This window comes from Qipengyuania sp. (assembly GCF_964227205.1).
Lineage (GTDB): Bacteria > Pseudomonadota > Alphaproteobacteria > Sphingomonadales > Sphingomonadaceae > Qipengyuania.
Genome location: NZ_CAXQVB010000005.1, coordinates 1 through 54523 on the forward strand (window position 1 = coordinate 1; position 54523 = coordinate 54523).

Genomic DNA, 54523 nt, shown 5'->3' on the forward strand with positions numbered 1-54523 from the left:
ACCACACAGCAAGAAGCCGCCCCCAAAGGGCGGCTTCTCGCGTTCGGCGCCCCATCGCACCCGCTACGATCGTCGCCCAACCAACCGCGCGCCCCCTCCACCAGCAATCCCTCAGGACAACTGGCCCCCGAGCGCCCATGAAGTGATCACAGCTTGCCCCGATGCCCTTCATCGGTGCCAACGGAGGGGGCGGAAAAGTGCGAGCGACCTCTTGGTCCAGCGGCTGAAAGGGATCGCGCGTCACCGGGCTATTCGGCTCACTCGGCGGCGTCTTCGATCAGGTCTTCGAGTTCGTTTACCTTGGTGCGAAATTCGACCTCGCGTTTGAGCGCATTGAGCCTCGCATCGCGCAGCTCCGTTCCGGCGGCTACCAATGCATCACCAGCCCCTGCAAGGGCATCGGCGCCGCCGTTGGTGGCGTATCCTACCGACGTGAGTTCGCCCGACTGGCTGAAGGTGGCTGCCACTGCACGCGAACCGAACAGGCCACTGCCATCGAAGCGAATGATTTTGAGCGCGCCAAGCTGCGGCACGTCTATCGTCGCCTTGGCAGTAATGGCCGCATGGGCGGCGCGGGCCAGCGCTCGCTCAAGGTGGTCGAGGCCGGGAGGCGCAGCGAACTCGGCCTTGGGGCTCAGAGTGACTTTCATGCGGCGCGGAACGCGATAAGCGAGCCCCCTTATCGGAAATTCGAAATTTCCGTATGATGTCGTGGAACCGGATGGCGCACCTGGGGCCTCCATGACCGCGCCGGTCGCTGCAAAAGCCGTGACCTGCCCGAGACCGATCCTGTAGAATTCATCCCGCAGGGCCCGGGCGAATACCCAGCGGCGCAGCCGACGGGTCCTTGGCCAACCTTGGCCGTACCACGCCAGCCGGGACGGGAAGCGGAACACAGATCGCGGTGGCCGCGGCAAAAGTGGCACGCTTGATGACGGCGGCGGCAACTTTCCCTCCCTGGCTGGCCGACGATCCTTTGAGGCTCTTGAGCGTGCCGTTCTCATGATACTCGAGCTTGACCTGGCGATCGACGAACAGGTTGCCCTTCGGGTTTGCGCTGACGAGGTCCCCGCGGAGGAGTGCGGCGGTCACATTGCGTTTGCGCATTTCGATTTCTCCGGATTATGTGACGGCATGGATCGAAATCTGTGCTGGCCGTCGCCCAGTGTCGCGGGCATCATTGCCCTGCTGGGCGCACGGCTGCGTGTGACAGCGATAACGGTCACCATTCATCCCTGCCAACCCGCACCATCAGCGCGCTGGGCGGACGCCCGGGGGACGGGTTGACATGGACCGGGACGAGCGACTGGCTGCGCTATCGTCATTCTTCGCTTGCGGTCCGGCCGAAGCAGAACGGCTCGGCGACGCAATGGCATTCGTCGTCTATCGCCATAACCAAATCCTGGTTCACCAGGGCGATATCGGCGCCAAAGTATGGATCGTCCTCGAGGGGCAGGCGCAATTGAAAGTCATCGGCAGCGACGGTCAAGTTCAGCTGCTGATGGCGCACGGTCCTGGCGAACTGTTCGGCGCGCTGCCGCACGAACGGGTATTCGTGTCGGACGTGGTTGCCCGGGATCGCATTGCCGTGCTCGAAATCCCCTCCAGCAAGCTGGGCGTGCTGGTGCAGGAGGAGGCGCGGATCGGAAGCGGGCTGGCGATGATCCTTGCGCGGCAATACCACGCTGCGCTCGATCGCATGGCCGCCCGCATTACCTTGTCGGCCACCGGCCGGGTCTGCGCCGAACTGCTCAACGCGGCGGGAGGCGGCGATTTCATTTCGCCGCCACCGGTAGTCGCAGCATTGGGATTGATGGCGCAAACCACCCGCGAGACGGCGTCCCGGGCCATAAACGGCCTCGAACGTCGTGGCATCGTGCAGCGTGACGCGGAGAGACTGACCATCGTGTCGCGTCGCATGCTCGAAGAGCTGATCGTCTAGGTCATACTCCAGATCGGCTCGCGGCCCGATGGCAGCGGGAGATCGCCGAGCTCTTCGATCGTCCCGCTCCACCCGGCCCGGATCAACGCCATGGCCGTGGCTTCATCGGCAACGACCGTCCCGGGGCTCGCAACGGCGGCGAGACCCGCTGCGCGTTGCAACAATGAGAGCGGAGGGTCTTGCGGACTGCACGGCGCCAGGAGGATCGCAACCTGGGCGCCCTTGTTTCTCCCGGCCAGAGTGGTCGCCAGCTTTCCTGCCTCCACAAGGTCGTCGTGGAGGGACCACCGCGTGTCCCTATGGCTGGGCTGTCGGGCATCGCCCTGCGCGAAAATCGATCCGGCTACCCTGTCGGCCGCATGTGCCCAGACCAGTGCCTGCAGCCGCTGGCCGGTCCGGGCAGGCGGCGACCCGCGCCCGGCCTGGCCTGAACGGGTTCCTTCGATGACGGTGAGCGGGCGACCTTCATCGCGCCACGACACCAGTTGCGGGCGCAAGCGTTCACCTTTGCCCACCACCGTGATCGCACAGGCGCGACTCTCAAGTACTTGCGCGTTGCGCACGGTTCGCCCCATTGCGACCAGATCGGCATATTCCACCGCCAGCGACAGCTCGGGCTCGTCCAGCCCGTAAACCGTGATACTGGTCGCCTGCTCCAGTGCCGCATCGAACCGCCCCGGCCAGCGGTCGCCGAAAGCCGCGACGGAAAGCTGGCGGAACTGATCGACGGGGAGCGGCAGAACGACATGCAGCTCGGCCGCGGGGCATTCGGCATCGCGCCAGGCGATGAAGGCCTCGGCGAACAGCAGGTCCGCCCCGGCGGCGAGGGCGCCGTAGGCAAAGCCCGGTCGTTCGCGGGCGATGAAGTGCTCGATTGCTGACACGACCTCGCCCGTATCCGGCGTGAGCCGGGCTATGCCGCTGAAATGAACGCTTGGGGGCGGTCGAAGTGCATCGAGCCATCCTGCATCCCAGCCCTTTTCGGACAGGATCAGCTCGAATTGCGCGAGTGTAGCGGCATGATCTTCCCATGCGTGCGGCTGCCTTGCGATAGCATCGCGCAGCGCCGCGCGAGCTTCTCCCTTCCGATCGAGCAGCAGCAGGGCTTCGCCGCGCGTTGCCGCACGCCAGTAGGGCGTTTCCCCTTCCCGGGGATCGGTTTCGATCAGTTCGAGCACCTGGCAGGCGAAGCGTTCCGCCTGTGCCGGCTTGCCCGCGAATAGCGAAAGCGATGCGGCGTTGATCAGCGGATAGCTGGAACCGGTGAGGCGCGCGGCCTTGGCATAGAGCTGCGCGGACTGATCGAACAATTGCGCCCGTTGTGCCCCGGTGTCCGCACGCTTGGCGCGATCCTTCACCAGCCGCGCCTGCAATGTGAGCGCTTCTGCATCGCTGTCCGAATCGAGCAGGCCGTGCTGCGCCATCAGCGACCACGCCCGCTCGGGCGAACCGGAGCGGGCGAAGCGCAGGATCTGTGACTTAAGGGCGAGCAAGTCGCAGCAACCCGGCTGTCAGGACACCACGATCAGGCTGGAGCCCGAAGGTGGATGAATGCCGCCGTGGCCGATATGGGACGGGGCGTGATCTTGTTTGCCATGAGGGCTCTTGAACACTGGCGAAATCCGATCGGGATGGTCGACGAAGTCGAACTTGATCGGCAGCCGGGTAATTGCGTGGTTATTGGCGGCATTCCCGATGTCCGAAATCGCAGCATGGATATCGATTTCAAAAGCACAGAGTGGTCGCATTTCGCTGCCTTCAGGGTATGTTTTACACGCATGGACAAATCTCTGAGTGCCCTTGCCCCTGATGTCGAGATCCACAACCCCGTCATCGCCAAAGCAAGTTCCAACGCCGTCGAACAGGCCCGGGGTTTGAACGAATATCAATGCCTTGGTCGAAGGCGCGAAGCACATGTCGAGGCCTCCCGGCGTGTGTTTCTTACTAACGTCCTGCCAATCGTTCGGGTCAACCCCGGCCATGATTTCCGCAAGCGCATCCTTCCGGGTTGCGGGGGAGTTGCGCTTTTGGATTTTGCCGAAACTGGCAAAGCCGACTTCGGGTTGCGCAATCTCGAACAAAAAGATGTCGTCATGATGGTTTCCAGCTTCGCTCATCTCTCATTCCTCCAGCTTGGTACGATAGTTCTCGAGGCTTGACCGCCAGTCCGCATGGTCGGGATCAAGCCGCGTCAATTCCTGCGCTATTCCCAGCGCCGTCTTCAGCATCGCATGGCGGGTTTGGGGCGCTTCGAACGAGGCGAGATAGCCATAGATTTCCATCCGCTGCGCCGTGATCTTGCGATTGTGCGGATTCCGCGCCGCAAGTCGGTCGGTCAACTGCAGGGTTTCGCGCCGCGCGGCTTGCGCATCGCTCTGCCGTCCCGCTTGCGCCAGCGCGACGCTGTACCACATCAGGTTGAAAGTGAGGTCGTACGGCGTACGGGACGGGACATCGTCCCGATCGGAAAGCGCCTGCCCCAGATCGACTGCGATCCGACACTTGTTAAGCGTCTCGTCGTCGACAGCCTTGTTCAAGACATCGATCGCGCAGAGGTTTCCGGCAACCAGCGCCGTGGTGCGCTGCCATTCGGTGTTTCGGCTCTTCCACGCCTGCAGGCTCGACAGCAGTGCCCAGCTTTTCCGAAGATCGCTCTCCGCTTGCTCGCCATTCCCTTCGGTCTGCGAGAGAACCGCCAGGCGATTGAGGCTCAAGGCATGATTGAACTGACGCCCCGGATCGGTGGGATCTTCGGCGAGCAGGCCGCGCGTAGTGCGCGCCCGTTCCTCCAGATTGCGCCGCGCCAGGCCGAATTCGTTGCGGAACATGGCATCTTCGCCCAGCCGACCAACCACGCGTGCACGGCGCTCGAGGCTTTCGGGCGACAGCGAATCGAGGCTTCGCTGGCTTTCGTAATAGGCGAGGGCGCGTTGGTTCACACGGGCCATCACCGCTACGCCCGCTGCCCCATCGAGATCCTCGCGGAGATCGGTGAGCATATATTCGATCAGCCCCTCGGCTTCCGCCTGTTGCCGCTGCGCTTCGCTGCGCGCTTCGAGTGCGATCACCGTCATCACCCCCATGGCTATGGCAACCGCCGCGACCAGGCACGTGACGGCCGTCACGCGTTTTACCTGTCTTTGGCTGTCTCGCTGCACCAAAGCGTCGAGCGGTACGTCCATCAGGCCGGCCACAATCTTGAGAAAGCCGAGCCGGTAGCCATCGCCATTCTTGCGCAGGTCGGCCGCCAGCGGCTCGCCCCCATCGCGCAGGGAGTCGGGCAAGGACGCATCCGGCTCGCCTCGCAACAGCGCTGCCAGAATCGGCCGGTCGGGGTGCAGTTCGCGGAACAGCTCGATTTCGCGCGCCACCCAGCGTGAGGTCTTGGCATCGGGCGAACACAGCACGATCAGGGCCTGCGAGGCAGCCAGTGCCCGTCGGACGACAGCCGAAAGATCGGTTGCGGCGGGAAGATCCTCGCGGTCGCGAAAAACCTTGCCGATCCTTCCATCCGGCCTTCCTGCCACCCCGTCCCGCCGCAGATGCCCCGGAAGGCGATAGCTTTCGAGCTGGCGATGCAGCCGCTGCGCTGCCGCCTTGTCGGCATGGCAATAGCTCAGGAAAGCCCGAAAGGACGGCGTGGCCGATCTGGTTCCCCCGCTGGACTGCACTCGAATGCCTTCCTCCGCGCTCCGTTCGTCCTGTTCTTGGTAGGCTTGCTAGAGCATCCATACTCTGAATGCCACGGGGTGCTCAGAAATGCTCGCTCGGTCCGGTGGCAATGCGCCCGATGCGACTTGGTGCGTCGTGGGACGATTCATGGATACGGACCACTTTCGGCCCTCTCACCGACTGGGCATAATTTCCATAGGTGCTTGCAGAGCCCGGTGCGTTCGCCCGGTGCGGCAGGATATCCGCGTCGCCTGACCGCGTGCTGCCAGCTGCCTAGGCGGCGGCGCGTTGTTCGGCGAAAATGCCCCAGGCGGCAAGGAACAGCCCGCAGACGAGCGGGCCGACTACGATGCCCGACAGTCCCATCAGCGCGATCCCGCCGAGCGTGGTGACGAGGATCAGCCAGTCGGGAATACCCGTGTCGCGGCCGACGAGTATCGGGCGCAGGACATTGTCGGTCATCCCGATCACCGCGACGCCCGAGACGACGACGACCACGCCCTGCCACAGCGCCCCGGTTGCGAGCAGGTAGATCGCCGCGGGCACCCAGACGATTGCCGGGCCAAGCGCGGGCAGCAACGAGGCGATCGCCATGATCACTCCGAGGAGGAGTACCGAGGGGATGCCGACGATCCAGAAGGTGATCGCGCCCAACGCCCCCTGGACGAGGCCGACCACCACCGAGCCCTTGATCGTCGCGCGGACGATGGTGAGGAAGCGCTCCGCCAGCCGCTCGGCTATGTCGCGCTCCATCGGCAGGGCCGAAAGGATTGTCTCGCCGATCGCGCGCCCGTCGCGGAGGAGGAAGAAGCCCGCATAAAGCGCAATGCCCAAGCCGAGCACGAAGCCGAACACGCTTCCACCGATGGCGATCGCCTGCGTCGCGATCAGGCCGAGGCTCGCCTGGATAAAGGCGCTCGCGCGTTCTTGCACCGCCCCGAAATCGCCGAAACCGGCGCGTTCCAGCGAGGCCTGGATATTGCCCGGAAGCGCCGCGAAGACCTGTTGAAAATAGGCGGCGACATCGACGTCACCATCGCGGAAGGCGAGGAACAGGCCGGCGGCCTCGTCGACTACCGCGCTGCCGATCCACAATGCCGGCAGGACTACGGCGAAGAGGATCACGACTAGGCTCGCCAGCGCCGCCTGGCTCGGCTTCTCGGGTCGCTTGGCAAGGAACCAGCCGAACAGCGGTTGGAACATGATCGCGCCCAACGCCGCCCACAGCAGCGGCTTGGCGAAGGGCAGCACCACCGCCAGGAGCGCGAGCGAGACGAGCGCGAGGAAAAGCAGGAACCCGCCTTGCTCGACCGACCTGCCTGGCGCCCCCCCGCTCATCCGGTCAGACGTCCAGATTGGCCACGTTGAGCGCGTTGTCCTGGATGAATTCGCGGCGCGGTTCGACCACGTCGCCCATCAGTCGGGTGAAGATCTCGTCAGTCACGTCGGCATCTTCGACCTTGACCTGCAGCAGCGCGCGGTTGTCGGGATCGAGCGTGGTCTCCCACAGCTGCTCGGCGTTCATTTCGCCGAGACCCTTGTAGCGCTGGATCTTCTGGCCCTTGCGCCCCGCGGTCATCACCGCGTCAAGCAGCTGGGTCGGCAGGGTGATCGCATCGTCCGAGAGGATCGCGGGGTCCTCGCCATCGCTGTCCTCGAGCTCGTCGTGCTCGACCTCGGTGCCGCTGCGCACCAAGCGCATGGGCGAGGCGTAGACGTCGGCGAAGTCCTGCGCGATGCGGTGGAGCTTGCGTGCCTCGGCGCTCTCGAGAAAGGCCGGGTCGATTTCGTGGACGTCCGTCACCCCGCGCCAAACCCGGCTGAGGCGGACCTTGCCGTCTTCGCCCGTTGCGGCGCTCCAGCGCGCTTCGGGATCGCCCATCTGGAGATGCGCGGCGGCACGGTCGAGCGCCGCCGAACGGTCGCCTTCCGGATCGAGCGCGCCCGCAAGAGCCAGCGCCTCGATCAGGTCGGTCTTGTACTTGCGCGGCACGAAGCCGAGCAGGTTGCGCATGCGCAGGCCGTGTTCGACCATCGCCTCGAGTTCGCCGCCGCCGCGCGCCGGCCCCCCTTGCGATTCGATCACGCGCCCGTCGAGACCCTGCGCGATCAGGTAGCGGTCGTAGGCCGCTTGGTCCTTCAGGTAGACTTCGCTCTTGCCGCGGGTCACCTTGTAGAGCGGCGGTTGTGCGATGAAGAGGTGCCCGGCCTTGACGATCTCGGGCATCTGGCGGTGGAAGAAGGTCAGCAGCAGCGTGCGGATATGCGCGCCGTCGACGTCGGCGTCGGTCATGATCACGATCTTGTGATAGCGCAGCTTTTCGAGATTGAACTCGTCGCGCAGGCCGGTGCCCATAGCCTGGATCAGCGTGCCGACTTCCTTCGAGGAAATGATCCGGTCGAAGCGCGCGCGTTCGACGTTGAGGATCTTGCCCTTGAGCGGGAGGATCGCCTGCGTCTTGCGATCGCGGCCCTGCTTGGCCGAGCCGCCTGCCGAATCACCCTCGACCAGGAAGAGTTCGCAATTTTCCGGATTGCGGTCCTGGCAGTCGGCGAGCTTGCCGGGGAGCGAGGCGATGCTCATCGCGCCCTTGCGGCTCATCTCGCGCGCCCGGCGTGCGGCCTCGCGGGCGGCTGCGGCGTCGATCACCTTCTGGACGATGGCCTTGGCCTCGTTCGGGTTTTCCTCGAGCCATTCGCCCATCTTCTCGCCCATCAGCGATTCGAGCGGCTGGCGGACTTCGGAGCTGACCAGCTTGTCCTTGGTCTGGCTGGAGAACTTGGGATCGGGCAGCTTGACCGAGACGATCGCGGTGAGGCCTTCGCGCATGTCCTCGCCCGAGAGCGAGACCTTTTCCTTCTTCAGCAGCCCGCTGGCGCTCGCATAATTGTTGAGCGTGCGGGTCAGCGCGGTGCGGAAGGCGGCGAGATGCGTGCCGCCGTCACGCTGCGGGATGTTGTTGGTGAAGCACAACACGTTCTCGTAATAGGAGTCGTTCCATTCGAGAGCGACGTCGATACCGATGCCGTCCTTCTCCGCCGAGACGGCGATCGGGTCGGCGACCAGCGCCTGCTTGTTGCGGTCGAGATATTTGACGAAGGCCGCGATCCCGCCCTCGTAGAACAGGTCGTGCTCGAGCGGTTCCTCGTGGCGCTTGTCGCGCAGCAGGATACGGACGCCCGAATTGAGGAAGGCGAGTTCGCGATAGCGGTGCTCGAGCTTTTCGAAATCGAATTCGGTGACGTTCTTGAAGGTTTCTTCCGACGCCTTGAAGGTGACGCGCGTGCCCTTCTTGAAGCCGTCCTCGTCGGGATTTTGCTCGACCCTGGGGGCATCGCCGACGACGCGCAGGCTTTCGACCGCGTCGCCATGTTCGAAGCGCATCCAGTGTTCCCTGCCGTCGCGCCAGATGGTCAGCTCGAGCCATTCGGACAGCGCGTTTACCACCGAGACGCCGACGCCGTGGAGGCCGCCGGAGACCTTGTAGGCATTGTCGTCGCTGGTGTTCTCGAACTTGCCGCCGGCATGCAACTGGGTCATGATGACCTCGGCCGCAGACACGCCCTCTTCCTTGTGCATGTCGACCGGGATGCCGCGCCCATTGTCCTCGACGCTCACCGAGCCGTCGGCGTTGAGTTCGATCAGGACGAGGTCGCAATGCCCCGCCAGCGCTTCGTCGATGGCGTTGTCGGACACCTCGAACACCATGTGGTGGAGGCCCGATCCGTCGTCGGTATCGCCGATATACATGCCGGGGCGCTTGCGCACCGCGTCGAGGCCCTTGAGGACCTTGATCGAATCCGCGCCGTAACCGTTCTTTTTCGGCGCCTCGGCGCCTGTATTCTCAGGGGTATCGTCCATGGCCATCATATAGGCTCCGAGGGCGCGAATCCCAAGCTTTCAGGCCCCCTTCACGGCCGTTTTCCACCGCTTGGCCGCGGCGTCAGCCGCCGTTCGGCTCGCCCGAGGCAGCCGGGGCTGTGAAAGCCGGGCGGAAATGGACCGATCCGCGCCAGATCGTGTGGTCGAATAGGTCGGGCAGGGCGGCGCGTTCTTCGGCGCTGAACTGGGTCGCATGGCAGTCGGCAGCCTCGCGAACGCGAGCGAGATCGGCGGGGGTATAGGCATAGGAAACCGACAGCAGGTCGGGGGCGGTGACCGCCCAGCGCTGCATCTGTGCGATATCGGGCAACGTCCCCTCCGCAATGCCCGGGTAGAGCAGGAGCGGGCGATCATGGCCCAGGGCCTGCACGCGCTCGGTGACCACGGCATCGACCATGCGGTGGTCGGGATGGCCATAGCCGCCCTCGGGGCCCCAGGTCAGTATGCGCGTGAAATCCTGCTCTTCGAGCAAGGCATCGACGGCGCTCGCCAGTTGGCGAGCGGCGCTGCCGGGATGGTGGGCATGGGTGGCGAGCTGCCCGTCGCCCATTCGCAGGAAGCGGACATCGCCGCCGCCGAGCGCCGCGATAGAACAACGCGCCTCGTCCTCGCGGACCGTGGCCAGGGCTGGTCCGGGCTCCATGCCGGAAACGCCCGGCCCGGCATCTCCGCTGGTGGCATAAAGCACCGTCAGCGCCGCGCCCTCGCGCACCGCCTGCGCAATCGCGGGGGCCATGACCAGCTCGTCGTCGGGGTGCACCAGCACGACAAGGACATGGTCCAGATATTCGTCCGTATCCTGTGCGAAACCCGCGGACGCAGCAAGCGCACTCGTGCAAAATGCCAGCAGCGCCAGCGCTTTTCGAAACATCATCAGGCCCCCTCCTCTCACGGGTTTCAGGGGAAACTACATTGACCCGCGCCTGCGGCAAGCCCATTCGGGGGCGATGCTTTCGGTGCTCGATATCTTCCGGATCGGGATCGGTCCCTCCTCCTCGCACACGGTCGGCCCGATGCGCATCGCGCGGACTTTCGTGCGGGCGCTCGGCAAGTCGGGAAAGCTCGAGAAGACCACGCGCGTGGCGGTCGAATTGCAGGGGTCGCTCGCGCTCACCGGGGTGGGGCACGGCACCGTCGATGCTTCTATTCTCGGCCTGATGGGCTTTGCGCCCGACAAGACCTGCCCCGATGAGGCGGCCGCAGCGCTTGCGGCGGTACGCGGCGACAAGCGGCTGGCGCTCGGCGGCAATCGCGACATCGCTTTCGACCCCGCCGTCGATATCGACCTTGCAGGTCACATAATTCCCGACCTCCATCCGAACGGCATGACGCTGACCGCCTTCGATGCGGCGGGCGAAGTCCTGTCGCAGCGGACCTATTATTCGACCGGGGGCGGCTTCGTGGCGTCCGAGGCACAGCTCAGGCGCAAGCCCAAGGGCGATCGCATCAACACGGGCAACCCGGTGCCGCATGATTTCGGCTCGGCTGAGGAATTGCTGGCCGCCTGCGCGGACTCGGGCCTCTCGATTGCCGAGCTCATCCTTGCGAACGAGGACGCTTTCCGCCCGCGCGACACGACGCTCGCCGGGATCGATCGCGTTGCGCAGGCGATGGACCAGTGCATTGACCGCGGCCTTACCCAGCGCGGAATCCTGCCAGGCGGGCTGAAAGTCGCCCGCCGCGCACCCGACCTGTGGGACAAGCTTTCCGCCAATCCGCAATCGAACGAGCGCGAGCAATTGTTCGACTGGCTCAACTGCTTCGCGATGGCGGTGAACGAGGAAAACGCCGCCGGCGGCCGCGTGGTGACCGCGCCGACCAATGGCGCAGCCGGAATCATCCCGGCGGTGATCCGCTTCTATTGCGTGACTGCCGACGAGAACCCCTGTCGCGACAGCCGCCGCACCTTCCTGCTGACCGCGGGCGCGATCGGCCTGCTCTACAAGCAGCGCGCCAGCATCTCGGGCGCCGAGATGGGCTGTCAGGGCGAAGTCGGGGTGGCCTGTTCGATGGCCGCCGGTGGGCTTGCCGCGCTGTGGGGTGCCTCGCCCGTGCAGGTCGCGAGCGCCGCCGAGATCGGCATGGAGCACAATCTCGGGCTGACCTGCGACCCGGTGGGCGGGCTGGTGCAGGTGCCGTGCATCGAGCGCAATGCCATCGGCGCGGTCAAGGCGGTCAACGCCGCGCGGCTCGCGCTGCATCGGACCGGGGCCGAGAGCCTGGTCTCGCTCGACCAGGTGATCGAGACCATGCGCCAGACGGGGCTCGACATGAGCAACAAGTACAAGGAAACCAGCCAGGGCGGGCTGGCGGTCAATGTAATCGAATGCTGATGCTGTTCGCCGTGGTGCTGGTGGTGTCGGGCGCGCTGGTCGTCGGGGCCGCCTGGGGCATTTACGGCAGGCTACCCAAGCCGATCGAGGGGTTTCTCGTCGCACTCGCCGGAGGCGCGCTGCTGCTATCGGTGACGAGCGAGCTGATCGAACCCTCGATCGAGAAATCGAGCGTATTCCACGCCATGCTCGGTGTGGGGGCCGGCGCGCTGGTGTTCGCGATCTGCGATTACTGGATCGACGAGAAATGGGGCTCGGATGGCGGCGGCGGGCTGCTTGCGGCGATCACGCTCGACGGCATTCCCGAAAACCTCGCATTGGGCGTCGCGCTGATCGGGGCGGGCAGCATGGAGGTCGCCGCGCTCGCCGGGTCGATACTGCTTTCGAACCTGCCCGAGGCGGCCGGCGGCGCGCGCGCGATGGTCGAAAACGGCCGGTCGAAGGGCAAGGTGATGGCGCTGTGGGCCGGAACTGCAATCATTCTCTCCGCCGCAGCCATCGTCGGCAATCTCGCGCTCGAGGGTGTGGGTGAAGGAACGCTGGCAGTGATTCGCTGCTTCGCTGCCGGGGCGGTTGTCGCGAGCCTCGCGACCGAGGTGTTCCCGCAGGCTTTCCGGGAAGACAAGCACTGGGCAGGGGTCGCCACCGCGCTCGGGGTCATCCTCGCCTTTTCGCTCGGTAGCCTCGCAGGCGGCTAGACAGACGGGCGCGCCGCGATAGGGTGCGCGCATGGGAGAGACACTGACCGCCGCCGCGCTGGCCGAACCGTTCGGCAATTTTCCGCAGGTCCTCGCCGCGAATGCCGCAGAGCTGGGTGATCGCCCCGCGATGCGCGATGACGAGGGGGAGTTTAGCTGGACCGAGCTGGGCGACCGGGTCGAGCGGATCGCAGCGCGGCTGGTCGAAGACGGGCTGGGGCGCGGGCAGTCGGTCGCGATCCTCGGCTATTCGTCGATCCCCTATGCGCTGGTTTTCCTCGCCGCAGTGCGCGCAGGCGGCGTTGCCGCGCCGCTGACCACCAGCGCCAGCCCCGAACAGCTGGCGGGAATGGCCAGCGATTCGGGCGCCAGCCACATCTTCATCGACCGCGCCAAGCTCACCGAACTGGGCGAGGACTGCTTCCCGGGCATGACGCGGATCGTGCTCGACGAAGAGCTCGAGGGCTGGATGGCTCCGGAAGGCACGCGGGCGCCCGCCTTCGACCCGCAACCGGGCGATCCCTTCAACATCATCTATTCGAGCGGGACCACCGGCGTGCCCAAGGGCATCGTCCATTCGCACCAGATGCGCTGGAGGCAATTCGCGGCGACCGCGGCAAGCTGGCTCGAGAACGGCCTGCCGGTGCGCACCCTCGCTTCCACGCCGCTCTATTCGAACACCACCATGGTCGCCTTTCTCCCGCCGCTGCTGGCGGGGGGGACGGTGCGCGTGATGCGCAAGTTCGACGTACTTCGCTGGCTGGAGTTCGCGCAGGCCGACCAGACCGCGGTGACCATGCTGGTGCCGGTGCAATATCGCCGATTGATGCAGGAGCCGCGCTTCGACGAATTCGCCCTGTCCGCGCTGCAGATCAAATATTGCACATCGGCGCCCTTCCCCGCCGACCTCAAGCGCGAAGTGCTCGCGCGGATGCCCGGCGCGCTGATCGAGATCTACTCGATGACCGAGGGCGGGATGGTCTGCCTGCTCGAGGCGCACAAGTTTCCCGACAAGCTGCACACGGTCGGACGCCCGGCGCCGGGGAGCGAGCTGAAGGTGCTCGACGACGAGGACCGGCCGGTACCGCCCGGAACCCCCGGCAATCTGATCGGGCGCAGCCAGACGATGATGATGGGCTACAAGAACCAGCCCGAAAAGACCCGCGAAGGCTATTGGACCGATCCCGACACGGGTGAGGTGTGGCAGCGCATGGGCGATATCGGCCGCGTCGATGCCGAAGGCTTCGTCGAGCTCGTCGGGCGCGCCAAGGACATGATCATCTCGGGCGGGTTCAACATCTTTCCGGTCGATCTCGAGGACGAGCTCGTCAAGGAAGCGGACGTGGTCGAGGCCGCGGTGATCGGCGTGCCCAGCGAGCGCTGGGGGGAGACGCCCGTTGGCTTCGTGACGCTGAGGGAGGGGAGCCGCGACTGCGAGGAAATCCGCGCCGCAGTCAATGCCCGGCTGGGCAAGACCCAGCGGCTCGCGCAGCTCCACGCGGTCGATGACATGCCGCGCAGCCATATCGGCAAGCTGCTCAAGACCGATCTGCGCGAAGAGGCGGTGCGGCGCGGTTTGCCGGCCTGATCGAGCAGCGCGCGTTTCGAGACGCGGCACCGACTTCTTGGGGGGAGGGAGAGGAATGTCGGCGGCCGCGTCTCTACTCGCTGCCATATCGCCTCGCCGGTGCCGGTGGGCCAGGGGCCGACCGCAGTGGCGAGGAAGGCCAGAAACCCGGCTGCTTGGGGGGCCGGCGCTTCTGTAATTCGTCCGGGACGGGAGGGTCAGGGGGTCACCGTCCGGCTGTGAGGCGGGTAATAATATTCCACCGCCGTGAACTAAAGTGAGAAAAGGTTGAATGGTGTTGCGTTTCGCGCAACTATGCCTCGTGCCGTTTTCTCGTCGCATGAGCGAAAATCCCAAGCATGACGACGGCGATAAGTGCCGAGGCGACCAAGGGAATTGCAGGGAAGTGCACAATTGCCTCGGCACCGGTGAAGCGCGCGAAAAGGATCGTGTAGAAAGGCGGGCCGATGATTGCGGCGAGACTGCCAATGGCCTGAGTCGCGCCCTGCAGCTCGCCCTGGCTGGAGGCGTCGACCGCTTTCGAACTGAGCGCATTGATCGATGGCATGACCAGCCCCTGCAATCCGCCGACGAGAATGCCGACGAAAACGATCCAGTCGGACGTTGCGGTGGCGTAGATTGTTGCTGCGGCGCAGACCGAGGCGACGCCCAGCATCACCGCGCCCCGTTCTCCCAGCCGCGGAATCAGCAGGCGCAGGCCGAACCCCTGCACCAGCGCGCTGGCCACGCCAACCATCATCAGCGACAGCCCGATCTTCCACTCGCTCCAGCCATAGGCGGCGATCGCGAAATAGGCCCAGACCGACGGATAGACGAGATGCGCCAGTTGCCACAGTGCCAGCGCGGCGACGAACCACAGCACCGTTCGGCTCTGGCCCGACAGGACCTTCAGCGCGGAAAAGGCATTGGCGCGCGCCAGACGGAAGGGGCGCCGCCGCTCGCGCGGCAGGCTTTCGGCGAGGAAGAAATAGCCGAAAACGAAGTTCGCCAGCGCCAGCCCGCCCGCCGCATAGAAGGGAATGCGTGGGCCCCATTCGCCCAGCAACCCGCCGATTGCCGGGCCGAGGATGAAGCCGAAGCCGAAGGCCATGCCGATCGTGCCGAAACTCTGCGCGCGTCTTTCGGGCGGGGTGATGTCGGCCAGATAGGCGTAGGCGGCGGAATAGCTCGCCCCGGTCATCCCGGCGAGCGCCCGCCCCACCACCAGCCACCAGATCGAGGGCGCGAAGCCCATCACGATATAGTCGATGCCGAAGCCGAGCAGCGCGGCGAGCAGCACCGGACGCCGGCCATAGCGGTCCGACAGATTCCCCAGAATCGGCGCGAAGACGAATTGCATCGCCGCATAGCCCGCGCCGAGCCAGCCCGCCCACAGCGCTGCCTTGTCGACCGCGATCTCGTCCAGATGCATGATCAGCTGCGGCAGCACGGGCATGACGATGCCGAAGCCGATCATGTCCACCAGAACGACTGCGAAAAGGAAGCCGATCGCGCGCCTGCGCTGCTGGTCCGACAGGGCGGGCGCCTCGCTCATGGACATGGCCTATGGCGCCAATCTCGCGCTGGCAATCGGCAATGCTGGACAGCGGGTGCGCGCTGGCTTTAACGGGGCCCATGCAGCCCGAACACCTCCCCGATTCCATCCTCATCGTCGATTTCGGCAGCCAGGTCACCCAGCTCATTGCGCGCCGCGTGCGCGAAGCCGGCGTGTACTCGGAAATCGCTCCCTTCACCCAGGCGGAAGAGGCCTTCCACCGCCTGAAGCCCAAGGGCGTGATCCTCTCGGGCGGGCCGGCCAGCGTCCCCGACGAGGGATCCCCCCGCGCGCCCAACGTGATCTTCGAAAGCGGCGTGCCCATCCTCGGCATCTGCTATGGACAGCAGGTGATGACCCACCAGCTCGGCGGTGAAGTGCGCCCGGGACACGAGACCGGCGAGGGGGGCGAGTTCGGCCGCGCCTATTGCGAAGTGTCCGAAGACTGCGTGTTGTTCGATGGTCTCTGGAAGGAGGGCGAGACGCACCAGGTATGGATGAGCCATGGCGACAAGGTCACGCGGCTCGCCGACGGTTTCCGCATCGTCGCTACCAGCCGCGGCGCGCCCTTTGCGCTGATCGCCGATGACGAGCGCCGCTATTACGGTACGCAATTCCACCCCGAAGTGGTCCACACGCCCGACGGCGGCAAGCTGCTGGCCAATTTCGTGCGCCATGTCTGCGGGCTGGCGGGCGACTGGACCATGGCCGAATTCCGCAAGACCAAGATCGAGGAAATCCGCGCCCAAGTGGGCGACGGCAAGGTCATCTGCGGCCTCTCGGGCGGGGTCGATTCCGCGGTCGCCGCGGTGCTCATCCACGAGGCGATCGGCGACCAGCTGACCTGCGTCTTCGTCGACCACGGCCTGATGCGCATGAACGAGGCCGAACAGGTCGTCACGCTGTTCCGCGACCATTACAATATCCCGCTCGTCCATGTGAATGCCGAGGACATGTTCCTCGAAGGGCTGGCTGGCCAGACCGATCCCGAAAAGAAGCGCAAGTTCATCGGCGGCGCCTTCATCGACCTGTTCGAGGCCGAGGCGAAAAAGATCGGCGGCGCCGATTTCCTCGCGCAGGGCACGCTCTATCCCGACGTGATCGAAAGCGTCAGCTTCACCGGCGGGCCGAGCGTGACGATCAAGAGCCACCATAATGTCGGCGGCCTGCCCGAGCGCATGAACATGAAGCTGGTCGAACCCTTGCGCGAACTGTTCAAGGACGAGGTCCGCGAACTCGGCCGCGAGCTCGGCCTGCCCGAGATCTTCGTCGGCCGCCATCCCTTCCCCGGCCCCGGCCTCGCCATCCGCATCCCCGGCGAAGTGACCAAGGAACGCTGCGACATTCTGCGCAAGGCCGATGCGATCTACCTCGAGGAGATCCGCAACGCGGGCCTCTACGATGCGATCTGGCAGGCCTTCGCCGTGCTGCTGCCGGTCAAGACGGTCGGCGTGATGGGCGATGGGCGCACTTACGACAGCGTCTGCGGCCTGCGCGCCGTGACCAGCACCGACGGCATGACCGCCGACATCTACCCCTTCGACGCCAGCTTCCTCAGCCGCGTCGCCACGCGCATCATCAACGAGGTGCAGGGCATCAACCGCGTGGTTTACGACTATACGTCGAAGCCGCCCGGCACGATCGAATGGGAGTGAGGTGGAGCGCCGCGCGGTGGTGCTCGAAAGGCATCACCGGCGCATCCTCCGGTGCCTCGGCTGGGCCCGCCCAGGGCGAATACCGCCCGCGCCCTCGCGGCGATCATGCCCGCCATGCCGTCCGAATTGAGCGGGACCGCCTATGACGAGCACCACCTGCTGATGAAGCAGTTCGGCAGAAGCAGGTGCCGGCCCTCCGCACCCGATTGCGCCGAATGCCCGGCGCAGGTGCGGTGCGAAATCGGGGGGCGCTCGCGCGCGATTGCAGCGGCCACGCGCTTGCGCCACAAGGGCGGACAATGAAACGCATCGGCTCGATCCTGCTGTGGTCCGCAATCGCGGCCGCCTTCATCGGACCGGGGACGGTTACCGCCGCGGCCAGCGCGGGCGCCAGCGTCGGCCCGGCGCTGCTGTGGGCCATTCTCTTCTCCGGCATTGCCACCTTCACATTGCAGGAATTCGCCGGGCGGCTGGCGATCGGGACCGGCGACGATCTCGCGAGCGTCCTGCGCCGCCGCTACCCGGATGGATTCGCGCGCGTGGCCACGCTGGTGCTGGTCGGCGGCGCGATCCTGCTCGGCTGCGCGGCCTATGAGGCAGGCAATATCCTCGGCGGCGCGGCTGGGGCGATGCTGGCCATCGACCTGCCCAAGAGCACGGTGACGCTGAGTTTGGCGCTCGCCGCCGGAGCGCTTTTGTTGGCCGGATCGCCGCAGGGCGTGGCGCGGCTGATGGCGGTGTTCGTAGGCCTGATGGGTCTGGGCTTCCTCGCGGTCGCGATCTCGCTTGCTCCCGCCATCGGACCGCTCGCAGCCGGGCTGGTGCCGACGCCCGGCTTCGCCGACGATCCCGCCGCGCTGCTGGGCGTGCTCGCGCTGGTGGGAACGACGGTGGTGCCCTACAATGTCTTCCTCGGCGCAGCGCTGGCGCGCGGCCAGAGGCTGGGCGAGATGCGCTTCGGCCTCGCGATCTCGGTCGGGATCGGCGTGTTGATCACCGCTGCCATCCTTGTCGTCGGGACCGCGCTCGCGAGCGAGTTTTCGTTCGAGGCACTGGGCGACACGCTCGCCGCGCGGTTGGGGGGCTGGGCGCGCACCGGTTTCGGCATCGGCCTGCTGGCGGCCGGGATTTCCTCGGCGGTAACCGCTCCGCTCGCCGCCGCGCTGACCGCGCGCGGCCTGTTCGCCTCGGCGGAGGACGCAGGCTGGCAGGCGGGCGGCTGGCGCTTCCGCGCGGTCTGGGGCGCCGTGCTGCTGATCGGCCTTGCCTTCGGCCTCGCCGACATCAGGCCGACTCCGGCGATCCTCGCCGCGCAGGCCTTCAATGGCGCGCTGTTGCCGCTCGTCGCGCTGTTCCTGCTCGCCGCGATGAATGACGAGACGCTCCTGGGCGAAACGGCGAACGGCCCGCTGGCCAATGGCTTCGGCCTGCTGGTGGTCGGTGTCGCGACGATGCTGGGGCTCACCGCCCTCGCGCGCGCGGCGGGCACGGCGCTCGGCTTCGCGCTGCCCGATCCGGGGCTCATGCTCCCTGCCTTCGCGGTGCTCGGCGTCTTCCTCGGTCGCGCGGTCACGCGGCGCGCGACGCGGTAGAGCTGCCGACTCGCACAGAGGGGCGTTGTCAGCCTTTGTCGTCGACCTTCGTATAGGGCACGAAGTCGCCAAGGAAGAGCACGCCGGTGAGGAAGCCGCCGGTGCGTTCGACCAGATCGATATGGTCGGTGCGGCACAGCGTTGATCCGCTGAAGCGCCGGATGACCATGATATCGCTGTCGTCGATGCTCTCGGGGTTGCGGGTATAATTGACCCACACGGTGTCGCCGTCGCGATAGGTCAGCGCGGTGCCGTCGATCTGGTGGAGGGTCCGGCTACCGAATGTGTTGATGCAGCGTTTCGGCTCGCCCGCTACCCGGCCTTCGAGCAGCTTGGCGAGTTCGGCTTCGCCGCGCGTCAACTCGCCGGGCTCTTCGGCGCGGAGCGGCATGGCGATCAGTCCCACTGTAGCAGCGGCGAAGGCAAACGGTTTGAGCATGACGATTCTCCCGGATCGATGAGTGGATACTATATCACACTCGCTGAACCTAGGATGAGCGGTGCCGATCGAGCGCTCAGGCTGTGCCGCCGACCGTGATGCCGTCGACCAGCAGTGTCGGCTGGCCGACACCCGCGGGCACGCTCTGCCCGCCCTTGCCGCACATGCCCACGCCTTCGTCCAAAGCCATGTCGTTGCCGATGCCGCGCACCTTGGTGAGCACGGTCGGCCCGTCGCCGATCAGCGTCGCGCCCTTGATCGGGGCAATGATCTTGCCCTTCTCGACCTTGTAGGCCTCGGTACAGGCGAAGACGAACTTGCCGCTGACGATATCGACCTGGCCGCCGCCGAAGCTGGTGGCGTAGATGCCGTCCTCGACGCGGCTGAGCAATTCCTCGGGATCGTCCTTCCCGCTCCGCATGAAGGTGTTGGTCATGCGCGGCATCGGGGCGTGCTCATAGGATTGGCGGCGGCCATTGCCGGTCGCCTCGACGCCCATCAGCCGGGCGTTGAGCCGGTCCTGCATATAGCCCTTGAGGATGCCGTCCTCGATCAGCACGGTCTCGCGCGTGGGCGTGCCTTCGTCGTCGATGCTGAGCGAACCGCGGCGGTTGGCGATGCTGCCATCGTCGACCACGGTGACACCCGGCGCGGCGACTCGTTCGCCGATCCGGCCCGAAAAGGCGCTGGTACCCTTGCGGTTGAAATCGCCTTCCAGCCCATGGCCGACTGCTTCGTGCAACAGCACGCCGGGCCAGCCGGGGCCGAGCAGGACGGTCTTCTCGCCCGCCGGCGCCGCGACGCTTTCGAGATTGACCAGCGCCTGGCGGACGGCTTCGTCGACCGCGTGCATCCAGCGGCCTTCGTCGAACAGGTCGTCGTAGAGATAGCGCCCGCCGAAGCCGAAGCTGCCGGTCTCGCGTCGACCATTGGCTTCGGCGACGATGCTGACGTTCAGCCGCACCAGCGGGCGGATGTCGCGCGCGGTAAAACCGTCGGCGCGGATGATGTCGATCGCGCTCCAGCTGCCGGCAAGGCTGGCGCTGACCTGCGCCACGCGCGGATCCTTCGCCCGCGCAACCGCGTCGATCTTCTCGAGCAGACCGACCTTCTCGGCGAAGGGCACGAGATCGAGCGGGCTGACATCGGTATAGAGGTGGCGGTTGGTCCGTTCGGGCGGAGCCGAGTGCGGCGACTTGGTCGCCTTGAGCAATTGCAGCGTTTCGCCCGCGCGCGCGATCGCCTTCGCGCTGATCTCGTTGGCATGCGCAAAGCCGGTGGTCTCGCCCGAGACACCGCGCAGGCCGAAGCCCGAATCGCGGCTGTAATCGGCGGTCTTCAGCCGTCCGTCGTCGAAAGCGAAACTCTCGGTCGCCATGAACTGGAGGTACAGCTCGCCGTCGTCGCAGGGCGCGAGCAGGCGGCGGGTGAGCGCCTGGGCCTCCTCGGGGGCGAGCTGGCTGTAGAGCAGGGCGTGGGGATCTGTCGCTGACGTCATGCGACTGAGATAGGATCTCGGGCTCTCAACGTCATCCTGAAAGTCGTTGCGAGCATAGCGCGAAAGACCGGTCCGGCGCTCGCTGGGTTGCCGCGGCACCTGCGGTGCCTCGCGATGACGGGAACGAGAACTCTTACGGGTGACCCGGGTCGCTGCCTTCGGAAATGTCCATCAGCTGCGACTGGTCGACGCCATCTGCGGGGCCGCCCTCGAGCACGAAGCGCCGGTCGCAATAGCCGCAGTCGACATAGCCGTGCTCGTCGATCTCGAGATAGACCTTGGGATGGCCGAGCGCGATCGGCTTGTAGTTTTCGCCGCTGCGGATGTCGGTCGCGCCGTCGCACCACACGCGCCGCGTGGTGACCTTGGAGATTTCGGGAGGAGGCAGGCTCATGGGAGTGGTCCGATAATATGTGCCGTGCGCCGGCGCAAGCATTCGCCGCTTGTCGCGCCAAGGTCGCGCCCCTAGGTCACTGCGCATGACCACGCCTCCCGCCATCCGCATCGACAATCTCGTCAAGGAATACGCCCCGCCGGGCCCCGGCGAACCGCCCAAGCTGGCATTGAAGGGCGTGAGTTTCGATGTGCCGCAGGGCGGCATCTTCGGCCTGCTCGGGCCCAATGGCGCAGGCAAGTCGACGCTGATCAACATCCTTGCGGGGCTGGTCAACAAGACCGGCGGCAGCGCCGAAATCTGGGGCTTCGACATCGCGGAAAATCCGCGCAACGCCAAGCGGTCGATCGGTATCGTGCCGCAGGAAATCGTCTTCGATCCCTTCTTCACGCCATTCGAGGTGCTCGAGAACCAGGCCGGCTTCTACGGCATCCCCAGGTCCGAACGCCGCAGCGAGGAACTGCTGCGCGCGGTGCATCTGTGGGACAAAAAGGATGCCTATGCGCGCACGCTGTCGGGCGGGATGAAACGCCGCCTGCTGATCGCCAAGGCGATGGTCCATTCGCCGCCCATCCTGGTGCTCGACGAGCCCACCGCCGGGGTCGACGTCGAATTGCGGCGCCAGCTGTGGGGGCTCGTCACCGAGCTCAACGAACAGGGGGTCACGGTGGTGCTCACGACGCACTACCTCGAAGAAGCCGAACAGCTCTGCGACCGGATCGCGATCATCAACCACGGCGAGCTGATCGCCGACAAGCCGACCCGCGAGCTGGTCGGCATGGCGCGCGAGAAGATCGTCGCCGTCACGGTCGACAAGGACCTCGGCGGTCCGATCATGGAAGAGGCCTTCATCCGGGCCGAAGTGGTCGAGCCGCGGCGGCTCGAGATCACCTACGACCGCGACAAGACGAGCGCGGGGCAGGTGCTCGCGCGGGTCCAGAGCCATGGTTATGCGATCGAGGATGTCACCACGCGCGAGGCCGATCTCGAGGACGTTTTCGTCCAGCTGACCGGCGCGGGGTGACCTCGCGGTCGCGGCGAGCCTTAGTGAATCGCGCGGCGGCCGAGCCCTGCATCCTTGACCCGCATCGCCGCCCACAGGTGCGGTTCGACCTCCTCCATCGGCGTGCGGCAGGTGCGGCAGCGGCTGAACTTCTGCCCGCCTGCGCGCTTGATGCCTTCGCGATCGACCTTGTGCTTGCCCAGCGCGCAGGCGATGTGACCCAGTTTCATTGTGTGCGACCCTCTAGTCCCGTAGCTGATCCCCTGTCGGCCCGGCCCTAGCGAGTTGCCGTGCCGCCAGAACCCCCCTTGCGCCGGACCGTTCTGTTCTTGCCGCCTGACGTTTACACCGGCATGACGCGCCCATGACAGACACCCCTCACGACGTCCTCGTCATCGGTTCGGGCGCGGCCGGACTCACCGCCGCACTGGCGCTGGCCGAAACCAAGCGAGTGCTCGTGCTGGCCAAGGGCGACCTCAAGAGCGGTTCGACCGCCTGGGCGCAGGGCGGTATCGCCGCGGTCCTCGACGCGGGCGACACCTTCGAGAACCATATCCGCGACACGATGGTGGCGGGTGCGGGTCTCAACGATCGCGAGACGGTCGAATTCGTGATCGAGCGCGCGCCTGCGGCGATCGACCGGCTGTGCGAGCTGGGCGTGCCGTTCAACCGCCAGGAGGGCGACCTGCACCTCACCCGCGAGGGAGGCCACTCGCATCGGCGGATCGTCCATGTGAACGACGCGACCGGCTGGGCGGTGCAGGCGGCGCTTTTGAAGGCGGCGGAGGAAAACCCCAATATCACCCTGCTGCCGGGACAAAGCTGCATCGACCTCATCACCGGGCGCAACCAGCTCGATTTTTCGGGCTCCGGCCGCGTCTGGGGCGCCTATGCGCTCGACGAGGAGAGCGGCGAGGTGGTGGCGCATGTCGCGCGCGCGACCGTGCTCGCTGCAGGCGGCGCCGGGCGCGTCTACCTCTTTAGCACCGCTCCGCGCGGCGCGACGGGCGACGGGATCGCCATGGCCTGGCGCGCGGGGGCGCGCGTCTCCAACATGGAGATGATGCAGTTCCACCCGACCTGCCTCTACAATCTCGAGGTCAAGAACTTCCTCATTACCGAGGCGGTGCGTGGCGAGGGCGGCCGGCTGGTCAACCCGGTGACGGGCGAGCGCTACATGGAGAAATACGATCCCGAGCGGATGGAACTGGCCCCGCGCGACATCGTGGCGCGCGCGAATGACGACCAGATCAAGCGCTACGGACTGGACTATGTCCATCTCGACATCAGCCACCAACCGCCCGAATTCGTGATGCAGCATTTCCCCACGATCCACGAAAAGCTGATGGGTCTCGGGATCGACATGACCAGGGGGCCGATCCCGGTGGTGCCCGCGCAGCATTACACCTGTGGCGGGGTGAAGATCGGGCTCGATGCGAAGACCGACCTGCCCGGCCTGTGGGCTGCGGGCGAATGCACCGAAAGCGGGCTCCACGGCGCCAACCGGCTCGCCTCGAACAGCCTGCTCGAATGCTTCGTCTTCGGCGAAGCGGCGGCGCAGGACATCCTCGCCTGCTGGGACAAGCTCGACGATCCGCCGGCAATCCTTCCGTGGGACGAAAGCCGCGTCACCGATTCGGATGAAGAGGTCGTCATCAAGCAGAACTGGACCGAGATCCGTCGCTTCATGTGGAACTATGTCGGGATCGTGCGGACAACCAAGCGGCTGGAACGCGCCGCGCACCGCATTCGCCTGCTGCGCGACGAGGTCGAGGATTACTACGGCCATTTCCGCGTCACCACCGACCTCATCGAACTGCGCAATCTGCTCGAATGCGCCGACCTGATCGTCCAGAGCGCGCTCAAGCGGCACGAAAGCCGCGGACTCCATTTCATCATGGATTATCCCGAGACCGCTCCGGTGGCGAAGGATACTGTGCTGGTGCCGTAAGACGGGCCGGTTTCCTCCCGCACAGGGCGGGCGGCTGGCGGCTCAGCTTCCTGCGGTGCGCCAGGTCGCCATCGACCAGTCGCCGCGCAGCATCCAGTCGTCGAGCGCATAATGCCGCACCACGCCCGGGCTGATCGGTTCGGCGAAGAAGATGCCCAGGCTCTCGCCCAATTGCCAGGCCACCTCGCCCTCGGCGACATAGCCGGGCAGCAGGATGAGTTCGACCGGAGATCCGACGCGCGCGACGATGTCATGGCATTCGACCATGCAGCCCGAGGGCGAGAGGTTGCGCATGGCGCAGCGCAGGCCCACCCCGTCGATCATTATCCGCACATCATCCAAAGTCCCGCTGCGCGGCTCGCTGCGTCGGTCCATTCTCGAAACCCTCGAATTGCGGCCCCCATACGGGAAGGCCTATCGAGCGACCCTCGACGGATCACGGACGCGGAGTCCGGTTCGCATGCGGACGGGTATGATCCGGTCCCTTCATCGCCTTGTCCTCGGCCTTCGAATCGCGAATTCTCGTGCCGACCGAATTCCTGCCCTCGCCGCAGTCGAATTTTGTGCCGTCGGGAAGGCGGCAATAGCAGCTCGTCTTGATCCAGAAGACATAGTAGCACCAATGGGTAATCGGGGCACCCCCGCGCGGATCGACGTCGGCTCCTTGCAGTTTCTCGCCCCAGAACTTGGCCTGCGCCGGAGATGCCGCGAGCGCGATCAGTGCCGCCGCCGCAAAGGCCTTCTTGAAACCGTGTGTCATCCTACCCTCCCTGTTGCATCGCTCTTGCTGCGACCCGGTCGGGACGACCCGGCATTCGGCAGTGCGCAGTGGCGCTTGCTGCCCCCGGCCCGTCATGACGGCTGCCGGACGATCTTCCGCAGCCGGGTGAAGAGGCGATCGCAAGAGGCCCCATCCCGGCGCGGCGAATGCGAGCGGATATGGCAGCTTGGAGGGCGGGGGGATTGTAGATGCTCGCCATGACCCGCTGCGCCGCGACGAGCGTTTGGGCTGGACAAGCGGCGCCGATTGCGACGAGGATCCCGACCGCACAACCGGAGGAGGTGGGGCCATGCCCAAGGCGACGGCGAACGGGATCGAGATACATTACGAAGAACATGGTGACCCGAACGATCCGCCGATGCTGCTGATCATGGGCTTCGGCGCCCAGCTGACGCTGTGGCCCGACGAGCTGGTCGAGGCGCTGGCCGGGCACGGCTTCCGTGTCATCCGCTACGACAATCGCGACATCGGGCTCAGCCACAAGTTCGACGGGGTCAAGGCCCCCGGGCTGCTCAAGCTGACGCTGCTGTCCAAGCTCGGCCTGAAGCCCAAGGTGCCCTATACGCTGGCAGACATGGCCGATGACGGGGCCGGGCTGCTCGACGCGCTGGGCATCGCCAAGGCGCATATCGTCGGGGCGAGCATGGGCGGTATGATTGCGCAGCATTTCGCCGCCCGCCATGCCGACAAATGCCTCTCGCTCACCTCGATCTTCTCGACCACGGGCAATCCCGGGCTGCCGCCGGCGAGGCCCGAGGCGATGAAGGCGCTGGTGACCCGGCCCAAGAGCACCGAGGAGAAGGTGTTGGTCGAACACGGCATGATGCTCGCTCGGACGATCGGTTCGCCCGGCTATCCGGCGGAGGAGGAGCGCCTGCGCGCGCGGACCACGGCGAGCGTGCGGCGCAGCTTCTACCCTGAAGGTCCGACGCGGCACCTCTCGGCGATCGTCGCCGATGGCGACCGCCGCCCCATGCTCAAGCGCATATCGGTGCCGACGCTGGTGCTGCACGGCGAGGACGATCCGCTGGTTCCGTGCGAGGGCGGGCGCGACACGGCCGCCTGTATCCCGGGCGCGAAGCTCAAGACCATTCCCGGCTGGGGACACGACTTGCCGCACGAGCTGGTCGAAGAGCTGGCCTCGGCCATCGCCCAGCATGCCAAGGAAAGCGCCGCCTAGCCGCGTTACGGGCCCCTTTATGCGATCCTGATCGACGAATGACCTCTGGCATTCGATCGGCGGACGAACGGAAGTTGTGCAGTTGCGTGCAACCATGGCGAGTCTGTTATCGGCAGGCGCAATCACCGGTTGCAGGCCTTTTCATGTCCAAGCAACGATCGCAATTAATCATCCGTACGACACGATTAAAATTTTACCGAAGGCTCCTCAAAGCTGCTTTCGGGGCCTTCTTTGACAAGATTCTTTCGGCTCCTAGAGTGGGCGTCGAAGGCGGGCCGCCGCAGCCGCCCGCTCTCGCGATCGACCACTGATCGTGCATCACGGGACTGCCGCTCGCCGGTTCGGCGAGGCGGGAGGCGCGAAGCTGCGGCCGGTCATCTATGCAACGAAAAGGATGATCCGATGAAACTACCCCTCCTTGCCCTCGCCGCCGCGTTCTCGCTGACGACGGTCCCCGCCAGTTCGCAGGACATCGTCGTCTCGGCGGAAGCGGCCGCGCTCGATCTCGTTTCCCGCGATCTCGATCGCAATCTCCTGCGCGCCGAGTGGCCGCGCTCGCGCACCACCGGCGAAGGGCTGGTAATGGTGCGGTTCTATCGCGGGGCCGATGGACGCCCGACCGACGTAAAGCTCTACCGCGCCTCCGGCCGGCGCGATGTCGACCGTCTCGCGCTGCGTGCGGTTTCCGCGCTCGGCCGCTCCGCTCCGCTTCCCGCGATCGGCGGATCGGGGCAGGTCTTCCAGGCCAATGTGATCCTCGCCAACAGCGTCGATGCCCATGCCGCGCTCGAAGGACGGCTGGCGCGGCTCGAACAGGCGCGGCTGGCCGATCCGCGCGAACGCTCGGTGCTGGCATTCGGAGGAACCCCGCGCAGCGCGGGCTAGGCCTGCCGAGTCGCAACCCCTTCGACGGTGTCGCTGGTTGCGCTGCGGGCGGCGGCGGCATCGTCGGAGACTAACGCAGGCGCCTCCACGGATGCAGCGCCCGATTCCAAAATTGCGCATCCGGATTCGAATGAATCTCAAGCCGGATCGATCGTTTTTGCCCGCAAAATTTTTTTCCCAGATTCATTTTGCCCCTTGCGCTCGGCGCGAGTCCAGCTTGGTCCACGCGTCGCGGCGTTGCAGCAAGATAAGGCAGTGCGCCGACAACCCGGTTGGGGGCGTTAAATCGGAATTGACCCTCTTGCGCTCGAATCGCGCCTGATTCAGTATCTAGTAGTCGGGCTACCGGGGGTACCCACAAGACCTAGCTATCAGCGGCTCGCTCTCCATATCGGGGTCGGGCCGCGATCACGGCGGGGTTGTGGGAAAAAGGGGATAAGTTTTCACCCCGGCGGCGCACAAAATTGCTAGGTGGGAGCGCAGTCCTGCCGACTCGAACACAAGCGGAACAGGCGCGGCTCGGAAGCCCGCGCTCGAAGCACACGGAAGGCGGGGCAGACGATGGATTTCAAGAGCGGGGACGACACGGCGATGGCACTGGATATCGATACCGACGACAGTGTTTCCGAGCCCACCACGCAGACAAAGGCGGTTGCCATGGACAAGACGGACACAGGCAGCGACGGGCTGGTCGAACAGGCGGCAGGCGAAGTGCTTGCCGGCGCGGTTGCGAACGCGGCAGCCGAAGCGGCCAAGGAAGACAGCAAGAAAGTGCTCGATCGCCGCTTCGACGTGACAATCGACGAATCGCGCGATGCGCTGCTGACCGAATTCGGCAAAGAAACGCTGATCGACCGCTACCTGCTCCCGGGCGAGAAGTTCCAGGACCTGTTCGCGCGCGTCGCCGACTATTTTGCCGACGACCAGGATCATGCGCAGCGGCTTTACGACTACATCTCGAAGCTGTGGTTCATGCCCGCCACCCCGGTGCTGTCGAATGGCGGCACCACGCGCGGCCTGCCGATCTCGTGCTATCTCAACAGCGTTTCCGACAGCCTCGACGGCATCGTCGGCACCTGGAACGAGAATGTCTGGCTCGCCTCGAAGGGCGGCGGCATCGGCACCTATTGGGGCAATGTCCGCGGCATCGGCGAACCGGTCGGCCTCAACGGCAAGACCAGCGGCATCATCCCCTTCGTCCGCGTGATGGATTCGCTGACGCTCGCGATCAGCCAGGGCTCGCTGCGCCGCGGTTCGGCCGCCTGCTACATCGACATCACCCACCCCGAAATCGAGGAATTCCTCGAGATCCGCAAACCCTCGGGCGATTTCAACCGCAAGGCGCTGAACCTGCACCACGGCGTGCTGGTGACCGACGCCTTCATGGAAGCGGTCCGCAACGGCGAGGAGTTCGAGCTCGTCTCCCCGCGCGACGGGTCGGTCCGCAAGACGGTCGATGCGCGCAGCCTGTTCCAGAAGCTGGTCGAAACCCGCCTCGCCACGGGTGAACCCTACATTGTCTTCTCCGATACGGTGAACCGCATGATGCCCAAGCATCACCGCGAACTGGGCCTCAAGGTTTCGACCTCGAACCTGTGCGCCGAAATCACCCTGCCGACCGGTATCGACCACCTCGGCAACGATCGCACCGCGGTGTGCTGCCTGTCCTCGCTCAACCTGGAAAAGTGGGAAGAGTGGGAAGGCGAAAAGCAGTTCGTCGAGGACGTCATGCGTTTCCTCGACAACGTCCTGCAGGACTATATCGACCGCGCGCCCGACGAGATGGCCCGCGCCAAATATTCGGCCATGCGCGAACGCAGCGTCGGCATGGGCGTGATGGGCTTCCACTCCTTCCTGCAGAGCAAGGGTATCGGTTTCGAAAGCCCGATGGCCAAGGTGTGGAACATGAAGATGTTCAAGCACATCAGCGCCAAGGCCGAAGAGGCCAGCCTTGTGCTGGCGCAGGAACGCGGGCCCTGCCCCGATGCCGCCGAAACCGGCGCAATGGAGCGCTTCAGCTGCAAGATGGCGATCGCGCCGACCGCCTCGATCTCGATCATCTGCGGCGGCACCAGCGCCTGCATCGAGCCGATTCCGGCCAATATCTATACCCACAAGACGCTCTCGGGCAGCTTCGTGGTCAAGAACCCGTATCTGGAAAAGCTGCTCGACAAGAAGAGCAAGAACTCGACCAATGTGTGGAACTCGATCCTCGAGCGGGGCGGCAGCGTCCAGCACCTCGACTTCCTCACGCCCGAAGAAAAGGCGACCTTCAAGACCAGCTTCGAGATCGACCAGCGCTGGCTGCTCGAATTCGCCGCCGATCGCGCGCCCTTCATCGACCAGGCGCAGAGCCTCAACCTCTTCATCCCCGCCGATGTCGACAAATGGGACCTGATGATGCTCCACTTCCAGGCGTGGGAGAAGGGCATCAAGTCGCTCTATTACCTGCGCTCGAAGAGCGTGCAGCGCGCGGGATTCGCCGGCGGGGTCGAGGCGGACAACACCGCCGACGCGGCGAAATACGAACTCGCCGCGGGCGCCGAGCAGACCGATTACGAGGAATGCCTCGCCTGCCAGTAAGCGGTAGCGACAAAGAAAGGCCCCGCTCTCCGGTGTGGAGGGCGGGGCTTTTTCATAGCCGGAACCTGTCCGGCGCGTCGGGGTCAGGCCGCTTCGGTGGCCTTGGTGCCGAGACCGTCTGGAATGCGGGCGCTTTCCCTGAGGTAGACGCGGTTGTCGTCGATCTTCTCGACATCGTCGAGCTTGAGGAAATGGTGGATGTCGTCCGCGCTGTCCGACTTGGTCAGCTTGATCGCGTCGCCATCGACTTCGTCGACGGTACCGACATGCCGGCCCCTGCAGTCTGCGACTTCCATGTGTTCCTTGATGCGGAGTGATTCAAACATAAAGAATCCCCTTTGATTTGCGTTGCTTACACCCAATCAACGGGCCGCATCGGCAATCGGTCCACGCCTCGTCGAGGCTGAGGCACCGTCCATTGGTCGTGGCGGCGGATCCAGTTCGCCTATCTGCTCGATGCGTCCATGAGCACCGGCAGGATCTCGTTTGTATACAGCCTTTCGCTTTTTGCATGCGCATCGCGCTGGCCGAAATTGCGCGTTGTGATAACGGTGACCGAGCGGGTCTCGGGCTCGATCACTACCTTGTTGCCGCCGTTGCCGCTCATCGAACGCGTGACAACGCGCTGCCCGCGAGCTTCGGCTTTCTGCAGCCAGATGAGGTAACCGTATTCGGTATCCTCACGGCCGGGCACCGCAGCATGCGGGCTTAGCGTGTCCGCTACCCAGCTTTCCGGGATGATCTGGCGACCGCGGTAGTTCCCGCCATCCAGCAGCAGTTGGCCGAGCTTCGCCAGCGCCCGGCTTGAAAGCTCAAGCCCACCGCCGCCTTGCGCGAGACCCAGCGGAGAGAACTGCCATGACACATCAGCAATCCCAAGCGGTTCGAACAGGCGGGTGCGGGCATATTCCTCCAACGCGATGCCTGTCGCACGTTCGACCACTGCGCCGAGCGTGGTCACACCGGCCGTGCAATAGGCAAAGGCGCGGCCATAGGGGCTCTCTTCGGGTTTCGTAACCCAAGCGGGAAAGCCCTTGACTGGCAGGTCGAGATAGAAGCCGGGCCAGTCCTCAATCAGGTACATCCGCTCCTCGTTCCCGCGCGAAAACTGGTTGCCATCGTCGCATTCGGCGATCGAGCTCATGGTGAGAAGGTCCTCGACCGTCACCGCTTGCTTGCGCGGATCGGGATTTCGCACAACGTGCTCGGGAAAGAACGAGGCGATGCGGCTCTCGCGGGCGAGGAGCCCGTCACCGATAGCGATCCCCGCCAGCATGCCAGTGATGGTTTTGGTGGCCGACCGCGTGTTGCGCAGCGCATCTGAGCCGACATCATCGAAATATTGCTCGGCTACGATGGCTCCGTCCTGCATCACCACGATGCTCGTGATCCCGCCATAGGTCGCGTCTTTCCCGGATACGGGCAGGGATTCGAGTGCGATCGTGGGCTGGGCCAGCGCCGGAGCGGCTAACATCGCGGAAACGGCAATTGCGAAGGCAGTGCGAAGGAACGGCATCGAGAACTCCTGAATACGACGTGATTCGCCATTGCCCTCCTCCGGCCGGCCGATCTTGTAGATTTCAAACATTGCTCATGCGCTTCCGATAGGCGCCGGGGGCCAACCCCGCACGGCGGCGGAAGAAATTCGCGAAGTGTGCCTGATCACAGAAGCCCAGCGCCAGCGCGATGTCGGCGAGCGGCCATTCTCCCTGCGCCAGTAGCGCGCAGGCTTGTTCGAATTGCCGGTCGCGCAGCAACTGCCCCGCGGTCCGCCCGCACAAGCGCCGGAAGCTGCGCGCGACATGGACCGGGTGAATGTCCGCTTCGCGTGCCACACGGGCAAGATTGATAGACCCTGGGTCCTCTTCCATGACCATTTGCCAGCTGCGCCGGAGCCAGCCGGGCACCGACGCGGATTCATCGGGAACTGCGCCTGCCGTGAGCGCAACGGCGAGTTCCTCCACTGCGAGCGTCGGCTGCGGGAACTCAAGATCTTCGACCAGCGCGGTCATCTGCGCGATCGCCGCTCGGTCGCGCCGTGCCCGCGCGGGGCCTTCCCACGACAAGGCGGGGTCGATACCCATCGCAAGGAAGCGCCCCTGCGAACCGAGGAAGCGGTCGCGGTGAGTGGTACCCGCCGGGTTGTCGACCAGGACCGGCGTTGCGCAGACTGGCGGTGCGCCTGCGGCGCTTGTGATGTAATTGCCGCTCATCACGAAAATGAGGTGACGATTTTCGTGGCAATGAGGTTCGATCTCTATGTCGATCGCGTCGCAGATAGCGAAGTCAACGCCATGGCAGTTTTGCCGAAGCGAGCGCGCTCCCCAGATTTCGCCGGGCCCACGGGCAAGCGGCGTCGAGAAAGCGGTTCGCGGCATGCACGACCCAGATTAGGATAGCCGGGGCTCGAGTCCAGCACACCATCGACTGGCGTGCGAGGCAGGACGATAAAAGGCAATGCCTTGCACCCGAGTGGGGTGGTGGCCGTGTGCCCGTGTTCCCTCGCCTCCTCCAGCGCTGCGATTAGGGCGCATACTCGCCCTCAAGCAGCGCAGCGGTAGGGCATAAAACCACCCTCGAGCAGCACAGCGGTAGGGCATAAAGCCGCCCTCAAGCAGCGCAGCGATTGGGCGATCAGCAAAAGTGACGCCCCGCCCTCGGTGGAGGAACGGGGCGCCGGGGTTCGCGGACATCGCCCGCAATGAGGGGAAACCGGACGATGCCACTGTTCCCCGAACTTGCCGCGCGGCTGCCCCCGATGCGCGGGGCGCTGCTCGCATGAACTATCGATTCACCATGACAACGCCGCCGATCGCCACCGCGTTCCGCGGTTCGTCGCACGGCCGCTACGGCAGGGCGCGCGGGCGATCCCCATCTTATCCCCGCCGAATCATTCCCGCTTGCCTTCGATTCCGGGCTCTGATTCACTATATGAGTCGCTCGCGCCCAGACCACGCCAGATTCCGGAGACCACAAGATGTCGTTGCTCGAAGCCCGCAAGACCTACAAGCCCTTCGAGTACCCCTGGGCCTACGAGTTTTGGAAGCGCCAGCAGCAGATCCACTGGATGCCCGAGGAAGTTCCGCTCGGCGAGGACTGCCGCGACTGGGCGCAGAAGATCACCGAGCACGAGCGCAACCTGCTCACACAAATCTTCCGTTTCTTCACCCAGGCCGATGTCGAGGTGCAGGATTGCTACCACGACAAATACGGCCGCGTGTTCAAGCCGACCGAAGTCAAGATGATGCTCACCGCCTTCTCCAACATGGAGACGGTGCACATCGCCGCCTATTCGCACCTGCTCGACACGATCGGCATGCCCGAAAGCGAATATTCGGCCTTCCTCGAATATGAGGAAATGAAGGACAAGCACGATTACCTGCAGGTCTTCGGGGTCGACACCGACGAGGATATCGCGCGCACGCTCGCAGCCTTCGGCGGCTTCACCGAAGGGATGCAGCTCTTCGCCAGCTTCGCCATGCTGATGAACTTCCCGCGCTTCAACAAGATGAAGGGCATGGGCCAGATCGTCAGCTGGTCGGTGCGCGACGAGAGCCTCCACTGCGAAGGCATCATCCGCCTGTTCCACGAATTCGTGCGCGAGCGCGACTGCTATACGAAGGCGGTCAAGGAAGACATCATCGACATCTGCCAGAAGTCGGTGCGGCTGGAAGACAATTTCATCGACCTCGCCTTTGAAATGGGCCCGGTCAGCGGCATGACCGCGAAGGAAATCAAGAAGTACATCCGCTACATCGCCGACTGGCGGCTTGGCCAGCTCGGCCTCCAGCCGATCTACATGGTCGAGGATCACCCGCTGCCCTGGCTCGCCCCGCTATTGAACGGCGTCGAGCACGCCAACTTCTTCGAAACGCGCGCGACCGAATATTCGAAGGGCGCGACGCGCGGCAACTGGAACGATGTCTGGTCGAGCTTCGACAAGCGCAACAAGGCCAAGGCCGCGAACGAGGAAGGCGCCGACGAGGACGACGGCCCGGGTCTGTTCGGGGATGACAGCGGGGCGCAGGCGGCGGAGTGAATCTCCATTCTGGAGGCAGTCGCTTGACTGGAACGTAAAGAGAACATAGCGGTACGGATAAAAGGGAGTATCGCATGCAATCGATCGAATTTTGCGCCGGTGCTGGCGGGCAAGCGCTGGGTTTGGAACAGGCCGGTTTCCGCCATACTGCGCTGATCGAGATCGAACCTGAGTTCGCGAAGACCCTGAGGCTGAATATACGTTTAGATCCACATCAACGACGCGCGCGCGGCGTCGGCTAGGCTCACCTCTCGACACCACGCCTGACGAGAGGACGACCCCCATGTCGCAGCATACCCCCAACGAACTCACCCAGATCTTCGCGCGCGATCGCGAGCTGGTCACGCGGCTCAAGCGGGAGGATGCGCATTACGCGCGGCTGGCCGAGGACTATCACGCGGTGAACCGCGAGGTGCACCGCATCGAGGCCGAGACCGAGGCCGCCAGCGACGCGCGCTTCGATGCGCTCAAGAAACAGCGCCTCGCGCTGCTCGACGAAATCACCGCGATCATGGCCAGCGCGCGCAGAGCCGCCTGAGCCGGGACCGCGCTTGCCCCGCGCTTGCCTTGCCGCGCCGGGCATGAGACGCTTGGCCCCGTCACCCCTTGTAACGAAGGAGACCTTGCGATGATCACCCGTCATGCCCCTGCGGCGCTGCCGCTCGCTGCTGCTTTCGCGCTTGCCGCCTGCGGCGGCGAGCCCGAGGAAACCACCTATGAAACCGACGCCACCGATGTCGGCGGCGGCGAGCTGATCGTCAGCGAGCCCGATCCCGAGGCCGTGCCGGTCGACACGCCCGACACGCCGATGACCAATGTGCCCGACGAAGGCGCCGCCGCCGAAGACGCGGTCGAAGAACCCGCGGGATAGGCGTCGCGCGCCTTTGCTGCCTGCGCCCTACCAGCCCCAAGCGGGCGGGGGCGCGGGAACCGGCGCGCTCGCGTCGATCTCGACGCGGAAGAGGCGCGAGGGATCGTTGCGCCGCGTGAGCTGGTAGGCGAAAGCCGCATCGCGCGTGCCCGCCGGGTCGATTTCGATCCGCCAGACATTGGTCAGCGAGGCGGCGAGGCCCTCGCGGGTGAACAGCGCGATGGAGGAATCGTCGACGGGGAAATCCTGTGCCCGCGCGGTGCCGCCGTCGGCCGTGATCCCGCCGTAGAAGGTCACCGCGTCGGCCTTGCCGTCATCGTGCCGGTGATCGTGGCTGACTGCGAAGCGCGCGCCCGCTCCGCTGCGCTCGCGCGTGACGATCCAGGTCCGGCTGCGGTTCCACCCGCCGACCTCTTCGGCATCCTCGACATGGAAGGCGATCGCGACCCGATCGGCGCTGCATTGCGCCCAATGCGCGACCATGCGCTTGCCCGCCCAGTCGGCATCGCGCGCATCGGTGCTGGCGAGCCCGCCGGCATAGGCCTTGCCGCAATGGCTCGTGAGCGCCCGCCAGAAAGCCTCCTGCGGGCTCGCCTGCGCCGGGGCGGCAGGCGGCGGCAGCGGCGCGCAGGCGGCGAGCGTGCCCGCGGCGAGCGCGGCAAAGGGCAGGGCGGAGAGCGGGGCGCTGCGTGTCATCGCGCCACCCTAGCCGCTGGCGGCCCAATGGGAAGCGGCTTGCGCGGAAGGTGCCAGAGTGTATTGTATCGCTAATACACAAAAATGGGAGATCGCTTCATGCCCACCGCCCTTGCTGCTGTCGCGCTGTTGCTGGCGCAGGCGCCCGCCGCCGTCCCTGCTGCTTCTCCTGCGCTGCAGCCCATGCCCGGGGGCGAGGCGCTCGAGGCGCAGATTGCCGCCAGCGATGCGCGGCTCTTCTGGGGCTTTTTCGAGGGCTGCGATCCCGATGCGGTCGCGCCGCTGATCCATCCCGATTTCCGCATGCTCCACGATCTCGCGGGCGAGGCGCTGTCGAGCGCTGCGCAGATGCTCGAACAGTCGCGTGTCGAATGCGCCAAGCGCGCGCCCGGCGGGGAGAATGAAGGCTACAGGAACCGCCGTCTCCACGTCCCCGGTTCGCGTCGCGTCCAGGCGCTCGGCACCTGGGGCGCACTCGAGGAGGGGCGGCATGCCTTCTACGAATGGCGCAGCACGCTGAACGGCGGGGCCGGCGGGTGGGAGCTGACCGGCGGGGCGCGCTATATCCATGTCTGGCAATGGATGCCGGGCGAGGGCCGATTCCGCCTGCTCGAGAGCCTCAGCGTCGATCACGGCGCGGCGCTCCCCTATCCACCCGCAGCGGACTAGCGCGGAGCCTTCCTCACCCCCCGGCGCTTTGCCGGCGGCCATGTTCGGCCTGCCCCACGGCGCGATGGCGAGCATTTCCTATGCCCGGCACGCGCTTTGGCCTATGCCGGGCGGGCACTCTCGGGGGAGAGCATCATGAAACACCGCCTTACCGCGCTGGCCCTGGGCTGTGCCGCGCTGGCCGGCTGCGCCTCGTTCGACGGGATGCCGGAACCGATCTTCGCAGCCAAGGCAACGGTCGACGATGTCACGCAGACCTTCCCTTTCGACGGGGTGGTCATGGCGATGGCAGGCAAGGAAGCGGGGCCGCGCAAGATCTACCGCAACCGGGTCGCCGCCGCCTATCTGATGGCGATAGACGCCCGCTATTTCGAGTTTCGCCGCAGGCTGTCGCGCAACGTCAAGGGCGGCAATCTCGGCTTCGATATCGCGTTGCTCGGCCTCACCGGGACGGCCGCGATGTTCGAAAAGGCAGCCGATGAGTTGGCAGCTGCGGCGACGGGCGTTGCCGGCGCTCGCGCCAGCCTCAATCGCGAGCTCTATTTCGAACGCACGCTGCCCGCCCTGATCGGCCTGATGGATGCCCAGCGTCTCGAGGTCCGGACCGCCATTCTGCGCGGCCTGAAGGAATCCGAGGACCGCTACACCGTGCAGGAGCTGTTCGCCGATCTCGCCCGATACGAGGCGGCGGCCAGTCTCGACGGAGCCATCCAGAAGGTATCCCAGATCGCCGGGGTGGAGGCGGCAAAAGCCGAGCTGGACTTCTCCGACACCATCGAGCTGTGCGAAGCTCCCGACGATGTGGCGGAAGCGCGCATGGCCTATGCGAAAGAGCTGCATCTGGGGCGCACCACGCCCGCCGGCCAGGCTCGCAATGCCCGCGCGGCGGTGGTGGCGGGTCTCGCGGGGGCAGAACCCACGACCGACGCCAGTGCCTATGCCGCCCAGCAACAGGCCATTGCCGATGCCCTGCTCGAGATTTGTACCGCCGAAACGCTGGCGACGTTCAAGCAGCAGGTCGATCAGGACCCCTGATCGCAAGCCCGATTTCGCAGGGAGGACGGTAGAGGAGCGGCGCGATGAGCGAGGACCGAAAAGTATTTCTCAACAACAAGACGCTTGAAGGAATGGCGAGAGAGGCAAAGAAGCTCGAAGTTGCGTCGAGCCTCTCCGGCCTGCAGACCTCTGGCGGCCGGAACCGGGCAATCTTCAAGCGCGACGGCAGCTATCCGGACGGCGAGCTGGTCTTTCTTCCCTCGCCGGCCGTACCGCCCGCCGGCGCAACCAAGATTTGCGATGGCCGCCTGACGGCGGAGGGACAAGCCATCGACATCACCGCCTTTCGCAGATCGGTTTGACGCACACGAAAATGGGGCGACGGGATAGACCCGCCGCCCCGGCAAGGCCGCGATACGGGGCTGGGAGGGGCTTCCCCGCCGCGGCCTCTCGCGATCGTGACGATCAGCCTTCGGGCTTGGTGTCGGCTTCGGCCTTCACCCCGGCGTCGACCGAAGCGTCCACGCCCGGTGCGCTCGCCGAACCCTTCGCGCCGGCCTCGGCGCCGGCTTCGATGTCGGTCGCCTTGTCAGCCCGCGTCTGCGCCTGTTCGGCGGCCATCTCGACCTTGTCCTGCGCCTTGGCGGTGGCGGTCTCGACACGGGTCTTTGCCCGCTCGGCGGCGCGCGTCGCGGTGGTTCCGACGCGGGTCGTGGCGCGCTCGGCCTGGTTCAGCACGGGCTGCGGGTTAACGCGAGCCTGGGCGGCGGCGTTGACCGTACCCGACACGGTCCCGGCGAGCTGCGCGCTGGCGCCGGTGGCACCGGCGGTGGCGAGAAGGGCGGCGGCAATTGCGGTAAACTTGGTCATATGTGCGACTCCTTTATCACTTACCGAGACCCGAACTACGGCGCGGCGCCCGATCCGGCTCCCGCGGATGCGCCGAAATGTGCAATCCGATTGGCGAATTGACACCGTTCATCGGCGGTTTAGCGCAGGTTTAGCCGGCGTTCATCCAGCGCCCCGCCTAAACCTTTGCCTCGCGCGCCCGGCACGGCTATTTCGCCGGCGATGAGCACCACACCCGACATCCACGCCAAGGCCGAAACGCTGATCGAGGCGCTGCCCTATTTCCAGCGCTATGCGGGCAAGAGCTTCGTCGTGAAGTACGGCGGAAACGCGATGGGCGACGAGCGCGCGGCGCGCGAATTCGCCGAGGACGTGGTGCTCTTGAAGGCGGTCGGCATCAATCCCGTGGTCGTCCATGGCGGCGGTCCACAGATCGGCGCCATGCTCGAAAAGCTGGGGGTCGAGACGAGCTTCGTCGACGGCCTGCGGGTGACCGACAAGCAGACCGCCGATGTCGCCGAAATGGTCCTCTCGGGCGCGATCAACAAGGCGATCGTCGGTTCGATCGCGCGCGCCGGAGGCCGGGCGATCGGCATTTCGGGCAAGGATGGCGGCCTCGTCACCGCGACCAAGCTGCAGCGCACGCAGAAGGATCCGGGGAGCAATATCGAGAAGGCGCTCGACCTCGGCTTCGTCGGCGAACCCGCCCGCGTCGATACCGCCATCATCGAGACGGTGACCGGCGCCGGCATGATCCCGGTGGTCGCGCCGATCGGCGTGGGCGAGGACGGGCATACCTACAACATCAATGCCGACACCATGGCCGGCGCTCTCGCCGCGGCGCTGGGTGCGGCCCGGCTGCTGCTGCTGACCGACGTCGCCGGCGTGCTCGACAAGCAAGGCCAGCTGCTGACCGACCTGACCCCGGCTGACATCGCACGGCTGCGCGACGACGGAACGATTTCGGGCGGCATGATCCCCAAGCTCGAAACCTGCGTCGAGGCGGTCGAATCGGGCTGCGAGGCGGCGGTCGTGCTCGACGGGCGCGTGCCGCATGCGATGCTGCTCGAATTCTTCACCGCGCGCGGCGCGGGCACGCTCGTCAGCCGCGGGGTGTAACCCGACGGATGGGGGTGGCGCGCGGCGTGTCGCGCTTGTAGGACGCGCGGCAGGAACAGCTTCAAGGGAACGCTCGACCACATGCAGGCGCTCAGCACCATCTACCAGATCATCGCCATGCTCACCAACGTGCTGGTGATGCTGATCATCATCCAGTTCATCATCGGGCTGCTGTTCGCCTTCAACGTGGTGAACCGCTCGAACGATTTTCTCGCCAGTTTCTACATGGCGATCAACCGCTTCCTCGAGCCCGTACTGCGCCCGATCCGCAACATCCTGCCCAATACCGGGGCGATCGACTTCTCGCCGCTGGTGCTGATCATCCTGCTCAATATCGTCCTCATTGTCCTCGGCAACGTGATCTACGGCTGATGGCTGCGGACATCATCGACGGGAAGGCCTTTGCCGCCGGGCTGCGCGAGACTGTCGGCGTGCATGCCGCGGCTTTTGCCGAACGGGCCGGGCGCAAGGCCGGGCTCGCCGTCGTGCTGGTAGGCGAGGATCCGGCGAGCCAGGTCTATGTCCGCAGCAAGCACCGGGCGACGGTCGAAGCGGGGATGGAGAGCTTCGAACACCGCCTGCCCGCCGATACCGCCGAAGCCGCCCTGCTCGCACTGGTCGAACGGCTCAATGCCGATCCGGCGGTCGACGGCATTCTCGTCCAGCTGCCGCTGCCCGGCCATCTCGACGAACAGGCGGTGATCGCCGCGATCAGTCCCGACAAGGATGTCGACGGTTTCCACGTCACCAACGCCGGGCGCCTCGCGGTCGGGCAGGACGGTTTCGTGCCCTGCACGCCGCTCGGCTGCATGATGCTGCTAAGCGACCGGCTGGGCGATCTCTCGGGGCTCGAGGCGGTGGTCATCGGGCGCTCGAACATCGTCGGCAAGCCGATGGCACAGCTGCTGCTCGGCGCGAATGCCACCGTCACCATCGCGCACAGCCGGACGAAGGATCTCCCCGGCGTCGTCCGGCGCGCCGATATCGTCGTGGCCGCAGTCGGCCGCGCCGAGATGGTCAAGGCCGACTGGCTCAAGCCCGGCGCAACGGTGATCGACGTCGGCATCAACCGCCTTCCGCCCGTACCGGGTTCGGACAAGGGCCGATTGGTCGGCGACGTCGATTTCGCGGGCGCGCGCGACGTGGCTGGCGCGATCACTCCGGTGCCCGGCGGGGTCGGCCCGATGACGATCGCGGTTCTGCTGCGCAACACGCTGGTCGCCGCCTACCGCAACGAGGGACTCGATCTGCCCGAGGGCGCGCTGTGAGGCTGGCGGCGGCCCTGCTCGCGCTCGGCCTCGCCGCCTGCACCTCGCAGCCGGGGCCGCGCGACCGCTATGCTCGCCTGTTGACCCCGAGCGCCAATCCCTCGCGCGTGGTCGCCACCGAACTCGCCCTCGCCCGGGCGGCGCAGGAGGACGGGCAATGGACCGCTTTTCGCGACTATGCCGCCGAGGGCAGCGTGATGTTCGTCCCGCAGCCGGTTGCCGCGCGCGACTGGCTCAAGGGCCGCGCCAATCCCGCGCAGGCGGTCACATGGCAACCGCACCACGTGTGGTCGAGCTGCGACGGCTCGCTTGCAGTCACGCGTGGCGCGTGGCAGCGCCCAGACGGCTCGAACGGCTATTTCACCACCGTCTGGCAACGCCAGCGCGACGGCTCCTATCGCTGGACGCTCGACCAAGGCGACGTGCTCGGCTCGCCGCTCGAGGCGCCCGAGTTCGTCGGTACCGACATCGCCGAATGCCCCGAAAGCGGCATGGCGGCCGAATTGCGTTCCCAGGCCGAACGCTCGCGCCCGGTCAGCGGCGGCTCCTATTTCGACCAGGTCAGCGCCGACAGCAGCCTGTTCCTGACTTTCGTCGTCTCGCCCGACCTGTCGCGCCACTGGAAGCTGATGCTCCACCGGGACGGCAGGATGGTCGATGCCATGGCGGGCGACGTCGCCGCCCCGGGCGAGGAGTAGGTCCTTGACGCAGCTGTTCATCTCGGCGTTCATCACGCTCTTCGTGGTCATCGACCCGCCGGGCTGCGCGCCGATCTATGCGGGCCTGACCAAGGGCGCGACAGCCCCCCAGCGCCGCAATATGGCCATTCGCGCCTCGCTGATCGCGGCGGCGATACTGCTGGTCTTCGCGCTGTTCGGCGAGGAACTGCTCGGCGCGCTCCATATCGAGCTCGACAGTTTCCGCATCGCCGGCGGGCTGATGCTGTTCTGGATCGCCTTCGAAATGGTCTTCGAGAAGCGCACCCAGCGCCGCGAGAAGCGCGCCGAGGAAGTCGCCGCCACGCCCGAGGTAGAGGACGTCTCGGTTTTTCCCATGGCGATCCCAATGCTCGCGGGCCCGGGCGCGATCGCCGCGATCATGCTGCTGATGAACGAGGCGCGCGGACTGGAAGAGAACCTGACCGTCCTCGGTGCGTTGGCCGCCGTGCTGATCCTGACAATGTTTGCGTTGATCGCGGCCGGTCCGATCATGCGGCTGTTCGGCGACAAGGTCGAAGCGGCGATCACCCGTGTGTTGGGCGTGCTGTTGGCAGCGCTGGCGGCGCAATATGTAATCGATGGCCTGAAGAACAGCTTCGCGCTGTAACGCCGGGCGATCCGGCGGCTTGCTTGCCTAAATCCCAAAATTCGCTATAGTAGCTACTTCAAATAAAACGGTCGTTGGTCGCGCTTGTTACTTGATGGCGGGAAACGACATGCCGGAAAACGAACCGAAGGACGTGGTGGACAAGGCCCTGGCTGCGCTCGATGCGGCCGGCGTCGACGTCGAATCCTTGCGCTTCCGCCTTCAGGATCAATCTATCCGTAGCGTGGTCGTCGGCCCTTGGCCGCCCGAGACTGCGAGCCGCGACGATGTCAACGCGCTGGTCAAGACTCGCAGCCTGTTGCTCGAATCGCTCGACCTGCTCGAGGCCAATGCGGCCGATCCGCAGCTCCTCACACCGCTGGCCGACTATGTCACCCAGGCTTCGGAATTGTTGAACGAGAAGGAGGCCGGGATCGGCAAGGGCAATCTGCCCGGCGCACTCTATCGTTCCATCGTCGGGCGCTGGCCGCCCGATTGAACGCCAAAAAGGGGGCGAGACATGAATGGCAACAGGGGCGAACCCATCGTCGGTGCCGGCGAAGCTGCAGAGGACGCCGCCCAAGACCAGGCTGGTCAGTCCGATGACGAAGCGGAAGCTGCGGACCGAGCTGCCACCGAAGGCAATGGCGGATCCAATCCTCCTCCTCCTCCTCCTCCTCCGCCGCCGCCGCCGCCGCCGACACCTCCCCCGCCACCGGTGCCGGGGCCCTACAAAATTGCCACCGCGGACAGCAACGGCAAGGCGCTCGATCCACCTGATCGGTTCAACCCCGCTGCGGAGGACGCGGTGCTCATCTATTTCGGGCTCGTCGGGCCGACTCCGACGCCTGAACAGTCCGACCTGCAAGATCAGATCTCGCAAGTTCTGACGACTGCCAAGAAGCTCTATCTCGAAGACGGTGGCAACCAGAAGGAGCCGTTCCGGCTACTCTACACCAAGCTTTTCCGGCTCGCGCAAATCGGACTCGAAGGAGACAATCCCAAGCCCGACGTGGCCCGGCTGACCCTGGCGCGCGAGATCGACGATCTGATTTGCAGCGAAGGGCCGAGGATCAAGAACGCGCACCTGCGCCGTCTCGGCAGGTGGGCGGCACTTATGTCTTCGATTTTCCTTGTCCTCTACGTGCTTCTTTCGGTCGCCGAAGAGGTCGCGGTCTTTCCGCTACTGGGTATTGCTCCGGCCGTGGCCCGCAGCTTCATGATCCTGTGGGTCGGCACCTTCTTGGGCGTTTGGCTGTCCTACGCCATTCGCAAGGCCGAATTCCAACTGCGCGACCTGACAGTGGCGGAGGCCGATCTCCTCGAACCCGCGATCCGGCTGGTGTTCAGCGGGTTGCTCGCCAATATCGTCGCGCTTTTCCTGCTGCTCGGGATGATCGAGGTGCGGATCGGGTCGATGGAGCTCGACAGCTTCGCCCGCGATCCGGTGATCGCGCTGCTGCTGGGCATGGTCCTGGGATTGAACGAGCTGCTGTTGCCTGCCTCGATTGCCAGGAAATCGCGGGACGCAATGGCGAAGATGCCCTAGCCCCCCGGCGGGCATCATTGCAGCGTGACGATCTCGTCGCCGTCGTCGCGCAGGGCGAAGAACTGCATCAGCTGGATCATCACGTCGCAGCGCGTGCGCAAGTCCGTAGCCTCGAGCAGCGCCTGCTTGGATGCCGGATCGAAGGGGGCGATCTGGGCGACACCGTTGATCAGCGTCTGGTCGTCGAGCCGCGCGACCGAATCCCAATCGACCGAATAGCCCTGCATGTCGGCGAAACGCCGCGCCTCGAACTCGAAACCGGCCCGCTCGACATGCGAAAGCGTCTCGTCTTCCGGATCGTCGAGCAATTCGGCTTCGACCTGGCGGAAGGGCGTCGAGGTCTCAAGCTCGCGCAACACGCGGAACCGCGCCTCGCCGTCGAGCACGATATTGTAGCGCCCGTCTTCCAGCGCCTCGACATCGCCGATCCGGCCGACGCAGCCGATGGCGTAAAGCGGGGCGCCCTCGGCGGACTGCTGGGGCTGGATCAAGCCGATCCGCCGGTCCTTGGCCAGCGCATGGCCGACCAGCGCGCGATAGCGCGGCTCGAAGATGTGGAGCGGCAGTTGCAGCCCGGGAAACAGGATTGCTCCGGGCAGCGGAAAGATGGGAATGCGCTCGGCCAAGGCGCCCCCTAACCGAACAGCAGGCGCGAAAGGCGGCGGCGGGTGGCGACCACCCAGGGGTCTTCCAGCCCGACGGCTTCGAACATCTGCAGCAACCGTGTTTTCGCCGCGCCTTCGTTCCATTCGCGATCGGTTTCGAACATGGCCAGCAGTTCGTCCGCCGCGGTATCGCGTTTCCCAGCGGCAAAGGCTGCTTCGGCATAGTCGAAGCGCGCCTGCATGTCGCCCGACGCGGCCTTGTCCTTCAGTGCGGCCAATTCGCCCTCGTCGACCTTGTTGCCCGCCAGCTCGAGTGCGCTCTTGGCCTGTTCGATCTGGGGGTCATTGGCGACCGCCGGGTTGGTCTCCGCCGCCGTCAGCGCGGCCTGCGCCTGCTCGGTATGGCCTGCCTGCACCAGCGCCCGGACCAGTCCGGCATGCGCTGCGGCGTTGTCGGGCGCCATCTGGACGACCTGTCCGAACACGCCGGCGGCACGCTCGGCATCGCCCTCGGCCAGCACCTGTTCGGCCATCGTCACGAATTGCGAGACATCCTGCTGCTGCTGGCTTCCCGGCGCGCCTTCGCCAGCGGCGCCTTCGATCGGCAGCTGCGAGAGGATCTGGTCGAGCGTCTGCTTCATCTGCGATTCGCTGCGCGCATTGGTCAGGTCGGCCACGGGTTGGCCCTGGAACAGGGCATAGACGGTCGGGATCGACTGGACCTGGAACTGCGCGGCGATGAACTTTTCGGCATCGACATCGATCTTCTTCAGCACCACGCCCTTGTCGGCATAGTCTGCCGCCACTTTCTCGAGCATCGGCGCCAGCGCCTTGCAGGGGCCGCACCAATCGGCGTAGAAATCGAGGATGACGAGCTTCGTCATCGACGGCTCGACCACCTCGGTGCGGAACCGGTCGACCGCTTTCTGTTCGTCGATGCTCAAACCCATGCTTGCCACTGCCACACCTTTCTCGCTGGAATTGCTTGCGCCCCATGTGGGCCTTTTCGCGCGAATGTGAAGGAGCCGGTGGGTCCGTGCAAGCGGAGCGAATTTTCCGTATTTTTTGGGCTTGCGGCATTCCGGACTCGCTGCTAGTTGGCCGCCTCCCCACCGGGGTCACACGGTTCCGGTAGCGCCAGTGAGCGGGCGTAGCTCAGGGGTAGAGCACAACCTTGCCAAGGTTGGGGTCGGGCGTTCGAATCGCCTCGCCCGCTCCATTTTCCTCCCATCGACGACATGGCCCGGCGTAAAGGCTCGGGCGAATTGCACGCCATCGCGCGTCGTCCTAACCTTGCTCCGATTCGTTGCGGGAGGGGCCGATGCGTGGACTGGCTGTTGCGGGATGGATGCTGGGGATGCTGGCGCTGGGCGCGCAGGCCCAGGCGCAGGACAGGCCGATCACCGACCGACGGCCCGACGCCGAGGACGTGGTCACGACGCCGCTGACCGATCCCAACCTCAAGCAGGGCGAAATTCCCGAATTGCTGAACCGCGCGGTAGCGGAGCCCTACGATCTTTCGGGGCTGGAGACGTGCGGCGCGCTGATTGCCGAAGTCGAGCGGTTCGATATCATGCTGGGCGACGATTTCGACCTGCCTGCCGGGGACCGCGACGGACTGAGCGCGGGTACGGTCGGCAAGATGGCGGTCGGTGCGCTGATCCCCTTTCGCGGTCTGATACGCGAAGTTTCGGGTGCACGGCGACAGGAGGAGAAGCTCGAAACCGCGATTCGCGCCGGATTGGCCCGGCGGGGCTTTCTGAAGGGTGTCGGCGCCCGCCGTGGATGCGCCTATCCCGCGCGGCCCGCGCGCGAGGCCGATATCGCGCGCATCCAGGCCGCACGCGAGGCGGCGCAGCAAGCCGAGCGCGACTAGAACGCGCGATCACCATTCGTCGCCGATAGCGGGGCGTTCGTCGACCTGACGGTGCGGCGGCGCACATCGGACTTGCACGTGTCGGCGATCGCTGTATGGGGCGCGGTTATGTTGTATCATTCTCGTCATCGCCAGCTTCTCGGCCTTTCGCTCTCCGCCCTCGCCATGGCGGCCTCCCAGCCCGCGCTCGCCCAGGAACGGGCGGCGCCCGACCCGCAGGACAAGGCGGGTGAGACGAACGCGGCGGACCGCGCGCCGCAGGACGATCTGCACGACCGGCGGGTCGACTATACCGGTCGCATCGTGGTTACCGGTCACAGCCTCGAGCGCGCCGATCTCTTCGCCGGCAAGTCGGTGATGGATGGGGAGGCGCTGCAGGAGAACCCTGCCGGGCAGATCGGCGATGTGCTGGCGAAGCTGCCGGGCGTTTCGGCGACGAGCTTCTCTCCCGGGGCCTCGCGTCCCGTGTTGCGCGGCTTTTCGGGAGAGCGCGTGCGCGTTCTGGTCGACGGGATCGGTTCGATCGACATCTCCAATACCTCGGCCGACCATGCGGTGACGATCGATCCGCTGACCGCCGAGCGCGTCGACGTGGTCCGCGGCCCGGCGGTAATGCTCTATGGCAGCTCGGCGATCGGCGGCGCGGTCAATGTCATCGACAAGCGCATTCCGCGCCGCGTGCCGAGCGAGGGCTTCCACATCGATGCGCTTGCCGGCGTCGACAGCGCCAGCGACATGCGCGAGGCGGGCGGCTCGCTCGATGTGCCGATCGGCGATGGCTTCGTCGGCCACGTCGATGCATCCTGGCGCAAGACCGACGATCTCGCCCTGGCCGGCTATCAGGTCGCGCCGGCGCTGCGCAGCGAGCTTTTCGCGCGCGCCGATGCGCTGGCGGCGGCGGGCGACACGGACGAAGCCGATGCGCTGCGCGCGGCGGCAGACCATCGCGGCAGCCTGCCCAACAGCGCCACCGAAACCTGGAGCGCCAACGCGGGATTCGCCTATTTCGACGGCGAGAGCAATATCGGCGCCGCGGTCGGCATCTACGATACCGCCTACGGCGTGCCCACGCGCCCCGGCGGCGAGGAGGATGCCGAGGTCTCGATCGGCTTGCGGCAGTATCGCGGCGACATGCGCGCCGAGGTGGTGACCGGGGGCGGCTTCCTCGACCGGCTGCGCCTGCGCGCCGCCTTCAGCGACTACACCCACACCGAATTCGAAGGCGCCGAAGTGGGGACGACGTTCGACGTCCAAGGCATCGAAGGCCGGCTCGAGCTGATCCAGGCGGATCGCGGCGGCTGGCGCGGATCGTTCGGCGCCCAGTATTACTTCCGCGATTTCGCGGCGGCGGGCGAGGAAGCCTATCTCCCGCCCAACCGCACCGAACAGATCGCCGGGTTCGCGCTCGAGGAATTCGACCTGGGCCCGGTCCAACTCGAACTCGCGGGGCGGTTCGAGAACACCCGCATCGATTCGACCGAGATCGGATTCGCGCGCAGCTTCAACGCGGCTTCGGGCGCGCTCGGGCTGTCGCATGAGTTCGGCGACAGCCTCAAGATCGGCGCCAATTTGTCGCGCGTCTCGCGGGCGCCGAGTGCCGAGGAACTGCTGTCCAACGGCGCGCATATCGCCACCCAGTCGTTCGAGATCGGCAATCCCGACCTGGCCAAGGAAAAGGCCTGGGGCGCCGAGCTCTACCTGCGCGGCGCGCGCGGCCCGGTCCAGTTCAACCTCGCCGCCTTCAAGAGCTGGTTCGACCAGTATATCTACCAGGCCGCCACCGGCGCGGTGGAGGACGGCCTGCCGGTCTATGCCTATCGCCAGGGCGATGCGACCTATGCCGGGCTCGAGGGCGAAGCGAGCTGGGCCTTCCTCGACACCGGCCCGCTTTCGCTGCTGCTCGACGTGAAGGGCGACTACATCCGCGCGCGGCTCGCCGACGGCACGCCGCTGCCGCGTATTCCCCCGCTCAGCCTGACGGCCGGCCTCGAGGCGCAGACCGATCCCTGGGATGCGCGCGTCGAGGTCGAATGGGCCGACGACCAGACGCGGACCGCCCCGCTCGAGACGGCGACCGACGGTTACACCCTCGTCAATGCGCAATTCGTGTGGCGTCCGGTCCGCGGCAACGAGAACGTCACCCTGGTGTTCAAGGCAGACAATATCTTCGACGCGACCGCGCGCCGCCACGCCAGCTTCACCAAGGATTTCGTGCCCATGGGCGGGCGAAATTTCACCGCCAGCCTGCGCGCCAGCTTCTAGTCGGTCGAGGCGGGGGGCGTGGTCGGCGCAGCGGCCAGCCCCTCGGCCTTGCCCTCGGCGTGGGCGGCCTTGACTTCGGCGTCGAGCCGCTTGGCGCGCTCGTCGACTTCGCCGATCCGACCGCGTAGCTGACCATAGGCGAACACCATCAGAAGCCCGCCGATGATCGCGAGGTTCTTCAAGGCCATCGCGGCCTGCGTGGGGTCGGTGACCTTCTCGTGGAAGAACAGCGTCGCCAGCGCGGTAAAACCGACCAGTGCGAGACTGGCGATGCGGGTCATGAAGCCGCTCGCAAGCACCAGCCCGGCGACGATCTCGAATACGCCGACCGCGAGCGCGAAGCTGCCGGGGAAGGGCGATTCGGCTTCCATGTAGGCCGCCGTTCCAGCGGGATCCATGACCTTGCCGAGCCCGGCGAAGACGAACAGCGCGCCGAGCAGGATGCGCCCGGCCAATGCAGCGATGGTTGCCATTGAATTCTCTCCCCTGTGTCCCTCTTGAATCGCTTCGGCGGTCGGGCGTTCCCTAATCCTCGACCGCGAAGGTGATCTCGGCATGGTTGCGCAGCCGTTCGACCAGCGCTTCGCCGAGGAAGGCGCCCGGTGTCCCCACGCCGCCGCCGGCCGTGCAGTCGAGCAACGCCACGCCGGTTTCGGCGAGCATCCTGCTGGTCGAGCCGTAACCCGGATCATAGCGCCCCTTCACGCCATAATGCAGCCGCGTGCCGTCGGGCCATTCGCCGACGAACAGAATGTCGTAATGGCCGTTCTCGCGCTCTTCCTTGCTCGGCCCTTCGCCCGGCTTGGGCGGCTTGGCGCCGAAGGGGTTCTTGAGCATCTCCATCACCGCATTGGCGGCGGCCTTGCCCGCCTCGCCCGGGCTGGTGAGCATCATCTCGTCATAGCGGAAATCCGCGCCATAGCGGTGCCCAAGCAGGAAATTGGTGCGGTGGACGTTCTTCACGTTGATCGTCGCCATGATGAAAGGCGCAGCCCACTTGCCGAGTTCGTCCTCGTAATGCGGGACCATGCCGCCCGGCTGGTCGGGACCCTCGAATCCGGGCGTCAGACCGAAGGGATCGTTGAGGACCTTGATGATCGACGGGTTCCTTGCCGCCGCCTTCATCGTCGCTGTCAGGCTCGCCGCAGTGCCGCCCGAAAAGGTGCCCTGCATCGACCGTACGCGCCCCTTTACCCGCGGGGCCGGCGAGCCGTGGCGCTTGATCGCCTCTTTCTGCAGCATCAACACCCCGAGATCGAAGGGGATCGAATCGAACCCGCTCGAAAAGCAGATCCGCGCGCCGCTCGCCTGCGCTTCTTCGTGATGGGCGTCGATCATTTCGCGCATCCACGCCGGTTCGCCGCACAAATCGGCATAATCGGTGCCGGACCTGGCGCAGGCGGCGACGAGCCTGTCGCCATAGAGTTGGTAGGGCCCGACGGTGGTGAGCACGACCCGGGTGCGGCTGCACATCGCCTCGAGGCTGGCGGGATCGTCGGCATCGGCAACCACCAGCGGAGTCGATCTGGGCGCGCCGATCACGTCGCGCACCTCCTCGAGCTTGTCCATGCTGCGCCCCGCCATCGCCCATTTGGGGCCGTCGGCGGCACTGCCGTATTCGCGCACGAAATGTTCGGCGACGAGGCGGCCGGTATAACCGGTGGCGCCATAGACGATGATGTCGAACTCGCGGTCAGCCATGGGATTGCTCTCCTTCGCGCCTAGGTGTGCGAGCGGGCGAGGGGAGAGTCAAAGCCGTTACGGCGCCCGTGGTATCCTCGGCAGCACGCCGGTCTGGCTCGAGATCGCGAGCAACCGCCCGTCCGCGGCGAAATGACGGGCCGCACCGTGAACCACGCCGCGGTCGAAGGCGGCCAATTCGGTTACGCTCAAAACCCACCCCGGATCGCATCCCTGCACGAAGCGGAACATGGCATCGAGGCTCGATCCGCCGCGTGTCGCCGGATGCGCGCCGAGGAAGAGGTCGGAAATGATCGCCAGCCAGCCGGCATCCACTGCGAATTCGGCGCGCGAACGGGTCCAGACGGCCTGAAGGCCGCGCGCCTCGTCCTGCAAGGCGATGCGATAATCGAACTGGTCGGGCAGGCCTCCGGGCGCCGAATGGCTGATCTCGACCGCTGTCGCCGCATCGGGGCCGGGTACATCGGGCATTTCCGCGAATAGCGTCTGTTCGCTCGGCTCGCGCGCGCCCAGCGCCCCGCTCGCCCGGTGCGTCGGGCGCCCGTTGACGCTGGCGGAGGCGGCATATTGCGCCACCGCCTGCCCGCCGCCGCACTGCTCGACCTCGATGGCGAGCTCCTCGGCATGCTGCGTGGGTCCCAGGAAATGGACCTGCGCCCACAGCAGCGGCAGCTCGCTGTCGAGCTCCATCGAGTCGACGATCGCCGCCAGCGCGACCCCGCCCATGACATGCGGTGCGCCTTCGGCCCCGGCGGTTGCCGGGGGCATGACGGGGAGGGTGAACCTGCCGCTTCGCTGGCCGCTCCCGTCCTTGGGCACCACGCGCCAGAAGGGGAAGCGGCCCACGCTCATAAGCGGGGGAGTGTGACCCCGCGCTGGCCCATGTACTTGCCCGCGCGGTCGGCATAGGTCACTTCGGGCCGCTCGTTCCCCTGGAGGAAGAGGAACTGGCACGCACCCTCGTTGGCGTAGATTCTCGCGGGCAGCGGCGTGGTGTTCGAAAACTCCAGCGTCACATGGCCTTCCCAGCCCGGCTCGAGCGGGGTCACGTTCACGATGATCCCGCAGCGCGCATAGGTGCTCTTGCCGAGGCAGATGACCAGCACGTCTTCGGGAATGCGGAAATACTCGACCGTGCGCGCCAGCGCGAAGCTGTTGGGCGGGATCACGCAGACGTCGGTGTCGCGATCGACGAAGCTGTTGCTGGCAAAATCCTTGGGATCGACCACCGCGCTGTCGACATTGGTGAAGATCTTGAACTCGGGTGCGACGCGCGCGTCGTAGCCGAAGCTCGACAGCCCGTAGCTGATCACACCCTCACGCCGCTGCGCTTCGACGAAGGGCTCGATCATCCCCTCGCTCATCGCCTTGTCGCGGATCCACTTGTCCGAAAGAATCGCCATGGAGGAGGGATTCCCCAACTGGGGGGCGGGGGCAAGCGCAGGGCGGCGAATATCCCCTTTTGTTGCGATGGGCTTTCGACAGGCTCAGGCTGAGCGGATGGTGTGTCCGGCACACGAAGATGGACAATTCTGGGGCCACCGCCGCTCAGCCTGAGCTTGTCGAAGGCCATGCGCCGAGGATAGCCTTCCGGAATGGCCTTCTACGCGTACATCCTGCGCTGCAATGACGGCAGCTATTACACCGGCCATACCGATGACCTCGACCTTCGTGTCGCGCAGCACCGGACTGGCGCGCATGGGGGCTACACTGCCAAACGCCTGCCGGTGACACTCCTCTGGTCGCAGGACTTCCCCACGCGCGACGAAGCTTTCGACGCCGAGCGCCGCATCAAGGGCTGGACCCGGGCGAAGAAAGAGGCGCTGATCGCGGGCGACTGGGACAGGATTTCGCAGCTGGCCCGGAATCGACAAGGATGAGGTCTAGGCCGCCCCCGTCAGCGTGTAGCCTTCGACGGGCTCAGGCTGAGCGGGGGTTTTGGGCTTTTGGATGCGCAGTCCCTAACTCGCCAATAGCGTCGCATTGCCCCCGGCCGCGGTCGTGTCGATGCATACCACGCGTTCGGTCGCGAAGCGCTGGACATAGTGCGGGCCGCCAGCCTTGGGGCCGGTGCCCGAGAGGCCCTCGCCACCGAAGGGCTGGCTCTCGACCACTGCGCCGATCTGGTTGCGGTTGACGTAGAAATTGCCGACCGTGGCGCGCGCCTCGACGAAGGCGCGGACATCGTCGTTGCGGCTGTGCAGGCCCATCGTCAGGCCGAAGCCGGTGGCGTTGATGTCCTCGATCACGCGCTCGAGATCGGAGGCCTTCCAGCGCACGACGTGGAGGATCGGGCCGAAATTCTCGCGCTTCAGGTCGAGGATCGAATCGATCTCGATGATCGTCGGGGCGACGAAACAGCCGGCATTGGCCCCGCGGTGCAGCTTGCGCCGCCACACCGGGCGGCCCCCCTTCTTGCGCCGCGCGACGTGGCGTTCGAGCGAGGATTTGGCGTCGGGATCGATCACCGGGCCGACATCGGTCGACAGGTGTTCCGGGTTGCCGATGGTCAGCGCCTCGAACCCGCCGCGGATCATCCGCAGCATCTCGTCGTAGACATCGTCCTGGATATAGAGCACGCGCAGCGCCGAGCAGCGCTGGCCCGCGCTCTGGAAGGCAGAGGCGACGACATCGCGCGTCACCTGTTCGGGCAGCGCGGTCGAATCGACGATCATCGCGTTCTGCCCGCCGGTTTCGGCGATCAGCGTGGCGATCGGTCCCTCGCGTGCGGCGAGGCCGCGGTTGATTGCCTGCGCGGTCTGAGTCGATCCGGTGAAGGCGACCCCCGCGATGCGCGGGTCCGAGGTAATCATCTCGCCGACATCGCCCGCGCCGGGCAAAAGCTGGAAAGCTTCCTCGGGAATGCCCGCCTGGTGGCAGAGCCGCACTGCCAGCGCGGCGATCAGCGGGGTTTGCTCCGCCGGCTTGGCGACCACCGTGTTGCCCGCGGCGAGCGCGGCGGCGGGTGTGCCGATGAAGATCGCCAGCGGGAAGTTCCACGGGGAAATGCAGGCGAACACGCCGCGGCCATGCAGGCTCAGCCGGTTCTCCTCGCCGGTCGGGCCGGGCAGGATGATGGGCCGCGTGAACTGGCGCCGCGCCTCGTTGGCATAGAAGCGCAGGAAATCCACCGCCTCGCGCAATTCGAGCACCGCATCGACCAGCGTCTTGCCCGCCTCGCGCTGGCACAGGCTGAGGAATTCGTCGGTGTGCTCCTCGAACAGGTCGGCCGCCGCCTCGAGCAGCAGCGCGCGCTTTTCGCCGCCGAGACGGTCCCACCCGGGCTGGATCGCCTGCGCGCGGGTGATCGCTTCCTCGACCTCGAAGTCGAGCGTGTCGCGGCGCGTGCCGACTTCGGCGGAAAGGTCGTGCGGCTTGTTGATCGGGGCGCTCTCGCCCTCGGCGCCCGACTTGAAGGTCGGCTCGGCGACCCAGTGGCGGCTCTCGAGCCTGGCGAGCCGTTCCTGCAAGGGTTCGCGTACCAGCGGGTCGCTGAGATCGATCCCGGCCGAATTGCGGCGATCGGGAAATATGTCGGTCGGCAAAGGGATCGCCGGATTGCGATGCGGTTCGAGCGCGGCAAGGTCGGCCACCGGATCGGTGGCGAGCTCTGCCGCGGGCACATCGGCATCGGCCATCCGGTTGACGAAGGAACTGTTCGCGCCGTTTTCGAGCAAGCGGCGCACCAGATAGGCAAGCAGGTCCTTATGCGTTCCGGTCGGCGCATAGATGCGCACATTGGTGCGCCGGTCGCCCTCCATCTGGGCCAACGCGCCATAGACGTCCTCGCCCATTCCGTGGAGCCGCTGGAACTCGAATTGCTTGGGACCCGCCAGCGCCTTGATTGCACCAATTGTATAGGCGTTGTGCGTGGCGAAGGCGGGGTAGATCGCGTCGTCCGCCGCCAGCATCTTCTCGGCACATGCGAGATAGCTGACATCGGTCGCGAGCTTGCGCGTGAAGACCGGGAAGTCGGTGAAACCGCCGACCTGGCTCAGCTTGATCTCGGTATCCCAATAGGCCCCCTTGACCAGCCGGACGAAGAACCGGCGATCGTATTTGCGTGCCAGCCGTGCGACCCAGTCGACCATCGGAACGCCGCGCTTCTGGTAAGCCTGGATGGCGAGGCCGAAGCCATCCCAGCGGCTTCCGTCGGCACGGGTGAAGAGGCTGTCGTCGCGCGCCAGCGCCTCGATCAGGTCCATCGAGAGCTCGAGCCGGTCGGCTTCTTCGGCATCGATGGTGAAGTGGATATTGGCATCGCGCGCGGAACTGGCGAGATCGCGGACGATCGGGAGCAGATCGGCCACCGCGAGATCGGCATGGAGGAAGGTGTATCGCGGGTGCAGCGCCGACAGCTTCACCGAGATGCCGGGCGAGCTCCACACGTCGCCGGTGGCTTCCTTCACCAGCCGGTCGATCGCCTTGTGGTAATTGACCCGGTAGCGTTCGGCATCGTCATAGGTCATCGCGGCTTCGCCGAGCATGTCGAAGCTGTGCGTCAGCCCCGTGGCGCGCTCGGGCTTGGCGCGCTTGAGCGACTCATCGATCGTGCGACCGTAGACGAACTGCCCGCCAAGGATGCGCATCGCCTGCAGCGTCGCCTTGCGGATCACCGGCTCGCCCAGCCGCGTGACCGCGTTCTTGAGGCTGCGGCGCATGCCCTTCTGCGCTTCTTCGGGCCGTCCGAGCACTTCGCCCGTCAGCATCAGCGAGAAGGTCGCGGCGTTGACGAAGGTCGAGGAGCTTTCGCCCATGTGTTCGGCCCAGTCGATGTCGCCGATCTTGTCGCGGATCAGCGCATCGGCGGTGGCTGCGTCGGGCACGCGCAGCAGCGCCTCGGCCAGGCACATCAGTGCCACGCCTTCCTCGGTGGCGAGGCCGTATTGCTGGAGGAAGGCGTCGATCCCGCTCGCCTTGCGCTTGCGCGCCGCCTCGATCAGCTGGATGGCGATGCGTGCCGCATCCTCATGCTTGGCGCTGGCCCCGGCCGCCTGCGCGATGCGTTCGGCCACGCAGGCATTCTCTTCCGCGCGATAGGCTTCGCGTACGGCCTGGCGGGAAATGGGGGACAGATGCGCTGGATCGTGCAGGGCCATACGACTCC

The 54523-nt window shown here is 65.9% G+C and carries 56 protein-coding genes and 1 tRNA gene; 30 read left to right on the forward strand and 27 right to left on the reverse strand.

What is annotated here, in order from left to right:
* Window positions 1-257 precede the first annotated feature (257 nt).
* Window positions 258-650 (reverse strand): hypothetical protein, encoded by a 393-nt coding sequence (locus ACEQZ0_RS11690; RefSeq protein WP_370190980.1) that lies wholly within the window; start codon window positions 648-650, stop codon window positions 258-260.
* A 148-nt stretch (window positions 651-798) separates the two neighbouring features.
* Window positions 799-1107 carry a hypothetical protein gene (locus tag ACEQZ0_RS11695; protein ID WP_370190981.1) on the reverse strand — a complete coding sequence of 103 codons (309 nt, stop codon included), beginning with the start codon at window positions 1105-1107 and terminating at the stop codon, window positions 799-801.
* A gap of 181 nt (window positions 1108-1288) precedes the next feature.
* Here ACEQZ0_RS11695 and ACEQZ0_RS11700 point away from each other — a divergent pair, with 181 nt between their 5' ends.
* Window positions 1289-1942: a Crp/Fnr family transcriptional regulator gene (locus tag ACEQZ0_RS11700; protein WP_370190982.1), complete on the forward strand. Its 654-nt coding sequence runs from the start codon at window positions 1289-1291 to the stop codon at window positions 1940-1942.
* Here the strand turns inward: ACEQZ0_RS11700 and ACEQZ0_RS11705 are convergent.
* The 6 genes from ACEQZ0_RS11705 to ACEQZ0_RS11730 form a co-directional block, all read right to left on the reverse strand.
* On the reverse strand, window positions 1939-3435 hold the full coding sequence (locus ACEQZ0_RS11705; RefSeq protein ID WP_370190983.1) for a tetratricopeptide repeat-containing protein: 1497 nt from the start codon (window positions 3433-3435) through the stop codon (window positions 1939-1941). The genes ACEQZ0_RS11700 and ACEQZ0_RS11705 overlap by 4 nt on opposite strands.
* A gap of 18 nt (window positions 3436-3453) precedes the next feature.
* Complete coding sequence (locus ACEQZ0_RS11710; protein ID WP_370190984.1) at window positions 3454-4059, reverse strand: hypothetical protein; 606 nt, start codon at window positions 4057-4059, stop codon at window positions 3454-3456.
* A gap of 3 nt (window positions 4060-4062) precedes the next feature.
* Window positions 4063-5613 (reverse strand): toll/interleukin-1 receptor domain-containing protein, encoded by a 1551-nt coding sequence (locus ACEQZ0_RS11715; RefSeq protein ID WP_370190985.1) that lies wholly within the window; start codon window positions 5611-5613, stop codon window positions 4063-4065.
* A 274-nt stretch (window positions 5614-5887) separates the two neighbouring features.
* The gene (locus ACEQZ0_RS11720; RefSeq protein ID WP_370190986.1) at window positions 5888-6952 is read right to left on the reverse strand and encodes an AI-2E family transporter; all 1065 of its coding nucleotides are present in this window, start codon (window positions 6950-6952) and stop codon (window positions 5888-5890) included.
* Window positions 6953-6956: 4 nt separating this feature from the next.
* Window positions 6957-9476 carry a DNA topoisomerase (ATP-hydrolyzing) subunit B gene (gyrB, locus tag ACEQZ0_RS11725; protein WP_370190987.1) on the reverse strand — a complete coding sequence of 840 codons (2520 nt, stop codon included), beginning with the start codon at window positions 9474-9476 and terminating at the stop codon, window positions 6957-6959.
* 82 nt (window positions 9477-9558) lie between these two features.
* Window positions 9559-10371 (reverse strand): PIG-L family deacetylase, encoded by an 813-nt coding sequence (locus ACEQZ0_RS11730; RefSeq protein WP_370190988.1) that lies wholly within the window; start codon window positions 10369-10371, stop codon window positions 9559-9561.
* A gap of 73 nt (window positions 10372-10444) precedes the next feature.
* Here ACEQZ0_RS11730 and ACEQZ0_RS11735 point away from each other — a divergent pair, with 73 nt between their 5' ends.
* From ACEQZ0_RS11735 to ACEQZ0_RS11745, 3 genes are read left to right on the forward strand one after another with little or no spacing between them, the layout of a single operon-like run.
* A complete protein-coding gene (locus tag ACEQZ0_RS11735; protein ID WP_370190989.1) occupies window positions 10445-11830 on the forward strand; it encodes an L-serine ammonia-lyase in 1386 nt (461 codons plus the stop codon).
* Window positions 11824-12528, forward strand: coding sequence for a ZIP family metal transporter (locus tag ACEQZ0_RS11740; protein ID WP_370190990.1), 705 nt, complete (start codon window positions 11824-11826; stop codon window positions 12526-12528). The genes ACEQZ0_RS11735 and ACEQZ0_RS11740 overlap by 7 nt, the downstream gene beginning before the upstream one ends.
* A 31-nt stretch (window positions 12529-12559) precedes the next feature.
* Window positions 12560-14116 carry a class I adenylate-forming enzyme family protein gene (locus tag ACEQZ0_RS11745; protein ID WP_370190991.1) on the forward strand — a complete coding sequence of 519 codons (1557 nt, stop codon included), beginning with the start codon at window positions 12560-12562 and terminating at the stop codon, window positions 14114-14116.
* A gap of 292 nt (window positions 14117-14408) precedes the next feature.
* Here the strand turns inward: ACEQZ0_RS11745 and ACEQZ0_RS11750 are convergent, their stop codons facing one another.
* Window positions 14409-15650, reverse strand: coding sequence for a TCR/Tet family MFS transporter (locus tag ACEQZ0_RS11750; RefSeq protein ID WP_370190992.1), 1242 nt, complete (start codon window positions 15648-15650; stop codon window positions 14409-14411).
* An 80-nt stretch (window positions 15651-15730) separates the two neighbouring features.
* On the opposite strand from ACEQZ0_RS11750, the gene guaA reads away from it, so the two are divergent.
* The 3 genes from guaA to ACEQZ0_RS11765 are packed head-to-tail and all read left to right on the forward strand — an operon-like array spanning window position 15731 to window position 18897.
* Window positions 15731-17305: a glutamine-hydrolyzing GMP synthase gene (gene guaA, locus ACEQZ0_RS11755; protein ID WP_370190993.1), complete on the forward strand. Its 1575-nt coding sequence runs from the start codon at window positions 15731-15733 to the stop codon at window positions 17303-17305.
* Window positions 17306-17356: 51 nt separating this feature from the next.
* Window positions 17357-17608 (forward strand): hypothetical protein, encoded by a 252-nt coding sequence (locus ACEQZ0_RS11760; protein WP_372529834.1) that lies wholly within the window; start codon window positions 17357-17359, stop codon window positions 17606-17608.
* The gene (locus ACEQZ0_RS11765; RefSeq protein ID WP_370190994.1) at window positions 17605-18897 is read left to right on the forward strand and encodes an NRAMP family divalent metal transporter; all 1293 of its coding nucleotides are present in this window, start codon (window positions 17605-17607) and stop codon (window positions 18895-18897) included. Before ACEQZ0_RS11760 ends, ACEQZ0_RS11765 begins: the two co-directional genes overlap by 4 nt.
* Window positions 18898-18925: 28 nt before the next feature.
* Here the strand turns inward: ACEQZ0_RS11765 and ACEQZ0_RS11770 are convergent, their stop codons facing one another.
* The 3 genes from ACEQZ0_RS11770 to ACEQZ0_RS11780 all read right to left on the reverse strand — a co-directional run bounded on the left by ACEQZ0_RS11770 (window position 18926) and on the right by ACEQZ0_RS11780 (window position 21228).
* Complete coding sequence (locus ACEQZ0_RS11770; protein WP_370190995.1) at window positions 18926-19336, reverse strand: hypothetical protein; 411 nt, start codon at window positions 19334-19336, stop codon at window positions 18926-18928.
* A 76-nt stretch (window positions 19337-19412) separates the two neighbouring features.
* On the reverse strand, window positions 19413-20834 hold the full coding sequence (gene tldD, locus ACEQZ0_RS11775) for a metalloprotease TldD (protein ID WP_370190996.1): 1422 nt from the start codon (window positions 20832-20834) through the stop codon (window positions 19413-19415).
* A 133-nt stretch (window positions 20835-20967) separates the two neighbouring features.
* Entirely contained in the window at window positions 20968-21228 is a 261-nt protein-coding gene (locus ACEQZ0_RS11780; RefSeq protein ID WP_370190997.1) for a zinc-finger domain-containing protein, read from the reverse strand.
* Between the two features lie 85 nt (window positions 21229-21313).
* Here ACEQZ0_RS11780 and ACEQZ0_RS11785 point away from each other — a divergent pair, with 85 nt between their 5' ends.
* Window positions 21314-22252, forward strand: coding sequence for an ABC transporter ATP-binding protein (locus tag ACEQZ0_RS11785; RefSeq protein WP_370190998.1), 939 nt, complete (start codon window positions 21314-21316; stop codon window positions 22250-22252).
* Between the two features lie 20 nt (window positions 22253-22272).
* Here ACEQZ0_RS11785 and ACEQZ0_RS11790 read toward each other — a convergent pair whose 3' ends face one another.
* Entirely contained in the window at window positions 22273-22461 is a 189-nt protein-coding gene (locus ACEQZ0_RS11790; RefSeq protein ID WP_370190999.1) for a hypothetical protein, read from the reverse strand.
* Between the two features lie 134 nt (window positions 22462-22595).
* Between ACEQZ0_RS11790 and nadB the strand changes: the two genes are divergently transcribed.
* A complete protein-coding gene (nadB, locus tag ACEQZ0_RS11795; protein WP_370191000.1) occupies window positions 22596-24182 on the forward strand; it encodes an L-aspartate oxidase in 1587 nt (528 codons plus the stop codon).
* A gap of 42 nt (window positions 24183-24224) precedes the next feature.
* Here the strand turns inward: nadB and ACEQZ0_RS11800 are convergent, their stop codons facing one another.
* Together ACEQZ0_RS11800 and ACEQZ0_RS11805 are read right to left on the reverse strand one after the other, a co-directional pair.
* Window positions 24225-24557, reverse strand: coding sequence for a PilZ domain-containing protein (locus ACEQZ0_RS11800; RefSeq protein WP_370191001.1), 333 nt, complete (start codon window positions 24555-24557; stop codon window positions 24225-24227).
* A 61-nt stretch (window positions 24558-24618) separates the two neighbouring features.
* Entirely contained in the window at window positions 24619-24942 is a 324-nt protein-coding gene (locus tag ACEQZ0_RS11805; RefSeq protein ID WP_370191002.1) for a hypothetical protein, read from the reverse strand.
* Between the two features lie 310 nt (window positions 24943-25252).
* On the opposite strand from ACEQZ0_RS11805, the gene ACEQZ0_RS11810 reads away from it, so the two are divergent.
* From ACEQZ0_RS11810 to ACEQZ0_RS11820, 3 genes are all read left to right on the forward strand, one after another.
* On the forward strand, window positions 25253-26143 hold the full coding sequence (locus ACEQZ0_RS11810; RefSeq protein WP_370191003.1) for an alpha/beta fold hydrolase: 891 nt from the start codon (window positions 25253-25255) through the stop codon (window positions 26141-26143).
* A gap of 402 nt (window positions 26144-26545) precedes the next feature.
* A complete protein-coding gene (locus ACEQZ0_RS11815; RefSeq protein ID WP_370191004.1) occupies window positions 26546-27028 on the forward strand; it encodes an energy transducer TonB in 483 nt (160 codons plus the stop codon).
* 561 nt (window positions 27029-27589) lie between these two features.
* A complete protein-coding gene (locus ACEQZ0_RS11820) occupies window positions 27590-29611 on the forward strand; it encodes a ribonucleoside-diphosphate reductase subunit alpha (RefSeq protein WP_370191005.1) in 2022 nt (673 codons plus the stop codon).
* An 83-nt stretch (window positions 29612-29694) separates the two neighbouring features.
* On the opposite strand, the gene ACEQZ0_RS11825 is transcribed toward ACEQZ0_RS11820, so the two are convergent.
* The 3 genes from ACEQZ0_RS11825 to ACEQZ0_RS11835 form a co-directional block, all read right to left on the reverse strand.
* A complete protein-coding gene (locus ACEQZ0_RS11825; RefSeq protein WP_370191006.1) occupies window positions 29695-29937 on the reverse strand; it encodes a DUF2171 domain-containing protein in 243 nt (80 codons plus the stop codon).
* A 119-nt stretch (window positions 29938-30056) separates the two neighbouring features.
* Window positions 30057-31127 carry a serine hydrolase domain-containing protein gene (locus ACEQZ0_RS11830; RefSeq protein WP_370191007.1) on the reverse strand — a complete coding sequence of 357 codons (1071 nt, stop codon included), beginning with the start codon at window positions 31125-31127 and terminating at the stop codon, window positions 30057-30059.
* A 64-nt stretch (window positions 31128-31191) separates the two neighbouring features.
* Entirely contained in the window at window positions 31192-31824 is a 633-nt protein-coding gene (locus ACEQZ0_RS11835; protein ID WP_370191008.1) for a helix-turn-helix domain-containing protein, read from the reverse strand.
* A gap of 764 nt (window positions 31825-32588) precedes the next feature.
* On the opposite strand from ACEQZ0_RS11835, the gene ACEQZ0_RS11840 reads away from it, so the two are divergent.
* The 4 genes from ACEQZ0_RS11840 (at window position 32589) to ACEQZ0_RS11855 (ending at window position 34521) form a co-directional block, all read left to right on the forward strand.
* Window positions 32589-33650 (forward strand): ribonucleotide-diphosphate reductase subunit beta, encoded by a 1062-nt coding sequence (locus ACEQZ0_RS11840; protein WP_370191009.1) that lies wholly within the window; start codon window positions 32589-32591, stop codon window positions 33648-33650.
* 74 nt (window positions 33651-33724) lie between these two features.
* Window positions 33725-33892 carry a DNA cytosine methyltransferase gene (locus ACEQZ0_RS11845; RefSeq protein ID WP_370191010.1) on the forward strand — a complete coding sequence of 56 codons (168 nt, stop codon included), beginning with the start codon at window positions 33725-33727 and terminating at the stop codon, window positions 33890-33892.
* 41 nt (window positions 33893-33933) lie between these two features.
* Window positions 33934-34188, forward strand: a complete 255-nt coding sequence (locus ACEQZ0_RS11850; protein WP_370191011.1) for a YdcH family protein — start codon at window positions 33934-33936, stop codon at window positions 34186-34188.
* 90 nt (window positions 34189-34278) lie between these two features.
* Window positions 34279-34521: a hypothetical protein gene (locus tag ACEQZ0_RS11855; RefSeq protein ID WP_370191012.1), complete on the forward strand. Its 243-nt coding sequence runs from the start codon at window positions 34279-34281 to the stop codon at window positions 34519-34521.
* Window positions 34522-34548: 27 nt separating this feature from the next.
* On the opposite strand, the gene ACEQZ0_RS11860 is transcribed toward ACEQZ0_RS11855, so the two are convergent.
* The gene (locus ACEQZ0_RS11860; RefSeq protein ID WP_370191013.1) at window positions 34549-35217 is read right to left on the reverse strand and encodes a hypothetical protein; all 669 of its coding nucleotides are present in this window, start codon (window positions 35215-35217) and stop codon (window positions 34549-34551) included.
* Window positions 35218-35316: 99 nt separating this feature from the next.
* Between ACEQZ0_RS11860 and ACEQZ0_RS11865 the strand changes: the two genes are divergently transcribed.
* The 3 genes from ACEQZ0_RS11865 (at window position 35317) to ACEQZ0_RS11875 (ending at window position 37244) form a co-directional block, all read left to right on the forward strand.
* Window positions 35317-35886: a DUF4440 domain-containing protein gene (locus ACEQZ0_RS11865; RefSeq protein ID WP_370191014.1), complete on the forward strand. Its 570-nt coding sequence runs from the start codon at window positions 35317-35319 to the stop codon at window positions 35884-35886.
* Window positions 35887-36021: 135 nt separating this feature from the next.
* Window positions 36022-36921 carry a hypothetical protein gene (locus tag ACEQZ0_RS11870; protein WP_370191015.1) on the forward strand — a complete coding sequence of 300 codons (900 nt, stop codon included), beginning with the start codon at window positions 36022-36024 and terminating at the stop codon, window positions 36919-36921.
* A 44-nt stretch (window positions 36922-36965) separates the two neighbouring features.
* A complete protein-coding gene (locus ACEQZ0_RS11875; protein ID WP_370191016.1) occupies window positions 36966-37244 on the forward strand; it encodes a hypothetical protein in 279 nt (92 codons plus the stop codon).
* Window positions 37245-37347: 103 nt separating this feature from the next.
* Here ACEQZ0_RS11875 and ACEQZ0_RS11880 read toward each other — a convergent pair whose 3' ends face one another.
* The gene (locus ACEQZ0_RS11880) at window positions 37348-37752 is read right to left on the reverse strand and encodes a hypothetical protein (protein WP_370191017.1); all 405 of its coding nucleotides are present in this window, start codon (window positions 37750-37752) and stop codon (window positions 37348-37350) included.
* 201 nt (window positions 37753-37953) lie between these two features.
* Here ACEQZ0_RS11880 and argB point away from each other — a divergent pair, with 201 nt between their 5' ends.
* The 7 genes from argB (at window position 37954) to ACEQZ0_RS11915 (ending at window position 42972) form a co-directional block, all read left to right on the forward strand.
* Window positions 37954-38850, forward strand: coding sequence for an acetylglutamate kinase (gene argB / locus ACEQZ0_RS11885; protein WP_370191018.1), 897 nt, complete (start codon window positions 37954-37956; stop codon window positions 38848-38850).
* An 81-nt stretch (window positions 38851-38931) separates the two neighbouring features.
* Window positions 38932-39222 carry a YggT family protein gene (locus ACEQZ0_RS11890; RefSeq protein WP_370191019.1) on the forward strand — a complete coding sequence of 97 codons (291 nt, stop codon included), beginning with the start codon at window positions 38932-38934 and terminating at the stop codon, window positions 39220-39222.
* On the forward strand, window positions 39222-40118 hold the full coding sequence (folD, locus tag ACEQZ0_RS11895) for a bifunctional methylenetetrahydrofolate dehydrogenase/methenyltetrahydrofolate cyclohydrolase FolD (protein WP_370191020.1): 897 nt from the start codon (window positions 39222-39224) through the stop codon (window positions 40116-40118). The genes ACEQZ0_RS11890 and folD overlap by 1 nt, the downstream gene beginning before the upstream one ends.
* Window positions 40115-40816, forward strand: coding sequence for a hypothetical protein (locus tag ACEQZ0_RS11900; protein WP_370191021.1), 702 nt, complete (start codon window positions 40115-40117; stop codon window positions 40814-40816). Before folD ends, ACEQZ0_RS11900 begins: the two co-directional genes overlap by 4 nt.
* A 4-nt stretch (window positions 40817-40820) precedes the next feature.
* Entirely contained in the window at window positions 40821-41444 is a 624-nt protein-coding gene (locus tag ACEQZ0_RS11905) for a MarC family protein (RefSeq protein WP_370191022.1), read from the forward strand.
* Between the two features lie 109 nt (window positions 41445-41553).
* A complete protein-coding gene (locus ACEQZ0_RS11910; RefSeq protein ID WP_370191023.1) occupies window positions 41554-41922 on the forward strand; it encodes a hypothetical protein in 369 nt (122 codons plus the stop codon).
* Between the two features lie 21 nt (window positions 41923-41943).
* Entirely contained in the window at window positions 41944-42972 is a 1029-nt protein-coding gene (locus tag ACEQZ0_RS11915) for a hypothetical protein (protein WP_370191024.1), read from the forward strand.
* Between the two features lie 14 nt (window positions 42973-42986).
* On the opposite strand, the gene ACEQZ0_RS11920 is transcribed toward ACEQZ0_RS11915, so the two are convergent.
* Complete coding sequence (locus ACEQZ0_RS11920; protein ID WP_370191025.1) at window positions 42987-43598, reverse strand: LON peptidase substrate-binding domain-containing protein; 612 nt, start codon at window positions 43596-43598, stop codon at window positions 42987-42989.
* 8 nt (window positions 43599-43606) lie between these two features.
* On the reverse strand, window positions 43607-44527 hold the full coding sequence (locus tag ACEQZ0_RS11925; RefSeq protein WP_370191026.1) for a tetratricopeptide repeat protein: 921 nt from the start codon (window positions 44525-44527) through the stop codon (window positions 43607-43609).
* A gap of 194 nt (window positions 44528-44721) precedes the next feature.
* Here ACEQZ0_RS11925 and ACEQZ0_RS11930 point away from each other — a divergent pair.
* The 3 genes from ACEQZ0_RS11930 to ACEQZ0_RS11940 all read left to right on the forward strand — a co-directional run bounded on the left by ACEQZ0_RS11930 (window position 44722) and on the right by ACEQZ0_RS11940 (window position 47715).
* Window positions 44722-44796: transfer RNA gene (locus tag ACEQZ0_RS11930), tRNA-Gly, on the forward strand.
* A gap of 102 nt (window positions 44797-44898) precedes the next feature.
* The gene (locus ACEQZ0_RS11935; RefSeq protein WP_370191027.1) at window positions 44899-45453 is read left to right on the forward strand and encodes a hypothetical protein; all 555 of its coding nucleotides are present in this window, start codon (window positions 44899-44901) and stop codon (window positions 45451-45453) included.
* Window positions 45454-45561: 108 nt separating this feature from the next.
* On the forward strand, window positions 45562-47715 hold the full coding sequence (locus tag ACEQZ0_RS11940) for a TonB-dependent receptor (protein WP_370191028.1): 2154 nt from the start codon (window positions 45562-45564) through the stop codon (window positions 47713-47715).
* Here the strand turns inward: ACEQZ0_RS11940 and ACEQZ0_RS11945 are convergent.
* Genes ACEQZ0_RS11945 through dcd form a run of 4 tightly spaced genes read right to left on the reverse strand, consistent with a single transcriptional unit; the run spans window position 47712 to window position 50819 of the window.
* Window positions 47712-48188, reverse strand: a complete 477-nt coding sequence (locus tag ACEQZ0_RS11945; protein ID WP_370191029.1) for a DoxX family protein — start codon at window positions 48186-48188, stop codon at window positions 47712-47714. The genes ACEQZ0_RS11940 and ACEQZ0_RS11945 overlap by 4 nt on opposite strands.
* 52 nt (window positions 48189-48240) lie before the next feature.
* Entirely contained in the window at window positions 48241-49416 is a 1176-nt protein-coding gene (locus ACEQZ0_RS11950) for a trans-acting enoyl reductase family protein (protein ID WP_370191030.1), read from the reverse strand.
* Window positions 49417-49473: 57 nt separating this feature from the next.
* The gene (locus tag ACEQZ0_RS11955) at window positions 49474-50268 is read right to left on the reverse strand and encodes an acyl-CoA thioesterase (protein WP_370191031.1); all 795 of its coding nucleotides are present in this window, start codon (window positions 50266-50268) and stop codon (window positions 49474-49476) included.
* Window positions 50265-50819: a dCTP deaminase gene (gene dcd / locus ACEQZ0_RS11960; protein ID WP_370191032.1), complete on the reverse strand. Its 555-nt coding sequence runs from the start codon at window positions 50817-50819 to the stop codon at window positions 50265-50267. The genes ACEQZ0_RS11955 and dcd overlap by 4 nt, the downstream gene beginning before the upstream one ends.
* Window positions 50820-51011: 192 nt before the next feature.
* Here dcd and ACEQZ0_RS11965 point away from each other — a divergent pair, with 192 nt between their 5' ends.
* Window positions 51012-51296 (forward strand): GIY-YIG nuclease family protein, encoded by a 285-nt coding sequence (locus ACEQZ0_RS11965; protein ID WP_370191033.1) that lies wholly within the window; start codon window positions 51012-51014, stop codon window positions 51294-51296.
* An 81-nt stretch (window positions 51297-51377) separates the two neighbouring features.
* Here the strand turns inward: ACEQZ0_RS11965 and putA are convergent, their stop codons facing one another.
* Window positions 51378-54515 carry a bifunctional proline dehydrogenase/L-glutamate gamma-semialdehyde dehydrogenase PutA gene (putA, locus tag ACEQZ0_RS11970; RefSeq protein WP_370191034.1) on the reverse strand — a complete coding sequence of 1046 codons (3138 nt, stop codon included), beginning with the start codon at window positions 54513-54515 and terminating at the stop codon, window positions 51378-51380.
* Between the last annotated feature and the right edge of the window lie 8 nt (window positions 54516-54523).

Coding starts and splice junctions, on each gene's coding strand:
- ACEQZ0_RS11690 (WP_370190980.1), bottom strand. CDS start 650: ATGAAAGTCACTCTGAGCCCCAAGGCCGAGTTCGCTGCGCCTCCCGGC.
- ACEQZ0_RS11695 (WP_370190981.1), bottom strand. CDS start 1,107: ATGCGCAAACGCAATGTGACCGCCGCACTCCTCCGCGGGGACCTCGTC.
- ACEQZ0_RS11700 (WP_370190982.1), top strand. CDS start 1,289: ATGGACCGGGACGAGCGACTGGCTGCGCTATCGTCATTCTTCGCTTGC.
- ACEQZ0_RS11710 (WP_370190984.1), bottom strand. CDS start 4,059: ATGAGCGAAGCTGGAAACCATCATGACGACATCTTTTTGTTCGAGATT.
- ACEQZ0_RS11720 (WP_370190986.1), bottom strand. CDS start 6,952: ATGAGCGGGGGGGCGCCAGGCAGGTCGGTCGAGCAAGGCGGGTTCCTG.
- gyrB (WP_370190987.1), bottom strand. CDS start 9,476: ATGGACGATACCCCTGAGAATACAGGCGCCGAGGCGCCGAAAAAGAAC.
- ACEQZ0_RS11730 (WP_370190988.1), bottom strand. CDS start 10,371: ATGATGTTTCGAAAAGCGCTGGCGCTGCTGGCATTTTGCACGAGTGCG.
- ACEQZ0_RS11735 (WP_370190989.1), top strand. CDS start 10,445: ATGCTTTCGGTGCTCGATATCTTCCGGATCGGGATCGGTCCCTCCTCC.
- ACEQZ0_RS11740 (WP_370190990.1), top strand. CDS start 11,824: ATGCTGATGCTGTTCGCCGTGGTGCTGGTGGTGTCGGGCGCGCTGGTC.
- ACEQZ0_RS11745 (WP_370190991.1), top strand. CDS start 12,560: ATGGGAGAGACACTGACCGCCGCCGCGCTGGCCGAACCGTTCGGCAAT.
- ACEQZ0_RS11750 (WP_370190992.1), bottom strand. CDS start 15,650: ATGAGCGAGGCGCCCGCCCTGTCGGACCAGCAGCGCAGGCGCGCGATC.
- guaA (WP_370190993.1), top strand. CDS start 15,731: ATGCAGCCCGAACACCTCCCCGATTCCATCCTCATCGTCGATTTCGGC.
- ACEQZ0_RS11765 (WP_370190994.1), top strand. CDS start 17,605: ATGAAACGCATCGGCTCGATCCTGCTGTGGTCCGCAATCGCGGCCGCC.
- ACEQZ0_RS11770 (WP_370190995.1), bottom strand. CDS start 19,336: ATGCTCAAACCGTTTGCCTTCGCCGCTGCTACAGTGGGACTGATCGCC.
- tldD (WP_370190996.1), bottom strand. CDS start 20,834: ATGACGTCAGCGACAGATCCCCACGCCCTGCTCTACAGCCAGCTCGCC.
- ACEQZ0_RS11780 (WP_370190997.1), bottom strand. CDS start 21,228: ATGAGCCTGCCTCCTCCCGAAATCTCCAAGGTCACCACGCGGCGCGTG.
- ACEQZ0_RS11785 (WP_370190998.1), top strand. CDS start 21,314: ATGACCACGCCTCCCGCCATCCGCATCGACAATCTCGTCAAGGAATAC.
- ACEQZ0_RS11790 (WP_370190999.1), bottom strand. CDS start 22,461: ATGAAACTGGGTCACATCGCCTGCGCGCTGGGCAAGCACAAGGTCGAT.
- nadB (WP_370191000.1), top strand. CDS start 22,596: ATGACAGACACCCCTCACGACGTCCTCGTCATCGGTTCGGGCGCGGCC.
- ACEQZ0_RS11800 (WP_370191001.1), bottom strand. CDS start 24,557: ATGGACCGACGCAGCGAGCCGCGCAGCGGGACTTTGGATGATGTGCGG.
- ACEQZ0_RS11805 (WP_370191002.1), bottom strand. CDS start 24,942: ATGACACACGGTTTCAAGAAGGCCTTTGCGGCGGCGGCACTGATCGCG.
- ACEQZ0_RS11810 (WP_370191003.1), top strand. CDS start 25,253: ATGCCCAAGGCGACGGCGAACGGGATCGAGATACATTACGAAGAACAT.
- ACEQZ0_RS11815 (WP_370191004.1), top strand. CDS start 26,546: ATGAAACTACCCCTCCTTGCCCTCGCCGCCGCGTTCTCGCTGACGACG.
- ACEQZ0_RS11820 (WP_370191005.1), top strand. CDS start 27,590: ATGGATTTCAAGAGCGGGGACGACACGGCGATGGCACTGGATATCGAT.
- ACEQZ0_RS11825 (WP_370191006.1), bottom strand. CDS start 29,937: ATGTTTGAATCACTCCGCATCAAGGAACACATGGAAGTCGCAGACTGC.
- ACEQZ0_RS11830 (WP_370191007.1), bottom strand. CDS start 31,127: ATGCCGTTCCTTCGCACTGCCTTCGCAATTGCCGTTTCCGCGATGTTA.
- ACEQZ0_RS11835 (WP_370191008.1), bottom strand. CDS start 31,824: ATGAGCGGCAATTACATCACAAGCGCCGCAGGCGCACCGCCAGTCTGC.
- ACEQZ0_RS11840 (WP_370191009.1), top strand. CDS start 32,589: ATGTCGTTGCTCGAAGCCCGCAAGACCTACAAGCCCTTCGAGTACCCC.
- ACEQZ0_RS11845 (WP_370191010.1), top strand. CDS start 33,725: ATGCAATCGATCGAATTTTGCGCCGGTGCTGGCGGGCAAGCGCTGGGT.
- ACEQZ0_RS11850 (WP_370191011.1), top strand. CDS start 33,934: ATGTCGCAGCATACCCCCAACGAACTCACCCAGATCTTCGCGCGCGAT.
- ACEQZ0_RS11855 (WP_370191012.1), top strand. CDS start 34,279: ATGATCACCCGTCATGCCCCTGCGGCGCTGCCGCTCGCTGCTGCTTTC.
- ACEQZ0_RS11860 (WP_370191013.1), bottom strand. CDS start 35,217: ATGACACGCAGCGCCCCGCTCTCCGCCCTGCCCTTTGCCGCGCTCGCC.
- ACEQZ0_RS11865 (WP_370191014.1), top strand. CDS start 35,317: ATGCCCACCGCCCTTGCTGCTGTCGCGCTGTTGCTGGCGCAGGCGCCC.
- ACEQZ0_RS11870 (WP_370191015.1), top strand. CDS start 36,022: ATGAAACACCGCCTTACCGCGCTGGCCCTGGGCTGTGCCGCGCTGGCC.
- ACEQZ0_RS11875 (WP_370191016.1), top strand. CDS start 36,966: ATGAGCGAGGACCGAAAAGTATTTCTCAACAACAAGACGCTTGAAGGA.
- ACEQZ0_RS11880 (WP_370191017.1), bottom strand. CDS start 37,752: ATGACCAAGTTTACCGCAATTGCCGCCGCCCTTCTCGCCACCGCCGGT.
- argB (WP_370191018.1), top strand. CDS start 37,954: ATGAGCACCACACCCGACATCCACGCCAAGGCCGAAACGCTGATCGAG.
- ACEQZ0_RS11890 (WP_370191019.1), top strand. CDS start 38,932: ATGCAGGCGCTCAGCACCATCTACCAGATCATCGCCATGCTCACCAAC.
- folD (WP_370191020.1), top strand. CDS start 39,222: ATGGCTGCGGACATCATCGACGGGAAGGCCTTTGCCGCCGGGCTGCGC.
- ACEQZ0_RS11910 (WP_370191023.1), top strand. CDS start 41,554: ATGCCGGAAAACGAACCGAAGGACGTGGTGGACAAGGCCCTGGCTGCG.
- ACEQZ0_RS11915 (WP_370191024.1), top strand. CDS start 41,944: ATGAATGGCAACAGGGGCGAACCCATCGTCGGTGCCGGCGAAGCTGCA.
- ACEQZ0_RS11925 (WP_370191026.1), bottom strand. CDS start 44,527: ATGGGTTTGAGCATCGACGAACAGAAAGCGGTCGACCGGTTCCGCACC.
- ACEQZ0_RS11935 (WP_370191027.1), top strand. CDS start 44,899: ATGCGTGGACTGGCTGTTGCGGGATGGATGCTGGGGATGCTGGCGCTG.
- ACEQZ0_RS11940 (WP_370191028.1), top strand. CDS start 45,562: ATGTTGTATCATTCTCGTCATCGCCAGCTTCTCGGCCTTTCGCTCTCC.
- ACEQZ0_RS11945 (WP_370191029.1), bottom strand. CDS start 48,188: ATGGCAACCATCGCTGCATTGGCCGGGCGCATCCTGCTCGGCGCGCTG.
- ACEQZ0_RS11950 (WP_370191030.1), bottom strand. CDS start 49,416: ATGGCTGACCGCGAGTTCGACATCATCGTCTATGGCGCCACCGGTTAT.
- ACEQZ0_RS11955 (WP_370191031.1), bottom strand. CDS start 50,268: ATGAGCGTGGGCCGCTTCCCCTTCTGGCGCGTGGTGCCCAAGGACGGG.
- dcd (WP_370191032.1), bottom strand. CDS start 50,819: ATGGCGATTCTTTCGGACAAGTGGATCCGCGACAAGGCGATGAGCGAG.
- ACEQZ0_RS11965 (WP_370191033.1), top strand. CDS start 51,012: ATGGCCTTCTACGCGTACATCCTGCGCTGCAATGACGGCAGCTATTAC.
- putA (WP_370191034.1), bottom strand. CDS start 54,515: ATGGCCCTGCACGATCCAGCGCATCTGTCCCCCATTTCCCGCCAGGCC.